Raw genomic sequence first — 44654 nt, 5'->3', positions numbered from 1 at the left:
AAATAGGGCCTGGCATCTTTTCTGTGGACACTGAGCTAATAGAGATCTTTTAGAGGCGCGAACAAGAAACGCTAAGTTTTGTCGTTTGTTTGCCTTCTTGAATCGAAAGCACGCCTGGACGAGAACCGTCTTTCGCTGGAGCCGTCGTCAAGTTCACCGTCAAAGCGACTTTCTTACCAACCCATGTTGTTGGAGCGCCAATACGGCCTTGAGCATCCGCTCTTCTTACATAGTGATTTTCTGAAGACGTCACACCTTCTTCAGTGCGCTGAAGCTGGATCATTGGAATACCTGCCAAACCACCTTCTACTACAAGCAAGCTGACACCTTCACCGACGCAGGAAACGACAGGAACATAACGGTCATTAGCATGAGCCGTGAAAGACGCGAAAAGAGAAGCTAAAAGAATCACCTTTTTCATATAAAACTCCTTATTTAAAAATGCGGAGCTTTTATAACCTAAAATTCTGGATTTTCATAATTGCGGCTTTGTAAGCCGTAGTTTCCGAGGGAAGATTCTCTTAAACTCAATGGATTGGTATAGACGGCGTCCATGAAGTGGACACCCTTGAATAAAAGAAAAGGCGGTTCCTCACCGGAACCACCTTTCCATTGGAAATGAACTTTGCAATTAGCCCAAAAGTTTCAAGGCCAATTGTTGAGACTGATTCGCTTGACCTAGAACTGAAACACCCGCTTGCAACAAGATGTTGTTTCTCGTCATTTCAGAAGTCTCTGCCGCTACGTCAGTATCTCTGATTCGAGAATTCGCTGCTGACAAATTTTCATCCGCGATCAACAAGTTGTTTGATGTTGATACTAGACGATTCTGTAAAGCACCGAAGTTCGCACGAATCGCATTCACCGAAGTGAGTGCCTGATCTACTACATCCATGCTCAGCTGAGCACCTTCTTTTGTCCCTACACCTTCAGCCACCAATCCCAAGGACTCGAGTGAGGCGTTAGCAGCACCAGCGTTGAAGCTGATTCTGTCACGGAAAGGGTCGTTGTTTACGCCGACCTGAATGTCGATCATTCCACCTGTGCCGTTAAGTAATTCGTAACCGTTGTAAACCGTCGCTTCAGTAATACGCTGAATCTCTGATTTCAACTGTTGGTACTCAACGTCCAAAAACTTTCTTTCTGTGTCACCAATTGTGTCAGAGGAAGCTTGTACACCCAATTCTCTCAAACGAATGAGCATATTTGAAACTTCGTTCAAGCTGCCTTCTGCGACCTGCACTAATGAGATACCATCATTGGCATTTCTATTAGCTTGTCTCATACCTCTAATTTGACCTTTGAGGTTTTCACTGATCGCAAGACCCGCGGCATCGTCCGCTGCTTGATTGATTCTCATTCCAGAAGCCAATCTTGCCATTGAGCGATTCGCGTTGATTTGTGTCATGTACAAATTCTTTTGAGCATTCAACGCTGCCACATTGGTACCGATTCTTAATCCCATTCTATCCTCCCTGCATACTTCTTTTCCTCCGTGAAACTTTGCCATCCATTGGCATAAGGCGCGATCCGTGCACCTGTTAAATTAATAAACGGAACTTGCGATACAAGGTTCCACCAAACTTTTCGGAAAAAAATAGCAACCGCTCGAGTCCAGATTTTGCGTTTTCTTTTTTATTTTCAGATGAATTATTTTTTTCGAAGAACTTCGCGCCAAGAGAAAGAAATGCACGAAACAAAAAGACAGGAAAAACTTTTCCTAAAAGACCCAATTTCTCAAAACATTGAACTCAAAAAAAGAGTTCTTTAACTAACGGACACTTCTCATACGAAGCATTCAATTTCAAATATCCAACGTCTGATTTCCAAAATTGAGGTCCGCCGATTTATCGGCGGCCTCGGTCGCAGGAAACAGATCAAAGTCAGCTCTATAAAAAGAGCTTCGGGCTTATATACACTCGGAACCGCCGTCTATACGACGGTTCTCTTGAGGGTGATCTTGATCATTGAAGATAAGATCGGGAACCAAAGTCATTCATCGATTAAGAGAATGACTTGTTCAAGAGTCCAAGTGCTACGTTAGCTTGTTGGTTCGCTTGTGCTAGTACGCTAGTACCTGCTTGCAACAAGATATTATTTCTAGTCATTTCAGACGTCTCTTCAGCTACATCCACGTCTCTGATACGAGAGTTCGCAGCTGACATGTTCTCAACGGATACTTGAATGTTCGAAACCGTTGATTGAAGACGATTTTGGATCGCACCGAAGTCGGCTCTCATTGCTGATACGCTGACAATCGCTTGGTCAATCGCAGAAAGAGCATTCTGTGCAGAAGCTTTGTCTGATACTGACGTCAAGTTCACTCCCAATGCTGCAGAGTTTGCATCCGCTTTAGAAGCATCGAAAGAGATACGGTCGATTTCTGGGTTGTTTCTAGTACCAACTTGGAAATCCAAGATAGAACCTACACCCGCTAGCAACTGAGTTCCGTTGAACTCTGTACCTTCGGAGATACGGTCGATCTCTGATACAAGTTGATCGTATTCCACATTGAGGAATTGTCTTTCTACTGGACCGATCGTATCAGAAGCGGCTTGTACTGCCAATTCTCTCAAACGAATCAAGATCGAAGAGATCTCGTTCATTGAACCCTCGGCTACTTGCACGAGAGAGATACCATCTTGCGCATTTCGTGAAGCTTGTTTCAAACCACGAACCTGAGCTCTTAAGTTCTCAGAAATCGCGAGTCCGGCAGCATCATCACCAGCGCGGTTGATACGGAATCCTGAAGCGAGCTTTTCCATGCTCTTATCAAGACCGATCTTCGTTCCCCAGAGAACTCTCTGAGCATTCAACGAAGCTGTGTTCGTATTAATTCTTAACCCCATAATTCCTCCTCCTTGAAGATTTGCTGAGTTTCGATCCTTGAAACTCAGGGCACCATTCTTGGTACCATGGGTAGTTCATTCGCTTACCTTACTGATCGGTCTCTTCAGAAAATCCTAAAGTGATACGTCTCAATTTTTTACAAATCTAGCCCACAGTCGAGGTTTTCAAAAGACGCGGGAAATCACTAAGTCATTGATTTTAAAATGCTTTTCCATTTTCCAATGACACAAGGTTTGCATTGACATACCCTTGGGTGAAAGCTATTTCCTGCATCAGATGACTTCGGAGGCTACTTAATGGAAATCAGAGATCCCGTTCACGGTTCAATTTACTACTCAGATCCTGAAGTGGCCGTCCTCGATACCGCCGAATACCAACGCCTTCGCGCCATTAAACAACTCGGCTATGCAGAGTTCAGCTTTCCTGGAGCAACTCACAACCGCTACATTCACTCCGTCGGCGTGGGACATTTGGCAGGTGAAACTTTCGATGCGATTTTCCGTGTCTATCCGTTTACAAAACCTTCCGTTAAAACTCGCTTCCGCCAAGTCTTGCGCTTGGGGGCTCTTTTGCATGACGTGGGACATGGTCCATTGAGCCACACGACAGAGCAAGTTATGCCCGCTTTGTCCGAATTAAAAATCAAAATCTACGAAGAGCAGGAAAAGTACGGAAACGAAGCGCACACCGTAATGAATCGTAACCGTCGCGCCAATCACGAAGACTATACAATTAAATATGTGACGGATTCGAAAATCGCAGAGACTATTTCTGAACAATTCCCCGACATTGAACCGATTCACGTCGCATGTCTGATCGATAAGTCTTTGCACTGCCCTGATGATTTCTTCGTCGATGGCGGCGTGGACTTTCGTCCTATCCTAAGTCAGTTGGTATCCAGCGAGCTGGATGTCGACCGCATGGATTATTTGGAAAGAGACAGTTATTTCTGCGGAACAAACTACGGAAAAATTGATCTTTCATGGCTGATCCAGAATATGACTTTCCACCGCCGCGATAACAAAATGTATTTAGCGTTGAATCGCCGCGCGCTTTATTCATTCGACGACTTTTTGATTTCGCGCCATCATATGCACTTGATGGTGTACTGCCATCACAAAAGCATCATTTACGAAGAGATGCTCAATCGTTATTTAACGTCCCCGGATTGCACTTTCGTTTTGCCGGGAGATATCAACGAATACACACGTTATAATGACTATCGTCTGCATGAACATCTTACGAGCGCGGCCAATCCGTGGGCGCAAAGAATTGCGCAACGAAAACCGTTCAAAGTTTTGATCGAGCAGCACAACACTTCAGAATCTGAAAGACCGGAGCTTATTAAGAAAGCTTTGGAAGCGGAAGGTATTGAAGTAATTCGCACAAGCTCGAAAGCACGTCTTTCGAAGTATCATACGGCTTCTCCGGAAGAGAGAGCTTTGCAAATTTACGTTGTGGATCAGTATGACCGCTGGGCTCAACCTGCGCCGATCAATCAGACAACAGAAATCTTCCAGCGTTACGAAGGCGCTCGTATCATCGACAGAATCTACGTCGCGCCAGAGAATTTCGCAAAAGGCGATCAAATCTTGAAAGGCCTTAAGCTTTAAGACAAAGAGATGACTTGGCCATTGACGGCAGAACCATACTGACTCACGAGATAGGTCACAGTATTTGTGATCTTCTCTGGCTCCGTGATTTTCAGATGCGGTTCTTTCTCTTTAAGTTTTTCGACAGCTTCTTTAATGGATTTTGCTTCCGGATGCATCGCCAAGATGTACTCTTCCGTTAGTCCCAATTTCAGAACGTTCACTGTGATGTTGTGCTCGGCTACTTGTTTTGCCAAAGACTGAGCAAAGGGAACAAGAGCTCCCCGTGCGCCCGCCAGAATCGGATCCGGATACACTTCGTTTAAAAGATAAAGGATACGGCCTCTTTTGCGGTTCTTGAGAAAATTCAAAACGGCGTGAGTCAACATCACCGTACTTTTGAAGTTATGCTGAACTTCATCATCTAAGTAGCTTAAGGGATCACCGATTTTATAACGATTCGGTTTATTGTAAGCTTGCGCATCGATGAACAAATCCACACTGCCGAAAGAGTGCGCCGCGGATCCCACGGCGTCTTTGATGTCTTCGGGAGTTTTCATAGGAGATTTGATACTGATCGCACGCCCAAACTTTGGATTAATTTCGCGAGCGTCGTTGATTTGATTGCAAAAGCGCTGGCTTGCCACATTGTCAAAATCCAGCAGTACGCAATCCGAACCCATTTGTGTAAGGCCCATCATCAAACTTTGCACAGTCGTCGTAAAAGGCCCGACGATCAAAGCTGTTCGTTCGCGAAGATTAAATCCGTTTTCCATTAGAGCCTTTCAATAATAATCGCGATGCCTTGACCGCCACCGATACAGGCCGAGCCCAGCGCGTATTTTCCGTTACGACGGTGAAGCTCATAAACCAAGTGATTCATAATGCGTGTGCCGGAAGCTCCCAAGGGATGACCAACGGCAATCGCGCCCCCGTTCACATTTGTTTTTGCCGGATTCAGTTTGAGTTCTTTTTCCACCGCAAGATATTGAGCGGCAAAGGCTTCATTCACTTCCACTAAATCCATTTGCTCCAACGTCATATTCGCGCGTTGTAAAGCCAAGCGCGCGGCTCCGGCAGGACCGATCCCCATAATCGTCGGATCACAGCCTACGGAAGCATAACTCACGATACGTGCCATCGGCTTTAAACCTAATTCTTTAGCTTTAGATTCACTCATCAGAAGCGAACAAGCCGCTCCGTCAACAATACCAGAAGCCGAGGCCGCCGTTACAAGTCCGTCTTTCTTAAAGAGAGATTTAAGTGTCGACAATTTTTCAAGAGTCGAATCCGGTTTCGGATGTTCGTCTTTGTCGACAACAACTGTTCCTTTGCGTCCTTCAACCGTCACAGGTGCAATTTCTTGCGCGAAGTATCCCTTGTCGTTGGCCGCTTTATATCTTTGTTGCGATTGAATCGCGTACTTGTCACACTGTTCGCGCGTGATGCCGTACTTCTCGCCCAAGTTTTCTGCGGTGATCGCCATCGGCATTTTCGCGTAGGCATCCGTCAATGCGGAAGTCATAAGATCTTCAAGTTCAAAGTTCCCCATGCGCATACCATCGAAACGCACTTTGCGAGCGACGTAAGGAATCAATGACATCTGCTCAACGCCGCCGGCAAGAACCGCAGACGCTTCCCCACATTGAATCATTTGCAATGCATTCACCCACGATTGAAAACCGCTGCCACACAGACGATTGACGGCAAAAGCGCCCACATTCACAGGCACTCCGGTCTTCAAACCGATATGACGAGGAAGATACGCGGCATCCGCACTCGACTGGACGACATTGCCGAAAATCACATGATCAATTTTTTCAGGAGAGAGACCGGCTTGTTCAAGAGTGGCTTTGGCGGCAACCACACCAAGATCTGTTGCTGATACATCCTTAAGAGATCCGCCAAAGGCCCCAAAAGGAGTTCTTTTTCCAGAGATAAAAACGATTTTTTCCATGAATTAAGCGTAGGCGCACAAGACCAAGGACACAAGGATAAAAGACACGCGTTTAGAATGACCAGGCTAGACCGACCATCGAGAGGCCTTGGGTCTTATCTGCCTTATGGCTCACGATGAGGTCTTTGTTTTCAAGAACTTTTTCTTTAAAGAAAATATTTGTTTCTGATGATTTTGCGTCGTAGTTGACAGCCGCTTTCAACCAGCCCGTATATTCGATTTTTGCTAATGCTTGGAAAGCTTCAATACGGAAAGAAAATTTGTGACTGATTCCTTTCGCAGTGGAAGCAGGAACCACGACATCTGTTTTTAATTTTTCTTGAGTTTCTTCAGCCAGACGACCGATAGCACTGGATTTAACGGCAGAAGAATTAAACCAAAGATTAAATGAGCGGTCTGCAATACGATTCATGACCTGGCCTGTGCTGTCGCCCTCTTTAATATCCAGAGGAATGACTTTCGCCACATCTTCTTTCGTCAGTTTAGGTGTCACCGTATCTTTAGGAATAATGAGGCGCTTCGTGGTTCTGATATCCACTTTGCCCCAGCAAGCGCAGGTAAAACCTAAAGATAAGAAGATCGACATGATCCATTTCATACCTATGATCCTATTCAAAGAGCGTTCCATGCCCCGCGGACAAGGTCCCTTTAATTTCGAGATAATAAGCAAATAACAAAAGAATCTTTCGAAAAGGGGCAAAAGGCGTCTACCGTCCACGCAAGTGACGGAATTTTGCGACAGGCCCATGTACCTGTTTCAAATCGAGTCAGGTGAGCACTGTCTTTGCACTTAGGTCCACGCGAAGTAGTGGGTCTATGTGCGGAGTTTAGATGAATTGCAGTGATTCTAGCGAGTTAGGTTTCGCTGCGATTGTTTGAGTGCCTCAAATTGACACGCGTAAATGGTTACTTGGAGAAAAGTTAAACAATGGAGATTCTATGAAACTGAAGTACGTAAAGAGAAGTGCGATGGCATTTGCCATCTCCGCAAGTTTCATTTTGCCCCACGTCCCTCATGTGGCGATGGCGGCAAATACCGGAACGGCGTCTTTCCCTCTCGATCTTTTTCCAGAGGATAACGACAAAGACGATACAGGTTTGTTTCCCACCACTCCGGTAACTCCGGCGCCAGGGAAGACCGGAAACAATAATAATTCCGGCAATAATAACAGCAACCGCAATACAACGCGTCCTCAGTCTACTTCTGGCGCAAAAATGAATGCGGCGAAAGTTCCCGAGGCTTATAGCTGTCCGTTGTTTGACAATCGTCCTCACGCAGAATTAATCGCGGCGATCGATTCTTTAAATAAAGAAGTGAAGGCTTCTCCAGAATGTACGGGTTCTCCGTCTGCGAAGTCTTTAGAAGACAATGGTAAGACTATTAAAGAAAGTATTTCCGCTCTTCAAACTTTGATGGCTTCACAAGACGCTGCTTCTGTGAATACGGCGCAAATCGAACCGACAATCACGGCGGCACTTACCGCAGTTGGAAACTTGGGTGACATTGTTAATAATAACAACTTCCTCAATTCAAAATGCGGTCGTCAAACAATGTCGACAGGTAAAGTGCTTTTGGCGTTGAACGACGTCATTAACGGTCTTGCGCCTTACGCTCTTTTCGCGGTTTCTATGAATGCGGCTTTAGCTCCGGCATTGCCATTCGTTATCGGTGGCGCGGTTGCAACAAGCGGGATCTCTGCGATTGCGAAAATGATCGATCAGAATACTTTGGATATGACAAACCCTGAACACCGTAAAGCGGTTCTTCAGAACACATGTCAATTCACGAAGGTGGCTAAGAAAGTTCGTTTCATGCAACTGGCTCAAAGTGGAAAGATCGACAAGATCACGCAAGAGCTTGAGCAAAATGTCGAGCTTTACAATGCTAAATTCGGTACGCCATCACGCGAACTTTCTGCTCTTTTGAAATATAAAGACACGGCGACAAAAGTGACTCTCGCTATCGAAAATCAAATGGTGAACGATCGCGCGGACTTGCTGACAGTTGAAACGCAAATCGCTCAGAACAGCGACGATTTGATGGTTTGTATGTTGTCGAATGAGCTTGTGAACTGGGCGCAAGATGGCAAGACATTCCCTTCTTCTGCTTTCTTGAACTTGTCGGCAGCAACAGCGCAAGGTGATCGCGCGCAAAAACTTCAGGCCGTGACAATGAGCACTTTGCATGTGAACTCGATGAAGAAGATCGCTTCTTTGGCTGTCAAAGCGACTGAAGACGAATCCGCTCTTAAATCTTGTGCAAACGCGGGTCGTTCATGGTTGTCGGGCGTTCGTCAGGCTATTGCAATGACAAGCTCTGTTGTTAATAAAGGAAAAGCGGATCTTGAAAGCGAACTTTCAAGAAGTGCAGAGTACCGTCAATGGAAAGTTCAATACGCTCGTATTGAAGTTGAAAAAGTAACGATCAAACGTGTTGAAAAAGCGATGCAAGAACTTTCTAAAGACAACTCGATCATCGATCGCTCTGAACTTGCGCAACGTATGGTGAATTTGAAAGCCGGTCTTTTCGGTTCACGCAGCGCTTGGGGCTTCGGCAATCCGCCAGTGCTTGCTTGGATTGATCATACGAAGAAAATGCATGACCAAGCTATCTCTGCATTTATCACGGGTATGCGCGCTCTTCGCAACGGCTCTTACAGCTTGACGGAGGCGGGTCGTGGCAAAGCGACAAAATACACGATCAGCGGTATGCCTTACACAGATCCAAAAGTTCAAACGGACAGCCTAAAGATTTCTCAAGCTCTTGGTAACTTCAATTTGAAAAACCTAGAGATGGGATCTCGCGAACACGAAATCGCCTGCCAACAGCTTGAGTCCGCTTGGTTGGATTGGTCTGCTTCTATCGATCACTTGGGTGCTGTCCAGTTCTTCTGTGACATGATCGACCCTGTGTTGGACGTGAAAATGGATTCTTCTGTCGTTAACGCTTGCCGTGGCATGACGCAATTAAACGGCACGACTTACGTGAAATCTGTCGTGAACCAAGCGAAAGACACATTGATCAGAAAAGGTTATCAAGCTGATGCAAACCTCGTGAGCCAAAAGCTCAAAGCTTTGCAATGTCCAATGCCTGCTGTTTCAGTGATGAACCAATAGGTACCTGCTTCCTTTCGTATGAAAAAGGTACCAGGTACCTTTTTCCTAACTTCTCTCCGGAAAAGGCTGACTGCACGGTCGGCCTTTTTTCTTTAAGGCATCAGCGTGACCATATTGGCATTTGCTTGGGCCGCTTCCATGATATCAGCGCGCGAAAGACCTGATTGCGATGCGCGAATCACCACTTGAATTCCTGCCGTCACATAGTCTCGCAGATCGATTCGCGTGAGCAGAGAGTTCACATTAAGAATAAAAGGTTTTGCCGCCGCAAGGGCCAGCAAGTCGGCTTTGGAAAGGCCCGCAGACGCAGAGACAACAACCAGCTGAGCGCCGGCGTTCGCGATCGTAATAAGATCCGCTAAAGGCAGCCGCGTTCCATCGACATAAAGCACGTAAGAACCCGCTCGCGCCAAATCAACAAAATCAGTGGCCGTATAACTTGTGCGGGACACAGAAATTCCCACTTGAATATTCGGACTGCGCAAAAGATCCAAAGTCTCTGGCTTACCGACAAGTCCTACCTGGTTTTGGCAGTACGTGACTTTAGAAACACGCGCGATGTCTTTAAGATCCGTGACGGAAAGATTCGTCGAGCTGTTCTCGACAAAACATTCAGAAAACTGAGGAGGAAGAGCCGCCAACGAATTCCACGCAAATAAAAGCAGAATGAAAGGGAATATGAAGATTGTCATTTTTCACCTCGCTCTTCACTTCTATTCTCGCGAGATGAAAAGGGAGATTCCAGTCAAATGACGGTTTTTATGTCATTACTCATCAAGGATGTAGTTGATAGGATCAACGGCCGTCCCGTTAATACGCACCTCATAGTGCAAGTGCGGCCCTGTCGAACGTCCCGTGTTACCGACCGCTCCGACAACGTCCCATTTACTGACACGCTGACCTACTTGAACGTAAATTTGCGACAAGTGACCAAAACGTGTGGTCACGCCATAACCGTAATCGATCGTAATCAACTTACCGTAAGATTCATCGTAACTTGCAAACACCACGACACCATCCGCAGGCGCATACACCGGAGACCCCGGAGCCGCCGCGATATCCAGTCCCGCATGCAACGCTGTTTTACCCGAGAACGGAGACACACGATAACCAAAGCGTGACGTAATCCAGCCTTTTGCCGGTTTCATATTCGGTGTCGAGTTCAACAAACTTTGGCGTTCTGACAAACTTTCCCAAAGATCGATGACACTTTGTTCTTTCAACTGAGTCTCTTTAACAGCTTTATCAATTCGCACCACCAAAGAGGCGTAATCTTTATCAGCCGCTTCGTCGGCCAGCTCACCCACTTGATCGTTCAATGGACGTTTGTTCGCAAAGACTTCATCTTGCTCTTCAAGTACTTCACCTTCAACACGAGCTTCCATTGGTTCGTATTCTTCAACCTGCTGACCTGCTGCCGGCTTTGGTCCCATCGTCAGCTTCGTGATACGGTCTTCCGCATCGACATTCGTGATCAATTTCAATTTGGTTGTAAATGTTTTCACGCGCTCTAAGGAATTTTCAAGAGCGCTAACTTTACTTTCAACGACTTGGAACTGCTTAATGAGTTGCGCGTTTTCAGCTTTCAGACGTTTATTTTCCATCGCCTGCAAAAGCAAACCGAAATAATCCACGAGACCCGCGGCGAAAATAATAATCACCACCGCCGAGATAAAAGAAATCGCTTTCAGCCATGCAGCCGAGAGCACAATCTTACGGGTCTTACCCGTCTGATTGCTCACAATAAACAGCGTGACTTTCTTTTTATCCAACTCCAGGGCTCCTTAAGAACTACTCGTGAAAATGCAGCAGCATGACTGTGACGTTGTCGTCTCCGCCATTTGCTAGGGCTTGTTCTACACAAGCTTTGACTGATTTGTCAGGTGTATTTTGATTTAAAATTTCAGAGATGCGCCCATCTTCCACAAGACCCGAGAGTCCATCGGAACACATCAAGAACATTTCTCCAGGAAAAATCTCTCTCTCAATGATATCGGGATACACATCGCGCTCGTATCCCACACTGCGAGTGATGACGTTTCGTCCCACAAATTGACGAACTTGTTCTTCACTCATCACGCCAGCGCGCAATTGCTCGTTGATCAAGGAATGATCTTCGGTGATCTGCCAAAGATAAGGACGCTTGAATAAATAACAGCGAGAGTCACCGACGTTTCCAACGTAAAGATGTTTGCCGCGAATATAAGCCATCACCATCGTGGTGCCCATCCCCGCCAGCTCCGGCCGTTCATTCGCCGCTTTATCGAAAATGCGTTTGGATGCCTCTTCGTAGCATTGAAGAATCAATTCGCGCGGAGATTTTTTTTGCGCATCCGGTTGCAACATGATTTCTTCGACGGTTTCCACCGCCATACTGGAAGCCACTTCCCCGCCGGAGTGCCCTCCCATTCCATCTGCCACGATAAAGAGGCCAAGCTCTCTATTGATCAGACACGAATCTTGATTTGAATCACGCCGAAGCCCTTTATCTGTCAGATACCACGAGTCAAATTTCATAGATGTTTCATTTTCACCCAACTCTGACATAGGAGTCAAAGTCTGGTCCTGGACCAGAGTCGCATTCTTGCGGACGCGTTTACCAATCCCTTCATTTAAGGTGTCATACTACCGATAGAAAGGGGTGAGGTCTTATGATGAAGTCACCGTCTTTCAGAATGTATGTACTGCTTTCGCTAGTATTCCACTTTCTAGTTGTGGGAACGCTTCTCTTGATTGACAACTTGACCCCTGATGCTCCGAAAAAGGAAACAGTAAGCATCAACTTTCTGAGCCCGGAAGACCTTCAAAAATTAGCTGCTGCCGAGCAAGCTCTTCAAAAGAAAGCTTATTCGCCAAACAATCAAATCGTGGAACAGAGCGAGACTTCATCCAGTGAAGAAGTGCCTGAAAATTCACGCTTCTTGAGCGCAAAAAATCAGGTCGTGAAGAAACAGACCGTCGCTGCAGAGCGCGGACAATTCCAAAACACAAAGAAACCTTCGGCAGAAAAAACTGGACCTAAGGGTGACGGTAAAGCGAAGTCTGTAGCTAAATCTGAAGAAGCAAAAAAAGAAATCGCGAAAAATCTTTTCAAGGGATTTGATGCGAGTGAGGCCTTGGAACGTCAAAAACAAGCGGCGAATGATTCCGGTCTTGGCGAAGGTCGAGGCAACGGTGAACAGAATACCGGCACCGGCGCGGAAAAGAGTCAAACGAACGACTACATCAAAGATGTCGAAACGGGTCTCGAAACTGTACTGAATACGCGCGAGTTTAAATACTACTCTTACTACAACCGCATTCGTAAACAGTTGGCGCAACACTGGGAAGGCCGCGTGCGCGAAAAACTTTCCAAGATGTTCAAAGAAGGCCGCTCCCCTGCAGCAACAAACAAAGACCGTATCACCAAGTTGATGATCGTTTTGAACGACAAAGGCACTTTAGTTCGCGTGCAAGTGTTGAGCGACTCGGGTGTTCGCGATCTTGATGACGCTGCGATTGAAGCGTTCCGCGCGGCCGCTCCATTCCCGAATCCTCCCAAGGGTATCGTCGAAGGCGACGGCACCGTCAAAATCCGCTGGGACTTCGTCCTCGAAACCTAACCTTTACACGAGGAATTTCCTTCTAAAAGGCACCAAAATTTTCACTATTTTACCTAGGGGCTCGTATTTAAAGTCCCTCTGTACCCCTTTTGTCCAAAATAGAGCCAGAACTCTTGCCGCAGGGCTTAAATGCATGGACCTTTCCCCTCTAGAGTGCTAGGTTCCCAGACGCTAGAAAAGTACTAAATCCGAAGGAGAATCACTTGGATAATTCTTTTAAAAACGTCAAACCTGAGGTTCTAGATTCTATCGCTAGACGTGCTCACTACTTGGCTACGCAAATGATCTGGCAAGCCAATCATCGCCCTGACAAAGAAAAAGGCGATCCAAAGATCGGTGGCCATCCGGCTGCATCCGCAAGTTCGCTTCACATCATGGGTGCATTGCACTTGCTTGTGAAATCCAGCTTCGACCACATTGCAAACAAGCCGCATGCTTCCCCAACAGATCACTCTTACAACTATCTTTTGGATCTTTTGTTGAAGAACGATCTTTCTAAGCTGACTCAAGAACAAGCAGACCAAGCAATGAACGGTTTACGTAAGTTTACTGACGGCAGTGAGTTCGTATTCCAATCTTACCACTCTGCTTACGATCCTGATCATCACAACTTCTTCCCGTCTGGAACAGTGGGTATTCCGCCTGTTGAAGCGGGCTACATGGCTTTGGCTTATCGCTATGCGCGCGAGCACGGCTATGAAGTGCCAGATGCTCACTTCTGGGCTGTGTGCGGTGACTCTGAATTCCGCGAAGGCTCTATGTACGAAGCGGTTCCTGACTTTGCAGAGCGCGAGTTGGGCTCATTGACTTGGATCTTGGACTACAACCGTCAATCTTTGGATGGTCATCGTATCACGAACAAAGAAATCATGAATGGAACGGATGCAGACCGCGTTGAGCGCACAATGGCTGCCAACGGCTGGGAAGTCATTCAAGTTCGTCACGGCGCTAAACGCCAAGCTTTGTTCAAAAAGAAAGACGGCGAGCTTTTCAAAAACTTCCTAGAAAAAGAATTGGAAGACTACGAACTTCAAGCGCTTCTTCTTGTTCAAGACATGAAGGCGCTTAAAAAAGGCATCGCAAAAGAACATCCAAACATGAAGAAATTCATGGACAGCATCACCGATGAAGAGTTGTTCGATGCGATCCGCGACTTCGGGGGCCACGACATGTTGGCTCTTGCCGAGGCGATGGAGAAATCAAAACAATCTAAGCGCAAACCAACAATCATCATTGCTCACACTTTGAAAGGTTGGGGCTTGAAAGCGGCTGCTCAACCGGGCAACCACTCTTCTTTGCCACAAGAAGAAGAAGTGATGGAATTGAAAGCAAAACAAGGCATCAAAGGCGATAAGCTTTATGAGCGTTTTGCAGCGAATTCTGTAGAAGGTAAATTCTTGGCTGCGCGCGGAGAAAAACTTTACTCTGAAATCAAAGCGCAACACGCTTTGAAAGCGAAGAACCAAGACTACTTCTTGAAAAAGTTGACTGAATTCGGTGATATTCCTCAGTCTTTGGATATCAACACAAAAATGACAAGCTATCCGCACACACAATGGATGTTGGGTCAGTTGACAGCGAAGTTGACTCGTATTGCGAACACTCCGCTGGATGAATCAAAACTTTCTGAAAAACAAAAACCTCTGACAGATCTCGAGAAGCCATTCAAACTTCCTGGTGAATTGTTCATCTCTATGGCTCCGGACGTGGGAACTTCAACGAACTTGAATCCTGCGATGGACGGTAAGATCTTCGGTGCTCCTGTTGTTCAAGACTTGGAAACGGAATTGGGCGTTAAAGACCACAAGCTTCCTGACCTTGTTCCTGGCGAAGACGTTTCAGACCGCTTCTTGCGCTTCGAAATCGCCGAAGGCAACGTGATGTCTTGCGTGGGCGCATTCGGAAAAATGCGTGATGTTTTGGGTATTCCAATCATTCCTTTGATGACGGTCTATGACTTCTTCATCAAACGTGCGTTAGATCAATACTTCTACAACCTTTATTGGAAGAGCTCGTTCATTTGCGTGGGCACTCCATCAGGTGTGACGTTGTCTCCTGAAGGTGCGCAACACGGTTGGAAGTCTGACATCCAGATCCCCAACCAAATCACCTGGGAACCGTTCTTCTGCCAAGAACTTGACTGGATCCTCTGTGACACTATCAAACGTCACGTTTTGAACGACAATGCCGGCAGAACAGGAACGTTGTTGCGACTTGTGACTCGTGGTGCGGAACAAAAAGACATGCTTCATTACTTGAAAAAACAAGCTCGCTTCAAAGCGGGTCTTGAAGGTTCTTTGGCACGCGCCGAGTTCCCTGTTGCTGGTGCTTTGAACGAAGAAGACGTTGCATCCATGGACGAAGCACAAATCATGTCTGCGATCCGTGAAGACGTTTTGAAGGGCGCTTACTACTTGATCGATTACCGTGGTTACGCAGGTTTCGAACCCGGCGACAACGTGGTGAACGTATTCGCGATGGGTTCCCTTGTAACGGAAGCAATCAAAGCATCAGAAGCTTTGTTGGCTCGTGGTATTTACGCAAACGTGATCGTTGTGACTTCTTCAGATCTTCTTGTGGGTATTCAAGCTCACGAAACAGATTACGAATACTTGAAAAACGGTCTTGGCGTGAATTCAAACTTGTACTTGAGAAAAGCGGATGAAGTGACCACAGGTGATTTGATCACGGTTGCTGGTAAACGCATCCCTGCTGTTGCTGTCTTCGACGGTGAAGCTGGTTTGCTAGATAATATCGGCTCTATCATTGGTGTTCGCCAAGAGACTTTGGCAGTGCGCAAGCACTCGAAGTGTGGTCGCCCTTCTGAAATCTACGCTTATCATGGCATCGACGCAGAATCTGTTGTTGAAGCTTGCGGTAAAGTGTTGGCTGAAACGGCCCTGGAGAAAGTCATTGTGTCCGAAAATGCTTTGGGCGAAGCTCATCAAGCAGAGGGACGCGCGGGGCACTGGACAGATTTGTGGCCAGCTAAAACTCCGGTACAAAAACATTAATGAATTACAGAGAAATAGCTCAGCAAGAACTCCCCTTTGAAGGGGAGTTCTTTTTTGCGAGGAACAAAAGATTTAAAGAGCTCGTCTTTTTTGTTCACTTCTATGAAGGCAGCAAAAAGCAGCTTCTTCGCCATATCAAGCTTGTCAATGAGCTGGGCTTTGATGCTTTCGCATTTCATCTGCGCGGCACTCATAAAGACATTTTTTCTATGCGGCTCCCGATCAGCGCCCATGGCGGTTTTGGGGCGAAGCATATTTACGCGGATCAGATTGAAGCTTTGCTTAACATGATTCCGGGAAACAAAATCATCTTCTCTTTTTCCAATCCCACAGCAGCCGCCATTGAAGCTATGGCGCGAAGACATTGCTCTGATACGATAGCACTTATCTGTGACAGCGGCCCTACAGCGCGCTTTATTCCTTCGGCTTACAATCTTTATACTCACGAATACAAACTGGGGCCGATGCCTTTAAGAATGCTTTTAACGCCTCTGTTGAGTGTCGGCTGGAGTCCTTTCTTTCATAAAGACTTACATAAAGATCTCAACACTTTCCCTGAGGGGTTTCGAGTTCTTTCTATCCGCGGCTGGAAAGATCTGCTTATTCCGCCGGAACATATTGATGAAGTTTTTGAGCCCCATGCTCAGCTTCATTGGACAAAACTTTCATTACCTGAAGCGGGCCATCTCACTGGTTTGCGTGACTTTAAACAAGAGTACGCACCTATGGTTGAAAAGTTTCTCAATGGCGTAGCGACGCCATTATGATCATTTTTAGCAGCCAAGATCCTTTTCCACTTCTCACCCTGGGCTCTTACTCTTACAAAGAAGCGCAAAATCACTCTGTCATCGCGGATGAATGGCTGGGCTTTCAAATTTCGGCGACAGAGGAAAACATTCGTCGTCAAAACAAACTCCCAGAGCAGCAAAACTGGGAGCACCTGTCAGAACAAGCCTTTCAAACTCCTTACATTGAACTTCGTAATATTCTTGAACTGCTTACGCTTAAACCGGGCGATCATATTGTCGATCTAGGATGCGCTTACGCGCGCATGGCTTTTTTAATCCTAAGACATTTTCAGGGCGTGCAATTCACGGGATATGAATTAGAGAAAGAACGTGTACTTGAAGCTCTTCGTGTTTTGGGACCGCAAAGTTCCCAAGATATAAAAATACTGCCGCAGGATTTGTCGGCTCTCAGTTTCAAGGCTCCCGCCGCAGATGTTTATTTCATCTTTGACTACGGAACAGAAGCCGCTGTAAAGAAAACTCTTGAGGACCTTAAGGCTGTTGCAAGCGCACGTTCCGTTCGCGTGGTAGCCCGGGGAAGACTCTCGCGCTTTCTTATTCATAGAGATCATCCCTGGTTGGCGGAAGTCGTTACGCCCCAGCACTTTGAACACTTCTCCATATACACCTCATAAGTCCGCAAAAAACGCATATAAATAATTCAAAAATGTTCGCTAAGAGAGCAAATTGCGCCCTTAAACATAGTAATTACGTTTACATACGAAAAGGGCCCTTTTATACATCTGGCGTTCTCTTGAACCGCTTTATTGGAGATTTATATGAAGCAATTTGCCTTGGGACTCCTTGCGACTCTAGTGACCTTGTCAGCTTCCGCGAACACACCAATCGCTGAATTTACTGTAAAAACTTATATTTCCTGCGAACAAGATGATGGCGATCAGTGGTATGAAATTGGCATCGTGCCTTTCAGCCGTAAAGATCACTATATGATGGTTGTTGTTTATCACAGTGACGATGATCAAAGCACACGCCTTATCAAAGAAATTCCCGTGAACATGTATTGGGAAAATAAAGAGCAAGTTTTCGAGACAGCGAAACAAGACATGAAGCTCACTGTTCGCTATCGCGACGGCCAAGCCGCCGTGGCTTCTTTCGGCCTGCTTAAAGACGGACCGGGCAGCATCTGGATTGAGCGTCTTATATGTTATCAACGCGGCGACATCACTTATGATCGTATCGCGATTCCTCAACCGCGCATCTCTGTAGGGAACTAGTCATGAATACACCATTGGATGGCAATTATAACGAACTCCTTGAGATTCATGATGCCCGTGCTTTTTTAAGAAGAGCTTTGGAAGTTCGCTATCGCAAAAAAGGCAAAATCAATCTGGCTGACTTTTCTCGCCGTGCGGGATTTTCTTCGCGCAGTTTTTTATCCGAGTATTTGGCTGGAAAAAAAGGTCTTTCCAAAGAAAGTGTCGGTCAACTTAAGACCGCATTAAAACTTCCGAAACCTTATCTGGAACTCTTTTCCCTTCTTGTAGGTAAAGACCAGCCTGAGCTTTTAACGAAAAAACTGACTCACGACGATATTCACAAAAAAGTTCATTCGATTAAAGTTTCCGTGGCCCGTCAGGCGGAAGCGCTGACTCAGATTAAAGATCCGAATCGTTTGATCACTCGCCCCACTTTGTTTCGTGTCTTCGCGGCTTTGGGAACGGAAGATGAAGGCGCGAACTTAAACGAAATCGTGGCGCGCACGAATTTGAGTTCGGAATCTGTGGTGGATTCTCTGCATGTTTTGATCAATGAAGGAGCGATCACATCCCGTGAAGGACGCTTCTATGTCCGTTCACATCAGATTGATTTCTTAAAACTGTCAGAACCCATGGTGCTTGCAGATCTGACTCGCACGCTGTGCAATCAAATCAAAGTGGATGCAAGCACGATCGCGGCGGACACGAAAAACTCCTTATTTTACACGGCTTTTTCAATACAGAGCCATCAACTTCCCGAGTTTAAAGAAAAACTCCGCGAAGCGATTCTTTCCGTTTTAGATCAATATCAAGACGATAAAGGCGACACAGTTCACGAAGTTTTCCTTTGTGGTAAATCATAATCTCGTTACTGGATTAAAAAGAGGTTCATAAATATCCTTCATACTCATGGAGGGATTTATGAACTTCGTCGGAACGTTTTTCTTTCTTGCTCTTCTCTTTTCATTTTCCAGCGCAGAGGCGCGCAGCACTTATCTTTACGAATCTCTTTTCCGACACATGGGCGAAAGATATATCGATCGTCTCGCCGACAAAAGCACGGATGTTTTGTCGAACCTTCCTTCTGAAAAAAGAGACATGTGTTTGCAAAGATATAAAGGCATTCTTGATGACGGTCTTGTCGACATTCGTATTGCCTTGGGATATTTCGACTGGACAACGGGAAGCCCTGTCTATCACAGTGGCGGCAACTATGGCCTAAGTCCTTCCATGGACATCGGCGCTTTTTCTTCCCTTAAAAATATGTTGCTGCGTTCTTGCGAAGGGCGCGCGCGTTTTTGCGGTTTCAAACAAGATCCTAAAAATATGTACCGCTTTTCGCGAGCTGTACAAATTCACGGGAAAACATATACAGCCCGTGTAGAGATCCAATTTTCTTCAGCGACGGAATATCTGAATTCCAATCTTGGCAAATACCGCTCACAACAAGAAGCACGTACAGCTTATGCGGAAAGATTTTTTACGATGGCACTGCAAGAGGCTGACGCCGTTTTTTATTTCGGCCATTCACGCAATGGCGGAGGTCCGGACTTTGCGCCTCCCGTTTTTATCGATGGACGTAACAAATTGGACTATGCGGGATACTATAAAGCAAAACGTCCTGGGACCAAACGCATGTTGAATGCACTTTCCGGGGACAAGCAAGCGCCTATTATCGGTTTGATGTCGTGTGCTTCGCGCGATCATTTCTTAAAGCGCATTCGCACTGTAGCGCCTCATTCGGGAATTATCACCTCTTTGGACGTTCTTAATGTGGACGAAGTCTTCACGGCGATGATCGGCGGCGTCGACGCTATTTTGCGTGGCCAGTGTCAAAAGAGTTTCTATGAATCTCTGCGCATGACCGCGAAAAACGCGAAGTACATCACCATGGATGGAATGTTTGAATAATAAAAAGCAAGGAGTCAGTCATGGTTTCATTGGAACAATTGCCTCATCCGGAATATTTGCCCTATCCCAATCACTATACGGCGGCTTTTTTTGAAAATGCCGAGGCTGCCGAAAAAGCCATTGAGCAGCTTGAGGAGCTGGGATTCACCGAAGAGGATTTTAATATTTTTGAAGGCGATCAAGGTGTCGATGCAGTCGATATCGAAGGCACTCATCATACTCTTCTCGAAAAGTTCATGCGGAAGTTTATAAAGTTTTCAGACTCTGCCGAGTGGCGCTTTTTGCACGAAGCGGATCAGGAAATTAGAAACGGTCATATTCTTCTTTGCGTTCCCACTCCGAAAGAAGAAGATAAAGACGATGCGATTGCCGTCTTCAAAAGAACAGAAGCCTATGACATCCGCTATTTCACTCCGCTTTACATAGAAGAAGTTGTGTAAAGTCCCAATCTAAGATAGAGCTGTGCCCATAATCGAGGTGCATTATGGGCGAGCTTCAATTCAATGTTTATAAAGTTTCTTCCGAATTCGGCGACTGGTTGGCAGCGTTTGAAAACGACGAGCTGATCTTCTTGGGCTCATATGGCTTGGGTAAAAAACTTGTCGAAGGAGATTTGGCGGAACTTTTCCATAAAAACTATGGTTTTGCTGTAGGCTCCTTCACTCCGGCGAAATGGAAAAAAGGCAACTTCTGGAATACGAAGCACAAAATCAAACTGCAAGGCACTGAGTTTCAAATGAAAGTGTGGTTGCAGCTTCTCAAAATTCCCCACGGAGAAACGGTCACTTACTCGGATCTCGCGAAAAAATTGCGCAAGCCTTCTGCGGTTCGCGCCGTTGCTTCTGCTGTTGCCAAAAATCCCATCAGCTATTGGATCCCTTGCCATCGTGTCGTGGGCAAAAATTCGAACTTGTTTAAATATCACTGGGGACCGAAGGTAAAACAGCAATTATTATTCGCTGAAACGCTGGCTGACTAAACAAGGTGCCGCCAAATAGCCACGTTTAACCATTGATTTTACTTGGCTATTTTCAAACTAAAACTTTAGTCCATATTCACATTAGGCTCTTTGACTTACATATAATTTACATAGTAATTTATATGTAAATGGAGAGCCTATGAGCACCCTCGCCCTTCCCGAACTTGCTAACATCCCTTTTGTCTCTGCAGAGAATCTGCAACCGCCGGCGGGTCTGCCCACAGGCGTTCGCGTTTTCGATGATTTCCTTTTATGGAGAGGCATCCCGCAAGGAGACTTGAGTCTTTTCCAAGGTCTTCCCGGCACCGGAGCTACTTCCGTATGGGTGCGAATCGTCCAAAATGTGCATGCTCAGAATAAATGGGCAGCCTGGGTCAATGGCAGCGACTCCCAGCTTTTCCCCGCGCATCTCTCACACCATAAATTAAATCTAAAAAAACTTTTAGTGGTGAAAGAGCCGAAAGAAACCGAACAACTTTTCTGGCTTCTTCAAGAGTTGATCACAAGTTCTCTTTTTGAAGTGATCGGTTGTCACTTAAAGGAACTCTTTCTTAAAAATCATCAGTTGCAGAAATTAAAACGGCTGTGCCGTCTACATAAAGTCGCTTTGATTTTCGTAAATCAAAAACCGACAAAGTTTATCAATCCTCTTTACAGTTTGATGGTGAATTTTCAAAGAGACTTCATCACCGTCCAACGTGCTCTTCACCGTCCGACACCATTTAATATTTCCGGGAGTATGGTTCATGCGAACTTTATGCATCAATTTAAAGACACCGCAAGAAAGCTCATCAGCTGAAGCCTTCTTAGTATTAAGTCCGCGTGTGCAGTTTCGCTTTCCACAATGGATTTTTGTGGAAATTGAATCTACGGCCCACTTTTTCGGCGGAGAACGAGGAGCTTTGGAAAAAGCTCTTGAAATCGCACGCAAATTTTCTGCAGATGTCTCGGCGGCGATTGCTGACACGTCGGCAGCAGCGCAAATGCTTTCCAAATGGCGCCCCTCCCACATCGCCGCCAGAGGAAAAGAGCAGGAAAGTTTTCGCGGTCTCGGTCTGGATGCTTTGAAAGATTTAGAAGGTCTACAGCCTTGGCCGCAGAAAAGACCTATTGAACATATGATTGCGTTTTTTCACACGCTGGGCGTGCATGGCCTTGAAGATGTTGTGAACTTTCGTCTTAACTCGCTTCGCGAGAGATGGGGAGATTTCGGTGTTTTACTTTGGAATCGTTTGCATTCTCAAGACGCTCAGGTCATTTCACCTCTTGTTCCTCGCGACCCTCTTGTGGGCTATGGTTACTTTGACGATCCCTTAGGATCTGTGCCGCTTTTAATGGCGCGACTGAAACCGCACATGGATATTCTTTTTGCGCGTTTGATGGGGCTTTCCCGTTATGCGCAAAGAATGGACGTTATTCTTCACTGTGAATACTCGGATAAAAAATATCCATTGAGCATTGAGCCCGTCAGTCCCACGCGCGACCAAGAGTTATTCGCCGATTTGCTGGAAAAGAAAATGTCCCAGCTCACTTTGGAAAATCCCATTCGTGAGTTTGAAATTTCTATTTTCGATGTTCCCGAAAAAATCCAACAACTCGATTTTTTCGAACCCCGTGACAATACCGAAGACCGTTGGCGCCGTCTGATCAGCTTTGCCAAACAAGCTCAATGCGAAATGGGCTTTTTACAAGTGGAAGCCAGTCATTTCCCGGAGCAAAGTTTTCGCCTGGTGACGGATTGGCCCGAAGACTTCAAGGCACACGACTTGGTCGAACGACAAAACGATGCTCTGCAAATCAAATCAGTGTATGCAAAGGGGCTTTCCGCCAGTCCCCGACCCGCGTTGCTTTTGGAAAAACCGCAAGCTTTAAGCTCTGCGGAAGTTCAAAGATTACGTTTTGTTTCTTCTTTGCCTAGCGAGCGTATTGAGTCCTCGTGGTGGCAGATATCAGTTCAAGATTTAAAAAACAGAGATTATTATTTTGCGCTCTCTCATCAAGGTCAGCTTCTGTGGGTTTTCAAGGATCGCATAAATTCACAGGTGTACTTGCATGGGTATTTCGATTAACGGTCAGAAAAAAATAAATCTGCCTTCGCGCATGTCGGGCATGCAGACCACGCAAAAAAACTCGTCCGTACCTGCGGTGCGAGCGCGAGGTTTCGTCGAGCTCATGGCCCGCACGAATTTTTCTTTTTTGCAGGGAGCTTCCCATCCCGAAGAGATGGTCACGGAAGCCATTGTTCACGGCTATGACGGCATCGGCGTCTGCGACCTGAACGGTCTTTACGGCGTCGTGCGCGGTTTTCAAACGATGCAGTCGCCGTCCCTTTTTAAGGCTTCAAAGAAAGCCAAAGAAGGTTTTCATTATCTCATTGGTTCCGAACTGACGTTGACGGATGAAACCTCCATCACGTTGATTCCTATAAACAAGCAGGGTTATTCACATCTTTGCGAACTTCTAACTTTAGGAAAACGACAAGCAGCCAAAGGCTTTTCCAAACTCACTCTGGAGCAAGTTGAAAAATACAATCAAGGTCTTTTGTGTTTGGCTTTGCCGCCTTGGACTGACGAACGCTATGAACGCCTGGAAAAAATTTTCGACGACCGTCTTTATCTTCCCGTTTGGAGAGATTTGACCTGGGAATCGCACGAACATTGCCGAAGTGCTTTTGCCTTGGAAGAAAAATATCAAGCCCGTCTTTTTGTCACACAACGACCTTTTATGCATCATCCGGAGCGCAAATATCTTTTCGATGTGCTCATTTGCATTTTGCACCACACCACTTTGAAAGAGGCGAAAAACAAACTGATTCAAAATGCCGAGCGCTGTTTGAAAAGCCTCGAAGATCTTTCCTTTCTTTGGCAAGACCGCCTGGATCTTGTGGAAAAAACTGTGGAGATCGCCGCACGAGTGAAGTTCTCTTTGGATGAAATTCGTTATCGCTATCCGCACTCACAACTTCCGCAAGGACTCACTCCCTCGGAACATCTGCGCAATCTGGCTTGGGAGGGCGCAAAGAAAAGATTCCCCTCTGGCATTCCTGAAAAAGTCAGCAAGATGATTGATTACGAACTCGCTCTTATTAAAGAGCTTGAGTATGAGGATTATTTTTTAACTCTGAAGGAAATTTGCGATTTCGCGACGGAAAAAGACATTCTTCATCAAGGCCGAGGTTCCGCGGCGAACTCTGTCGTGTGTTTTTGTATTGGCTTGACGTCGGTGAATCCGAACGAGATTGATTTACTCTTTGAGCGCTTTATCTCACGCGAACGCCGGGAGCCTCCGGATATTGACATCGACTTCGAACACAACCGTCGCGAAGAAGTCATTCAGCATATTTACGAAAAATACAATGAACGGCACGCCGCCATGGTTTGTACTGTCATTCGTTATCGCTCGCGCATGGCTATTCGTGAAACCGCCAAAGTTTTTGGTATTCCTCTTTCCAAGATCAACGAAATGATTAAATTTATGGGCCGGGACGGAATGAGCCGTCTGCTTGAACCGGAAGTGGGACAGAAATTTGGTTTAGCTCCCCATGAGTGGAAATTATTTCTAGCTATGGCTCAACAGCTGCATGGGTTTCCACGCCATCTTGGAATTCATACGGGCGGATTTCTTATCACGCAAGACCCTATTACAGAAATGGTTCCCGTGGAAAAAGCTACGATGAATGACCGCTATGTCATTCAGTGGAATAAAGACGATGTGGCAACACTCAAGCTCATGAAGATTGACGTTTTAAGTTTGGGAATGCTCACGTGTTTGAAAAAGTGTTTCGATCTTTTGAAGACTCATAAAAACCGTCCTCTGGAATTGCATACCATTCCGGCTAACGACCAACCCACTTATGAAATGATTGGTCGCGCGGATACTGTTGGAGTTTTCCAAATTGAATCGCGCGCGCAAATGCAAACGTTGCCACGAATGAAGCCCAAAGATTTTTATGACTTGGTGATCGAAGTGGCTCTTGTACGCCCAGGTCCCTTGCAAGGGGGCATGGTGCATCCTTACCTACGTCGACGCCAGGGTTTGGAAAAAGCGCATTATGCGCATGACCGCCTGAAACCTATTCTGGAAAAAACTTTCGGCGTACCTATCTTTCAAGAACAGGTTATGAAGATCGTTATTGAAGTTGCGGACTTCACTCCGGGAGAAGCCGATGAGCTGAGAAGAATTATGTCTTCGGCTTGGCGCAAACGTTCCACTATGGAAGGCATCAAACAACGCATTCTTGCGGGATTTGCCAAATATGAAATCACGCCTGAGTATGGCGAACAGATTTATAAAACCATCGAAGGTTTCGCGAACTACGGTTTTCCGGAAAGTCATGCGGCGAGCTTTGCCATTCTCACTTACGCCAGTTGCTATATAAAACATCATTATCCCGACGTTTTTGCCTGTGGTTTGCTGAACAGTCAGCCCATGGGTTTTTATGCGCCTCGCACTTTGATCGCCGAGGCTCAGCGCAATGGTGTGGAGGTTCGTCCTCTTTGCATTCAACACTCTGATTACGATTATACTTTAGAAACAAATTTAGTAGGTCATGCTTTGCGTGTGGGAATGCGCTCTCTGTACGGGGTGCCTGAAGTTTTGTTAAGACGTATCGAAGAGTCGCGCAGACAGGACGGCGAATTCAAAGATCTTGCCGATTTCATCCGCCGGACTCAGTTACCACGAGCCGCTTTGGTCAAAATCGCCGGCGCGGGAGCTTTGTCATGTTTTAACACCAATGTGCGCGAGCTGATTTGGCATTTGGAAAGTCTAAGCCTGGATCAGGAAAGTTTCCTCTGGGGACATCCGAAAGAACAATTCAGCTTAGAAGATCAAGACGACGAACCGGAGCATCTGCCGTTTGAATCCAACTGGGATCGCTTGCGCCGCGAATATGACAGCAAAGGTTTCTCGGTGGATTCACATCCTCTGTCAGTTTTGCGCTCTTACTTGAAAAGCAAAAGCAGCGAACTGGTCGCCAAACGTTACGTGCCTTATTTCAATTCTGCCGATCTCCCCAAGATGAAGAACAAGTGTAAGGTGCGTTTAGCGGGACTTGTTTCGGTGACCCAAAGACCCCCGACAGCCAAAGGCATGTGTTTCATCACTCTGGAAGACGAGTTCGGTTTCATGAATATCGTGATTCATCCCGACGTTTATCAAAAAGACCGGATGGCTATTTACGGCCGCTCTCTTCTTGAAGTTCATGGAACTATTGAGAAAGTCGGAGAACTTATCAACATCCGTGCCGAAAGAGTCCTCCCTCTCCAATAGGTACCTGCTTCCCTTTGTTCACAAAAAGAACTATGTTCTTTGCAGAAAAGGAAGTGCCTAGACGTGATTCGCGAAGCTTTTGAGTTTTTTCTAACACCGACAACTCCCCTCGCCAAAAAGTACGGATTTCTTTACCAATCCATTTCTTTAAAGCATCGCTATGAAAGATGTAAAAAAGCCTGGTTGCCGCATTTAAAAAACTGTCAGGATCTTTTTCTGCAAACCGCGCGTGAACTGCCTCAAAAAAAATCTGTTATCGTATTGGGAAGTGCTCATTTGCACGAAATTCCTTTGCATCTTCTTGTCGAAAACTTTGAGCAGATCACTTTGGTCGACGTTCTTCATCCTTACCGACACCATGCTTTAGCGAAAAAGAATCCTCGCCTAAAACTGATCACTCAGGATCTGTCCCAGAGCTTAGAAAAACTTGATGATCTGCATTCTCTAGCGGACTTTCATAAAATGATCGAAGAGTTAAAGCAAAAAACTCTTTTCCATTTTGAGGCTGATCTGATCGTTTCCGGAAATCTTTTATCGCAACTGGCACTTCTTCCCATGGAAACTTTAGAGAAGAAAATTAAAAGAAATTTGAGTCTTGAAGAAAAAGATCAGATCTGCACGGCCTTCGCCGAAATTCATTTACAGAATCTGCAAAAATGTTCCGGAAAAAAATTAGTTTATGCCGACCGCGAGGTCACTTATCGCAGTCCCAAGAATGAAGTTATTTATCAAGGTCACTATCCGGTTTCATTCGAAGGATTCAAAAAAATAAAAGAATGGAATTGGCTCTTGGCCCCTTTAAAAGAAGCCTCAAAAGAGTATTCCATTGAAATGAAAGTCGAAGCGTTTACTTCTTAAGACCGACGAAAAGTCCCTCAAAGCTTGGCACAATCGCCGCTTCATAAAGATTCGGATCCGAAAGTCTTTTATTGAACTCTTGCATGATTGCCACTTGTTTATCGGAGAACCGCTGCAAAGTTTTGTCTCCCCAGACAGAGCCGCTGAGGAAAATATTATCAGCAAGAACAAGGCCTCCCTGGCGCAGGTTTTTTTCCGACCACAAAAGATAATCTAAATAGGCTGCTTTATTGCCGTCGATGAAAACAGCATCGAAAGGACCTTGCAGCGAAAGTTTCTCGAGCTCTTCACGGGCGTCGCCCATCACCAAATGTATTTTCTTTTCAGACTGATCTAGATGCGAAAAGACCTCTGTGGATTTTTCGCCGTGTTTGGGATCTTTCTCGAGCGTCCAAAGTTCTCCTCCCTCGGGGAGAGCTTCAAAAATATATTGAGCGGACAGACCCGTCAGGGTCCCGATCTCGACGACTTTTTTCGCGCCATGAAGACGAATCAAAGTTTTAATGAGTTGCGCTTCTGCAGGCGAAATACTGATGCGGGCCAAGCCCAGCTCTTCCGCGAACTGACGAGATAATTGTTTAGGACGACTCTCTTCAGGAAGAAGAGAACCCATATACTGCTCTTTGTTGCTTAGCACCGTTTCACGCATACTCATATCATCGCACATTCAAGCAGCGAAGTTAACAGGAAGTTAATTTGCGCACCCGAAACTCAGATTCAATAATTTCATTTTAGACGGAGGTAACAATGGCATCCCAGGCAAAGTTATTGACCTTGGCTTCCGCTCTTCTCTTCGTCGCTTGCACTTCGACAAATGAACGAAGCCCTGCCTCACGCGGTCCTTTGCCTTTAGAAACGTCAGCTGCGGATGTGCTCTCTCAAGCTTCAAAAAGTCTGACAAACAATCGGAAGTTCACGACGCTTTCGCAAAATATTCTGTTCGATGCCGGCAGTGCAGAGCTTACAGACTCGGCGAAGCGCACACTGAACGAGATGGTCCCTGAAATAAACAAAGCCGTCGACACTTTCAGTCTGATTCGCATTCACGGCCTCAGCGATTCCAGCGGTGACAGCGAACGCAATCTTAAACTTTCAACCGAGCGCGCGGAAAAAGTGCGCAACTACTTGATCGCTCGTGGCGTTGCACCCGACAAGTTAGCGGCTATTGGAAAAGGCCAAGTGTTATCAAGCCCGGAAGCAACTCCCTCGGAAAGAGCCCGCGACCGTCGCGTCGATTTTGAGATTGTGGAAGGTCGAGAAAATGGGCAAGATGAACTGCAATGAAGCCACTACTCGCATTTGATCTCGACGGAACTTTGATTGACTCTGCACCTGATATTATTACGGCGGTAAATCGCACACTCAGTTTGCACGGCAAAAGAACTCTCGCTGACGATGTGATTGTCGCGCATATCGGTGAAGGCCTCAAAAAACTGATCGCTGATCTTTTCATTGAAGATAATTTGGATCCGGCAGAAACCATTGATGTTGAGATGGAATTTCTGCGCATCTATCAGGAAGAGATGTTGAAAAAAACCACGCCCTTTCCCGGTGTCGAAAATTTTCTCGGATCTTATGACGGTCCGATAGCGATCATCACCAACAAGAATGAACTTCCCGCAAAAACGATTATCAAACACCTTGGCCTGGATCGTTATCCTTGGGTCAGTGTTTTTGGCGCGGACTCTTTGGATGAAAGAAAGCCAAGTCCTCTGCCTTTACAGACGACGATGCAGCTTGCAGGACACACACCGGCGAATACTTTCATGATCGGCGACGGCATTCCCGATGTCTTGTCGGCTCTGCGCGCAGGTGTTCCGTCTATTGCCATAGGCTTTGGCTACACGTCTCTTTCGCTGCTCGAAAAATATGAGCCCCGAGGAGTTCTGAACCACTATGAAGAGCTTCATCAGCTCGTGGATCGCCTCTCAATCAGAGCATGACGCACATTCGCTAGAAAAAAGGACCAGAGGTCTGTCTGGGGGCTTGCCTCAGGGCGGCGTGTCCTCTATAAGATGAAGCTTTCGAGGGGGTCATCTCCGGTGAGTGATATTCTTTTAGACGTACAGAATCTTAAGACACGCTTTAAAACCGACGAGGGTTCTTTCCTCGCAGTTGATGGCGTTAACTTTTCCGTAAAAAAAGGCCAAACCCTTGGAATCGTTGGTGAATCTGGTTGCGGTAAATCCGTAACTTCTCTTTCGGTTATGCGCTTGATCCAAAAACCTGGGAACATTGAATCTGGAAAGGTCATGTTCAAAGGGAAGGATCTTCTTGAAGCTTCTGATTCGCAAATGCGTAGCATCCGCGGAAACGAAATCGCGATGATTTTCCAAGAGCCGATGACGTCTTTGAATCCGGTTTATACGATCGGTGACCAAATCGAAGAAGCGATTCTCTTGCACCAAAAAGATCTTAATAAACAACAAGCTCGTGAGCGCGCGATCGAAATGCTTCGCAAAGTAGGTATCCCTGCTCCCGAGAAACGTTTCCACGAATATCCGCACCAACTTTCAGGCGGTATGAGACAACGTGTGATGATCGCGATGGCGATCTCTTGCAACCCTGAACTTCTTATTGCCGATGAACCGACGACAGCTTTGGACGTAACAATCCAAGCTCAGATCCTCGATCTTATGCGCAAGTTGCAAAAAGACTTCAACGCCGGAATGATTTTGATCACGCACGACTTGGGTGTGGTGGCAGAGATGTGCCAAGAAGTTGCCGTGATGTATGCCGGCCGTATTGTTGAGTTCGGAACTGTTGAAGATATTTTCTATCGTCCGAAACATCCTTACACAAAGGGTCTTTTGGATTCGATTCCACACTTTGAAACAGGTCACAAGCTGGATCAGTTGAGAACAATCAAAGGCATGGTGCCAAGCCTTTACAATCTTCCCGTGGGCTGCCGTTTTGCGGATCGTTGTCCTTACGCTCAAGATGATTGCCGTGCCTCTTACCCGAACATTGAAAACCTCCGTGGCATCCACAAAGTGGCTTGCTTCCACCCTCTTTCTGAGGAGGTAAAATAATGAGCACTCCACTACTTAAAGTTGAAAATCTGATGAAGAGCTTCCCGATTTACGGAGGCATTTTCAGTCGTGAAGTAGCCAGCGTAAAGGCCGTTCAAGGTATTTCCTTCGAATTGAAGAAGGGCGAAACTTTGGGTCTTGTGGGTGAGTCTGGTTGCGGTAAGTCCACTTTGGGCCGCTGCTTGATCCGCCTTCACGATACGACTTCTGGAAAGATTATTTACAACGGAAAAGACATCACGCACATCCAAGGCGAAGAGCTTCGTGATATGCGTAAAAAAATGCAGATTATCTTCCAAGATCCGTTTGCTTCTTTGAATCCACGTATGACGATCGGGGCTGTTCTTGAAGAGCCTTTGATCATTCATAATCTTTATGAATCTGCGAAAGACCGCCAAGATCGTATTCATGAATTGATCGATCTTGTGGGTCTTCGTCGTGAACATTTGAACCGTTATCCGCATGAGTTTTCAGGCGGACAACGTCAACGTGTGGGAATCGCGCGCGCTTTGGCCGTAAATCCTGAGTTGATCGTGTGTGACGAGCCTGTTTCTGCTTTGGACGTTTCGATCCAAGCGCAAGTGATCAACCTTTTGATGGAACTTCAGCAGAAGCTCGGTTTGACTTACATCTTCATCGCCCATGACTTGAAAGTTGTTGAACACGTTTCAACAAAAGTGGCTGTGATGTACTTGGGTAAAATCGTTGAGATGGCGGAAGCCGAAGAGCTTTACCGCAATCCAAAACATCCCTATACAAAAGCCTTGATGTCAGCGATTCCGGTTCCAGATCCACGTCGCAAAGACGAGCGTATCATTTTGACTGGCGACGTTCCTTCGCCAATCAACCCGCCATCAGGATGTCATTTCCACCCTCGTTGCCCGATGGCGATCGAGGATTGCAAGACTATCGTCCCGCCTTTGGAACAAAAATCCAAAGATCATATCGCGGCTTGTATCCGAGTATAAAGAACTAACCAGGTTTTTCCGATAAACTCCCTAGGATCGTACTAGGGAGTTTCATGAAGACGCAGGGTAAAGTTTGGATCATCTATGATGCCGAAAGCAAAACGCAGACAAAGCCAATGTCTGTCGTTCAAGCCCAAGTTGCGCTTCTCTCTTTAGCAAACAAAGATCCCGGTAAATATTTTCTATGGACGCCTGGTTGGGAAAACTGGGTTTGTGTTCGCGAATTCTTGGAGTCCGATCAGAAGTATTTCGCTATTGTCCAGCCGCCCGCACCGAATGAGTTGCCAGGTGTTTCAGACAACACCCTGACGGCAACACACAATGCTCCGGCAACGAATGGCGGGGCCGACAGTCCTTACACCCAAGTCGTCGTGGGAGACCTTCCTATCAAGCCTACAGAAGTCGGTGGCTATCACGCGAAAGACTTCAATGGCGACGAATTGGATTTAGCAAAAATTAAAAAGATGAAGCCCGAGGCGACAAAGAAAAAAACGGAGTCCGCTGCTCAGCCACAACAAAAAGCGGAACCATCCGGAGCAGATCGCCGTCGCGACCCTCGTCACAACTTCAAAATTGAAGTGGTGTTGGTTTCAAAGATTCGTTCTTTCAGAACATACTCTAAGAATATCTCTTTAAGCGGAACAATGCTTGAAGATGAAATCCCTAAAGACTTTTTGAACAAGCCCTTCGATTTGATCATCGTCAATCCTTTCGAATCAGATCCCGCGAAAGCACGCCTGCTTTTCAGAGCGAAAATTGTGGGTGACCTGACGGATCCTCGTCGTTTGATGTTTATCGAACAAGACGTGGCGATGACGTTGCGCTTGGATGCTTTGCTTAAAGCCTACGTGGCTTATCAAAATCAACTGCGCCAAAGTGCCGGTTGATTTCTTAAAAATCGCTTCCACCACTCAACGAAAGTCTTGGCTGTTCCCGAATGGAACATTTTTAGCTCGGATTGCATCAAATTAAGTCAAGAGTTCTTAACAATGCGCCGATCTCCTTTATGAAGAACGTTAGGAGACCAAAATGAGTACATTGAAGTGCTTGGTTGCGTTGGGATGCGCGCTGACTATTGTTATGGGTTGCCAACAGCCTCTTGAGGAAGCTTCGACGACTGCAAATCGTTACTTGTACGTCTCGAGTGGACTTTGTTACTCAGGTCCCGGCATTACGACATTCACTGCTGCGACGGCCTCCAACTTGGTTTACAAAATAGACACTGCAACCGGTGTTCGCGAATCCATCATCGCCGACTTCTCTGCTTTTCCTGCCACAGCCGGAGACACTCCGATATCTATAGTAAACTGGGATGATGAAAATCTTGTCGTGTTCGTACGTAATGTTAACGCCGGATCTTTGCAGACGCTGCCAAAACTAGGCGGCGACAGAAATATTTTCGGAACGAACCCGGCAATGTCGACGATCATTTCCACGGCGCCTAAAGGAATGATCAAAAGTTCTGACGGCGGTCTTTTAATGATTCGCACGGGTTTCATCGAAAAAATAAATTCCACCGGAGTTCGTCAGAACACACCGTATGTAAACAGCAACTTGGGAGCCACCTGCGGCACGGCAAATACTTATCTGACGAATATGGCGATATCGAGTACAGGCCGAATTATCACTGCCAACGGAGCCGCATCGCCAAACAATCGTGTCATCAGCGTTCCGGCGGCGGGTGCCAGCGGCAGTTGCTCTGCGGGACTGGCGGCACCAACCGCGGCGACTTATGCAACGGATTTAGTTTTTGATAAAGCCAATGGAAAGCTTATCGTCGCTTATGCGGGTGCAACGACTGCAGCGAACGTTAACAGCATCCACGCTTATGACTTTGACGAAAGTACCGGCGCCATCAGCAACGACCAAGTCATTTACGATGCCAATGCTTCCCCGTCGACATACAACTATCTTCTTTTTGGAATCTCAGCTATGACTTTGGATGAAGAGACAAACACGCTTTACGTGGCCACAGCGATTTCAAATGCTACGACCGTCGTGAACTATGCGATTGAAAAATTCAGTTATGATGCCACAAAAATCGGAACAGCCAATTCAGAGGTCCTCACACGTTCTGGAACTGTGCCCTTCTATAATTATGGAATTGATACGAAGTGTATTTCGTCAATGACTGTCGGAACAGATCCCACAGAGGCGGCGGATTAATAACTTCCAAAGAAGTTAAGACGCCAGCGAGTCACAGTTCCTGTATGCGTGGACTTACCGTCGATTACTTTCAATGTCCATGTCCCTTGCGCGCGTTCCTGATAGAACGCGTTTGATAACATGATTTCTCCTTCATAGTCGGTAAGACCGCGAAGAGCATTGTTCATATTTATCAGTATGCTTTTTGTTCCTGAAGGGGACTTTAACTCCAAAGCGAGATCTGCAAGGTTTGTGTGAGTCGCCCAGATTTGTAACTGCACGCCTTCGATTTTTAAATTCTCGTTCACCACCATCGTATCGCTGACACCGGTGGCGCTGTTATCAGGAATTGCCAAGCTTAGACCGGAGCGATCATGAATCCAGTTAGTGTTTATAAAAGCACCGAAAGAAGACGTGTAGTTCTTCGCCATCGCCACAGCTTTATCAACATCGATCTTTCCAAAGCCATACCAGTTATGAAATTTAAATCCTGCCGTATTCGTGACCCACGCTTGTTCCCAGATTGCGCCCGAGGGAAGTGATTCCCCCAGTGGGTGACGGTAAGAACCCACACCCCAATCCGCAGGATATGCCGTCTTTGCTAAGATGTATTTCACATCTCGCCACGTAAGATTGGGATTTGCTTGCAGCAAAAGAGCAATAGCTCCCGAAGCTGTCGGCGCTGCTGCCGAGGTTCCATTAAAGGTCACCGTATAATTGCAACTTGTATTGCCGTTGTACCCGCGATCAAAAGTCACCTTGCTTGCAACTGTCGACGTCGAAAAACCGTTAGAACATCCCATGCGGTCCGTTGTGACCATTGCGGGAGAATCGTAACCTTGCTCACCTCCAAAGGCGGAGATCCACAAGTTAGAACCCGGCGAGGAATACTCAGCCGCGTATCCGCTTGCATTCATGGCCCCCACAAGAACAGTGTAAGGTGTCACATTATCAGCGTCGAAGTTCGCATTGCCTATACATGGATCAGAAGAAGATCCTCGGCATTCAACAACAAAATTATTTCCGGCGGACTTCACATAGATCGAACCCTTGTTGGCTCTTCCAAAGGTCACACCATAAGCCATTTGAGCATGAAAGGTCGGCACGATTCCAATCAATGTATTCTGTTTCGAACCCCAACTCATGTTGAAGATATCGAAATTTCCCTTAGCTTGATCGTCCAGCATGGCTTCCGTGGCCGAAACCGCAGAAGATAAAAAGTTGGTCGCAGAGAATTGCGCATCGAACGCGACACCCTTTGTTCCCACGCCATTGCCGGCAACAGCTACGGCGAGACCCGCAACGGCCGTCCCGTGATTATCGTCCGCCGTTCGGGGACGCGACACAGCCGAGGTCCAAGGACTCGCCAAAGTGTAGTCTTTCGAAGAACCTGACAGAAAGTTTGCGCTAAGATCTTCGTGAGTATCTTCCACACTGTCGTCAGAAATCAGAATTTTAATTCCGGCACCGCTCACGCCTGAAGACCAGGTGTTAATAAGATTTAAATCAACCCCAGGGGACGCATGCGTAGACGCAAAGACATTCTGGCCCGAGTTTTTGATATGCCACGCATATTCTAATAAAGAATCGTAGCTATCCATCCCCTGGATTTCAGGAGCACTCAACGTGCTTTTCGCGCAATTCGTAAAGAAGACCGCCGTCGTCGCGCCGACCACACCCAAAGACAAAAGAATTTTAAAGCGCTTACTAATTCTTTTCATAACGTCGGCTTAAAATCTCAATTCTAACATTTTCCACACTAGGTTCTTTTCTTAAAACCTCTTGGAGTTCCAAAAGACTAAAGGGCTCTTGCGCAGCAGTGACGTAATAAGTCCGAATCTCTGGAGAGCTGCTCAAAACCTTGAGACCTTCGATACCATGCAGGACTTCTTCATTGAATCCTTCACGAAGAGTCACCGTAAAAGTCCCTGTCACAACGCCCACAACATCCAAACGAGATTCATAGGCGACTAGAGGACGACTAAAGTAAAACTGGCGAGGATCATTTTCCTGACTGTCTTCGACAAGGTAATAACCTGTCACTTCACTCAGAATCTTTTGTTTCGGTTCGCCCGCACCCTTTTGCAGTGCTGTCGTATTCTTTAGAATCTTCCAGCGCGTGCCCGTGAAAAGAGCGGAGCTTTCCAAAGTCTTTTCATCAATTGTAAGGACGTCATTTTTTCCCAACCTCGCGTTGGAGATAGTTCTTTCTTTTGGAGCGGAAGAGTTTAAGACTTTTGAAATTTCTGCAGCGGCTTGCTGTCCAGACTCTGCTTCTTCCGTCGCGGAAGAAGAGTTCAAGGCACTCGTCTTTAGTGAATTGACATCATTAGCAACAACGCTCTTGTTCGGCCGAACAAAATAAAAAGCGCCTAATACGCCACAGATAATAAGAATGAAAAGAACCACAGACCGACGTGCCATGAGCTTTTATTTTAACCAGCAAAAGGCCTTTCATCTTACTATTTTCTTGTAGAATTATTGGGAAAGTATGGAAGCTCCATCGAATCTCAAAATGGAACACTACTTAGGTCAAGGCGCCTTGACCGGCGCCTTCAGTTTCTAAAGAGAACTAAGCGTTTAGCTTCAGAAGTGTTTCGACCGTCTTCTTCAATTTTTCGACGTCGAAAGGCTTTTTGATATAGTCGTCAGCGCCGATCTCGAAGGCTTTTTTCATGTCTTCTTCGGCTGCTTTTCCTGAAACGAAGACCAGAGGAATTTTCTTGAGGTCTTTGTGTTCTTTAAGAAGTTGCGCGAGTTCAAAACCGTTAATCCACGGCAACCCCACGTCCATCAGAATCAAATCAACAGGATGATCATCCAACGCTGTAGAAAGTTCCGTTCCGTCAGCAGCAAGCTTCGTCACGTAACCTTCACTTTCAAGGATTCTCTTCATCGCTAAGCGCATTGTCTCGTCGTCCTCGATCACAAGAATGACCTTTGGATCCAACTTCTTCTTGGCTTCACGGAATTGATCGAGAGGTACGACTTCCTGGCTCGCGATGCGTGCCTTCGTCATCTTCTCGATCTTATCGATTAAATCCTTGGTGTTGATTCTTTTATCCTTCATACATTCCTTAGTGAGATGCTTGAGCTTCGAGCCATCTTTCAGCGTCAATCGCCGCCATACAACCCGTTCCCGCCGCTGTGATAGCCTGGCGGTATACATGATCTTGCACGTCTCCGGCAGCAAAGACACCTGGAATATTAGTATATGTGGTATTTGGTTGAGTTACCAAATAGCCTGTCTCATTCATATCCAACATTCCTTTGAAAAGGTCTGTATTCGGCTTATGACCAATGGCCAAGAAAAGGCCCGTAATAGGAAGCTCTTTAACAGCTCCATCGGTAACGCTTTTGATTTTTGCACCTGTCATGCTTTTGCCATCACCCAAAACTTCTTCAACTTCGGTATTCCACAAAATTTCGATTTTTGGATTTTTGAAAACACGTTCCGCCATAATTTTAGACGCACGGAAATGATCGCGTCTGTGAATCAAATAAACTTTGGAAGCAAAGCGTGTAAGAAATTGTGCTTCTTCCATCGCTGTATCACCACCGCCAACAACGCCGATTTCCTGATTGCGGAAGAAGGCGCCGTCACAAGTCGCGCACGCGGAAACACCGCGGTTCGCGTATTGTTTTTCCGAAGGAAGGCCCAAGTACTTTGCACTTGCGCCGGTAGAGATAATGATCGACTTCGCCAGATAAAGCTTTTCACCAACCCATACTTTGAAAGGACGTTGTGAAAGGTCTACCTTTGTTACGTTGCGAGTAAGAAAACGCGTACCAAATCTCTCGGCCTGTTTTCTCATGACTGTGATCAAATCAGGACCTGTGATTCCGTGTTCGAAGCCCGGGAAGTTTTCCACTTCCGTCGTTGTCATCAACTGACCGCCAGCTTCCTCACCTTCGATCATGAAGGGCTCCAGATTCGCACGAGCTGTGTACACAGCCGCCGTCAAACCCGCAGGACCTGAACCGATGATGATGACATTTTCAACTTTTTGATCTTGAGTCATAGAATACCTCGTATAAAAACAGCAATAAAACGCTCCCAGGCTATCAATAAACACAGCCCTTTTCATTAGTTCTTTGCACGTTTTGGACTGCGTCAGCTACAATGAGCCATGCCTTTGATTTCGTTTATAAAAAATAGACCTGCTTATAGCGTGGAAGAGGGCGCAAACCTGATGAAATCTCTTCTTGATGCAGGTTTGCCGGTCGCCTCCAGCTGCGATGGTGATGGCGTGTGCGCTAAATGTAAAATCGTGATCATCGAGGGCCAAGAAAATCTTTCTTCTGAAAATGAAACCGAAGCCTTCCTGAAAGAAAAAAACAACATTCCACGCGGCACCCGCATCAGTTGCCAAACCCAGGTTTTAGGCGATGTGACTGTGGACGCAACTTATTGGTAATTACTCAAGCCCCTGATCGCTTTGGAAGGGTAATCCAGGAGAGACTGTTTCGACTTCAGGTCGATCCGCACGGCGAGCCGTTGTTCCCATGCCAGGACAAGCTTCGCCAAACACTCGCAACAAAGCATTAGATCTTTCGCCTTTTTGGTTCCTATCGTAGCAAGTCGTGACCGAACCACGCGTGACGGTGACATCGGAAGGCGCCAAATAATCAGAGTCTCTTGTCGTTGAAACTGCCGCTAAAGAAAATTCACCGACGCCCACAATAAGCAAAATGCTAAGAGTCACTTTAACGAAAGTCATAAGCACCTCCGTCCCTCAGTATAAAATGCCTCTTTCCGTTTTTCTTGAAACTGCCGTTTAACGCTGGACCAAAGCTCGCTTGAAGGCGTACTGACTTCGTCTTTCACTCGAAGTATTCTTAATGAGGGGTCGCTGATGGAAGGTCGGATTCTCGTTTATCGGGTTTTTGATATAGGCAAAGACGTCGATTTGGAAAAAGCTCAGAGCCGATTCGAAGGTTCTACTTTTGCCCAACGCTTTCATTTGAATCGCCGCTCTAAAGCGATGATCATCAACAACGCTCCTCTCTCCCTTTTTCTGGAAACCTCCCGCTATGAAGTTCTAGGTCACATGCTGGATCTCGAGATCTCCGCCAAGATTTGGCATTTCGGTGCGCTTTCCGTAACTCTTTCTTTGCGTTTGCCATCGGCAATCGATTGGAACCGCTTAATTGAAATGGGAAATTTTTTAGAGAACGATCTGCAATTGCATGAGTTGGCAAAACAACGAGTCGAACAAGTCGTGCAAAGCTTCGATCCGTCCCGTCTTGATTTCGTTCGCTGGCAAACCTACGAAGACTATATTTGTTATTTCTTTAAAAACCTCGAAGGATGCGAGCAAAGTGCCTTAAGCATATTTGAACGTTACGACGTTTATCGTCTTATTCTTTCCGAAAACAACGAGATGCTTGCAGAGTCCATCAAGAAAGGTATCGCCGAGAGCACTTTTCAATACAGTCGCAACGACCTTTCGATCATCGACTGGAACTCCGCCATTGTCGTCGAACCCTCGGGATCTCTGGACATTCCCGACGTGATTGAGTTCGCTTTGTGCCAGCTCTTGGAAATGCGCTATTACGACGACATCCTGGACGAGAAACTGACGTACCTTTACTCGTCTCTTGAAAAGAAAAAAGCCAGTATTTTTCAAAACTATTACGTGCGACTTTCTAAAGAGGCGGCACAGATTTACCTGGAAATCTCTGACACTATCGAAAGTGTCGAAAACAGCATGAAAGTGGTGGGGGATTTTTATCTTGCGAAAATCTTTCGCGCAGCCCTAATGCGTCTGCGCTTTAAAGACTGGCAGGAAAGTGTCGACAAGAAATTGAACAGCATCGCGCAAGTTTCGCGTCTATTTGTCAGCGAATCGCACGAAAAGAAAAGCCAGCTTCTTGAAATCATCATCATTGTGCTGATTGCGATCGAAGTCGTGCCGCTTTTCTTTAAGTGATCTTCTGCAAACGAACAAAATTGATTTTAATACCTTCGCGCAGGAAGATTTTCTCAAACGCCGTTTCGAAGTTTTGGTCTTTCATTTCTGAATTATGCAAATCCTGCGTCTCAAAAATGATTTTGTAAGGAGCCTGGCGGATTTCATCCATCGCCCACAAGAAGTACTCTAAAGAATCCGTTTTAAAATTGATGAACGATCCTGGCTTTTGCAGACGATGCAACAATTCTAAATTCTGTTTGCAGACAAAACGGTTTTTCGGTTTTTTGGGCGAGGTCCAAGGATCTGGGAAATGGATATAGACATTATCAATCTCGCCTTCCGTGAACAATTCATCGATATTGAAAGCATGGAAGCGTGCAATCGCCGCATTTTTGCAACCGGCTTTAATAGCTCTACGAATGGACTGGATCAGAGGTTTGTATTTCAATTCCAGACCGACCAAAAGACGCTGATGGTGCGTTTGCGCGTGGTGCGCAAAGTAAGTTCCGTTTCCAGTTCCCACTTCCACATCCATCGGCATCGACGCGTCCGCTTTAAAAACATCGGAACGCCATTTTCCTTTGTTCAACGGAGCGCGCACTTCATCGAATGCCACATGCGAGTATTCGCCGTTCAACGCCAAAGTATAAGCATTTTGATGAGGAAGATTTGTCGTAATGTTAATTTGTCTGCGTGGAGCCTGGAATGTCATACGTCCCTTGATTAGTCGGACGCGGGCCATCGGTCAAGCTTTTCACAGTGAATGGTCTGTGGAGTTCAAATGGTTTTTGTCTGATCGGACAATTCTCTACCGCACAGACACGGCAGTAGGATTTTTTACATGGGTCGAGGTGAAAAGCGAGCTCGCCATCAAAGTCATAATCCTTTACCACGCTGTTCTCATAATCTTGAGAAAACTCATGAACTTTAGCGACATCCCAGTATTCCGGAACCACCAAGTGAGCATCAATGTGATGGAAGCGCCCAGAGCGAATCGTGCGCAAATGATGGATGTCGATAATACCAGGATGGCGATTTTTTTCGAGAGCATTAGTCAGATTTTGCAGGATCTCTTCATCTTGCTCATCCATCAAAACGCCGATGGACTCGCGCATGATTTTGTATCCCGAATAAGCCAACTGAAGGCCCACTAAGATCGCGACCAACGGGTCAATCCACTGCAAATCCGTGACTAAAACCAATAACAGACCGAGCATGACTCCGGCCGTGGTAACGACGTCGGAAAGAACATGCGCGCCACTGGCTTTCAGAGCGTCACTCTGATGAGTTTTCCCCACGCGCTGCAGGTATAAGCCCAAAGCAAGGTTCAGAATGGCCGCTCCCCCGACAATCAAAAGACCCATTTCTAATTCTTGCGTTGGCTCGCGATAGATAAGTGCTTTCACACTCTCATAAATAATCATGACCGCGGCAAAGAAAATCATTCCGCCTTCAAATGTGGAAGAAAAGTATTCCGCTTTCCCATGCCCATAGGGATGTTCATGGTCGGCCGGCTGAGCGGCAAAACGAACGACATACAAAGCAACACCGGAAGCAATCACATTCACGATACTTTCAAGCGCATCGGATAGAACCGCTGTCGATCCGGTGACTCGATAGGCTGCCATTTTAAGAAGAAAAATAAGAAGACTGGCAATAGCAGAAATCCAAGCGGCACGATTGCGAATGATGTCAGCTGGATTGGAAAGAGATTTTGCCATATACAGGGTTTTCGTAGATCACCCTACATTCGTCAACGATTAACCTGCTGCTTTTCGGCGTTTTTGCGCGGCTGTCTTGAGCTCGACGACGGGAGCTTGTTCGGGCTTGTAATAGCAAACCTGATTGCGTCCCCCGCGCTTGGCATCGTACAGGGCATGGTCGGCACGACGAACCAATTCCCGAGCCGTAATATTTTCGCCGGGAATTGTAATCGCAAAACCAACGGAAGCCGTCAGCTTGATTGAGTCATCACCACTTTTGAAAGTGGTTTTCTGGATGTTTTCACGCAAGCGTTCACAGAAGTACATCGCACCTTCGTGATTCGTTTCCGTCAAAACAACAAGGAATTCGTCACCACCGTAACGAGCCGGAATATCGATATTGCGCGTGTTCGCGCGAATGATTTTACCGACTTCCGACAGAACGTAACTTCCGAATAAGTGATCGTGGCCGTCATTCACGGTTTTAAAGTAGTCCATATCCATCATCACGACACAGACATCGCGGTGGAAGCGACGACCACGCTCCATCTCGAAGTCCAGACGTTGATACAGAGAGCGCATGTTATAAAGACCCGTGAGGTCATCCGTATCCACAAGCTCTTTCAGTTTTTCATTGGCAAAAAGCAGCTGCTCATGCAAATCGCGGATACGCAATTGGGTACGAATGCGCGCTAAAAGCTCCAAAGGCACGAACGGCTTGACGATATAGTCATCCGCTCCGGCGTCGAGCGCTTCGATAATGGCTTCTGTGCTGGAATTTTCTGAAACGAAAACGCAGGAAACGTGAGCCAAACGCTCGCGCATAGCACGCAGGATTTTCAAACCTGCCATAGATGGAGCAATCCAATCCAGAATCACGACATGCGGAATCCATGACTCTACCAGCGCGTGCGCCTCTGCTTCTGAGGTCACGCCACGGGCGTCATAGCCTTCCCAGCGCAGAGGTTCCAATAGAATCTCTAAGCTGTCTTTGTCGTCGTCGATCACAAGGATACGGCGACTTCTGGGTTGTTTCATGCCTACTTCAAAACTCATCTTACATACCAGTGTAACTTCAGCTCTTCTCTTCGGTTAAATAGGGGATTTTATTGAGATCAAATCTCTTCTAACGTCTAACTCTGGACTTTGATCTCGCACTCGTAATGATCCTCACAAACTTCCCCGTTGCGACCTTCGCCCGGCCTTAAACTCCTCTCTGATGCGACAGTATATTCATTGAATTGGCTTGGGGTTTTCGATATTTAGATATGAAGAGGTTTTTATGAGCATGAATTTCACCGAGTACGAACATAAGTGGCAAAAGAAATGGGCTGAGGCGAAAGCGTTTCAAGCCGAGACAAATAGCAAGAAGCCTAAGTATTATGCTTTGGACATGTTCCCCTATCCGTCGGGATCTGGACTGCATGTGGGCCATATCGCCTCGTACACTCCTGCTGATATTATCTCTCGTTATAAAAGAGCCAGCGGATTCAATGTTCTTCATCCCATGGGTTATGACGCCTTCGGTTTGCCGGCGGAACAATATGCAATTCAAACCGGCATTCACCCTGCAATCACAACACAAAAAGCGATCGAGAGTTTTAGAAAGACATTGCAGTCTTTCGGATTCAGCTTCGACTGGAGCCGCGAAATCTCCACATGTGAACCGAATTATTACAAGTGGACTCAGTTTATTTTCTTAAAGCTCTACGAGCGTGGACTTGCTTATCAAAAAGAAGTTCCCGTGAACTGGTGCCCTGCTTTGAAAACGGTTCTTGCCAATGACGAAGTCATCGACGGCAAATCCGAGCGCGGCGGTCACCCGGTCATTCGCGTTCCAATGAAGCAGTGGATGCTGAAAATTACGGACTATGCCGAGCGCCTTTTGAACGACCTCGACAAAGTCGATTGGCCTGAGCGCACGAAAGAAGCGCAACGCAACTGGATCGGCAAAAGCGAAGGCGCACGTGTCACTTTCAAAATCGACGGCACAGGCGATACTTTCGAAGTTTTCACCACTCGACCCGACACTTTGTTTGGCGTGACGTTTATGGTGATGGCTCCCGAGCATCCTTTGGTGAAAAAAATCACTTCTTCCGAACATAAATCACAAGTGGAAGAATATATCGCGACGACATCTCGCAAATCTGAGGTCGATCGTAAAGCGACGACAGATAAAACCGGCGTCTTCACAGGCGCGTATGCTTTGAATCCTGTTTCAGGGGAAAAAACTCCGATCTGGATCGCTGATTATGTTTTGATGGACTACGGGACTGGCGCGATCATGGCCGTTCCTGGTCACGATGCGCGTGACTTTGAATTTGCGACAAAATTCCAACTTCCTGTAAAACGCGTTCTTGAGGGCGGCGACGCTCTTCCGTTCGAAGGCGACGGGACTTTGGTGAATTCCGATTTCTTGAATGGTTTGTCGAAAGCCGATGCCATCAAAAAAATGCTTTCTCACCTTGAAGCGCAAAAATTGGGTGTACGCGAAGTTCAGTACAAACTCCGTGACTGGTTGTTCTCGCGCCAACGTTATTGGGGCGAGCCGTTCCCGATCGTGCATTTTGCGGACGGCAGCCGCGGCGTTCCTGTAAATGAACTTCCTGTGGTTCTTCCGGAAGTTGCAGATTATGAACCTTCCGATACAGGCGAGGCCCCACTGGCTCGCAACGCGGAATGGGTTCGTTACGTTTCCAAAGACGGCAAAGAAGGACGTCGCGAGACTGACACCATGCCGGGAGCGGCGGGTTCTTCTTGGTACTTCTTGCGTTACATTGATCCTCACAACGATCAAGCGCCTTTCAGCCCTGATGCGGAAAAGTATTGGATGCCGGTGGATCTTTACGTCGGTGGGCCTGAGCATACCGTCGGCCACTTGTTATATTCCCGCTTCTGGATGAAGGTACTTTTTGACTGCGGATTGGTGACTCACGACGAGCCTTTCCAAAAACTGGCTCACCAAGGAATGGTTCTCGGCCCCGATGGTGAGAAAATGTCGAAATCTCGCGGCAACGTCATCCCTGCTTTGGATATCTGCCACACGCATGGAGCCGATGCTGTACGCACCTTCGTCAGCTTCATGGGGCCTTTGGATAAAGACAAAGCGTGGTCTCCAACCGGCATTGACGGCGTAAAACGCTTTTTGGACCGTGTTTCTCGTTTGGTTGCGAACGATGAAGGCCAAGTTGTCGTCACCAAGGACGCTCCACCTCTTGAGATTGAGAAATTAGTTCACAAAACGATTAAAAAAGTCACAGACGATATCGAAACTATGAGTTTCAACACGGCTGTGAGCGCGATGATGATCCTTGTAAACGAGCTCTACAAGGCGGAATGTCGCTCTGAAAAGGCTTTGAAACCGCTCGTCCAGATTCTGGCTCCTTTTGCTCCTCATTTGGCGGAAGAATTGTGGGAAAAAATGAACGGAGAGGGACTTTGCTCTTTGGCTCCTTGGCCAAAATATGATAGTACCCTCGTCGCTGATGACACGGTCACTATCGGCGTGCAAGTGAATGGCAAAATGCGCGGCACGATCGAAATTGGCGTTGCAGCTTCTGAAGAGGAAGCGGTAACGGCGGCGAAAGCTGTTGCAGCGGTGTCTTCGGTTCTTGGCGGAAAAAATCCCGATAAGGTGATTTACAAAGCCGGGAAGATTTTGAATTTGATCGTGAAGTAGGCATTCCAAAAAGGGGTGCCTTAAAGCAAGGCCCCCTAGGACCAGTTTTTAAAACA

The 44654-nt window shown here is 46.5% G+C and carries 42 protein-coding genes; 24 read left to right on the top strand and 18 right to left on the bottom strand.

The window, feature by feature from the left end:
- Nucleotides 1-49: 49 nt before the first annotated feature.
- The 3 genes from QJS83_RS17425 to QJS83_RS17415 all read right to left on the bottom strand — a co-directional run bounded on the left by QJS83_RS17425 (nt 50) and on the right by QJS83_RS17415 (nt 2849).
- Complete coding sequence (locus QJS83_RS17425) at nt 50-421, bottom strand: hypothetical protein (RefSeq protein ID WP_284606749.1); 372 nt, start codon at nt 419-421, stop codon at nt 50-52.
- Between the two features lie 210 nt (nt 422-631).
- Nucleotides 632-1465, bottom strand: a complete 834-nt coding sequence (locus QJS83_RS17420; protein ID WP_284606748.1) for a flagellin N-terminal helical domain-containing protein — start codon at nt 1463-1465, stop codon at nt 632-634.
- A 538-nt stretch (nt 1466-2003) separates the two neighbouring features.
- Nucleotides 2004-2849, bottom strand: coding sequence for a flagellin N-terminal helical domain-containing protein (locus QJS83_RS17415; protein ID WP_284606747.1), 846 nt, complete (start codon nt 2847-2849; stop codon nt 2004-2006).
- A 297-nt stretch (nt 2850-3146) separates the two neighbouring features.
- Between QJS83_RS17415 and QJS83_RS17410 the strand changes: the two genes are divergently transcribed.
- Nucleotides 3147-4463, top strand: a complete 1317-nt coding sequence (locus QJS83_RS17410) for an HD domain-containing protein (RefSeq protein ID WP_284606746.1) — start codon at nt 3147-3149, stop codon at nt 4461-4463.
- Here the strand turns inward: QJS83_RS17410 and QJS83_RS17405 are convergent.
- The 3 genes from QJS83_RS17405 to QJS83_RS17395 are packed head-to-tail and all read right to left on the bottom strand — an operon-like array spanning nt 4460 to nt 6997.
- On the bottom strand, nt 4460-5218 hold the full coding sequence (locus QJS83_RS17405) for an SDR family oxidoreductase (protein WP_284606745.1): 759 nt from the start codon (nt 5216-5218) through the stop codon (nt 4460-4462). The genes QJS83_RS17410 and QJS83_RS17405 overlap by 4 nt on opposite strands.
- Entirely contained in the window at nt 5218-6399 is a 1182-nt protein-coding gene (locus QJS83_RS17400; protein ID WP_284606744.1) for an acetyl-CoA C-acetyltransferase, read from the bottom strand. Before QJS83_RS17400 ends, QJS83_RS17405 begins: the two co-directional genes overlap by 1 nt.
- A 52-nt stretch (nt 6400-6451) precedes the next feature.
- The gene (locus QJS83_RS17395; protein ID WP_284606743.1) at nt 6452-6997 is read right to left on the bottom strand and encodes a hypothetical protein; all 546 of its coding nucleotides are present in this window, start codon (nt 6995-6997) and stop codon (nt 6452-6454) included.
- Nucleotides 6998-7338: 341 nt separating this feature from the next.
- On the opposite strand from QJS83_RS17395, the gene QJS83_RS17390 reads away from it, so the two are divergent.
- Entirely contained in the window at nt 7339-9516 is a 2178-nt protein-coding gene (locus QJS83_RS17390) for a hypothetical protein (protein ID WP_284606742.1), read from the top strand.
- A gap of 92 nt (nt 9517-9608) precedes the next feature.
- Here QJS83_RS17390 and QJS83_RS17385 read toward each other — a convergent pair whose 3' ends face one another.
- From QJS83_RS17385 to QJS83_RS17375, 3 genes are all read right to left on the bottom strand, one after another.
- A complete protein-coding gene (locus QJS83_RS17385; RefSeq protein ID WP_284606741.1) occupies nt 9609-10208 on the bottom strand; it encodes a hypothetical protein in 600 nt (199 codons plus the stop codon).
- A gap of 75 nt (nt 10209-10283) precedes the next feature.
- Entirely contained in the window at nt 10284-11288 is a 1005-nt protein-coding gene (locus QJS83_RS17380) for a M23 family metallopeptidase (protein WP_284606740.1), read from the bottom strand.
- 19 nt (nt 11289-11307) lie between these two features.
- Nucleotides 11308-12033, bottom strand: coding sequence for a Stp1/IreP family PP2C-type Ser/Thr phosphatase (locus QJS83_RS17375; protein ID WP_284606739.1), 726 nt, complete (start codon nt 12031-12033; stop codon nt 11308-11310).
- A 134-nt stretch (nt 12034-12167) separates the two neighbouring features.
- On the opposite strand from QJS83_RS17375, the gene QJS83_RS17370 reads away from it, so the two are divergent.
- From QJS83_RS17370 to QJS83_RS17310, 13 genes are all read left to right on the top strand, one after another.
- Nucleotides 12168-13118, top strand: a complete 951-nt coding sequence (locus QJS83_RS17370) for an energy transducer TonB family protein (protein WP_284606738.1) — start codon at nt 12168-12170, stop codon at nt 13116-13118.
- 203 nt (nt 13119-13321) lie between these two features.
- Nucleotides 13322-16132: a thiamine pyrophosphate-dependent enzyme gene (locus QJS83_RS17365; protein WP_284606737.1), complete on the top strand. Its 2811-nt coding sequence runs from the start codon at nt 13322-13324 to the stop codon at nt 16130-16132.
- Nucleotides 16132-16899, top strand: coding sequence for a hypothetical protein (locus tag QJS83_RS17360; RefSeq protein ID WP_284606736.1), 768 nt, complete (start codon nt 16132-16134; stop codon nt 16897-16899). Before QJS83_RS17365 ends, QJS83_RS17360 begins: the two co-directional genes overlap by 1 nt.
- A complete protein-coding gene (locus QJS83_RS17355; RefSeq protein ID WP_284606735.1) occupies nt 16896-17555 on the top strand; it encodes an SAM-dependent methyltransferase in 660 nt (219 codons plus the stop codon). Before QJS83_RS17360 ends, QJS83_RS17355 begins: the two co-directional genes overlap by 4 nt.
- A gap of 144 nt (nt 17556-17699) precedes the next feature.
- Nucleotides 17700-18155, top strand: a complete 456-nt coding sequence (locus QJS83_RS17350) for a hypothetical protein (protein WP_284606734.1) — start codon at nt 17700-17702, stop codon at nt 18153-18155.
- 2 nt (nt 18156-18157) lie between these two features.
- Nucleotides 18158-19000: a hypothetical protein gene (locus QJS83_RS17345; RefSeq protein WP_284606733.1), complete on the top strand. Its 843-nt coding sequence runs from the start codon at nt 18158-18160 to the stop codon at nt 18998-19000.
- Between the two features lie 58 nt (nt 19001-19058).
- On the top strand, nt 19059-20048 hold the full coding sequence (locus QJS83_RS17340) for a hypothetical protein (RefSeq protein ID WP_284606732.1): 990 nt from the start codon (nt 19059-19061) through the stop codon (nt 20046-20048).
- Nucleotides 20049-20068: 20 nt separating this feature from the next.
- Nucleotides 20069-20488: a hypothetical protein gene (locus tag QJS83_RS17335; RefSeq protein WP_284606731.1), complete on the top strand. Its 420-nt coding sequence runs from the start codon at nt 20069-20071 to the stop codon at nt 20486-20488.
- 44 nt (nt 20489-20532) lie between these two features.
- Nucleotides 20533-21027: a methylated-DNA--[protein]-cysteine S-methyltransferase gene (locus QJS83_RS17330; RefSeq protein ID WP_284606730.1), complete on the top strand. Its 495-nt coding sequence runs from the start codon at nt 20533-20535 to the stop codon at nt 21025-21027.
- 139 nt (nt 21028-21166) lie between these two features.
- On the top strand, nt 21167-21826 hold the full coding sequence (locus tag QJS83_RS17325; RefSeq protein WP_284606729.1) for a recA protein: 660 nt from the start codon (nt 21167-21169) through the stop codon (nt 21824-21826).
- On the top strand, nt 21774-23096 hold the full coding sequence (locus QJS83_RS17320; RefSeq protein ID WP_284606728.1) for a DNA polymerase Y subunit UmuC family protein: 1323 nt from the start codon (nt 21774-21776) through the stop codon (nt 23094-23096). The genes QJS83_RS17325 and QJS83_RS17320 overlap by 53 nt, the downstream gene beginning before the upstream one ends.
- Nucleotides 23080-26298 carry a DNA polymerase III subunit alpha gene (locus tag QJS83_RS17315; protein WP_284606727.1) on the top strand — a complete coding sequence of 1073 codons (3219 nt, stop codon included), beginning with the start codon at nt 23080-23082 and terminating at the stop codon, nt 26296-26298. Before QJS83_RS17320 ends, QJS83_RS17315 begins: the two co-directional genes overlap by 17 nt.
- A gap of 63 nt (nt 26299-26361) precedes the next feature.
- Entirely contained in the window at nt 26362-27156 is a 795-nt protein-coding gene (locus QJS83_RS17310; protein ID WP_284606726.1) for a hypothetical protein, read from the top strand.
- Here the strand turns inward: QJS83_RS17310 and QJS83_RS17305 are convergent.
- Complete coding sequence (locus tag QJS83_RS17305; RefSeq protein ID WP_284606725.1) at nt 27146-27811, bottom strand: O-methyltransferase; 666 nt, start codon at nt 27809-27811, stop codon at nt 27146-27148. The genes QJS83_RS17310 and QJS83_RS17305 overlap by 11 nt on opposite strands.
- A gap of 92 nt (nt 27812-27903) precedes the next feature.
- Between QJS83_RS17305 and QJS83_RS17300 the strand changes: the two genes are divergently transcribed.
- From QJS83_RS17300 to QJS83_RS17275, 6 genes are all read left to right on the top strand, one after another.
- Nucleotides 27904-28440 (top strand): OmpA family protein, encoded by a 537-nt coding sequence (locus tag QJS83_RS17300; protein ID WP_284606724.1) that lies wholly within the window; start codon nt 27904-27906, stop codon nt 28438-28440.
- The gene (locus QJS83_RS17295) at nt 28437-29099 is read left to right on the top strand and encodes an HAD family hydrolase (protein ID WP_284606723.1); all 663 of its coding nucleotides are present in this window, start codon (nt 28437-28439) and stop codon (nt 29097-29099) included. Before QJS83_RS17300 ends, QJS83_RS17295 begins: the two co-directional genes overlap by 4 nt.
- 72 nt (nt 29100-29171) lie before the next feature.
- Nucleotides 29172-30188, top strand: coding sequence for an ABC transporter ATP-binding protein (locus QJS83_RS17290; protein WP_350159059.1), 1017 nt, complete (start codon nt 29172-29174; stop codon nt 30186-30188).
- The gene (locus QJS83_RS17285; protein WP_284606721.1) at nt 30188-31156 is read left to right on the top strand and encodes an ABC transporter ATP-binding protein; all 969 of its coding nucleotides are present in this window, start codon (nt 30188-30190) and stop codon (nt 31154-31156) included. Before QJS83_RS17290 ends, QJS83_RS17285 begins: the two co-directional genes overlap by 1 nt.
- 53 nt (nt 31157-31209) lie before the next feature.
- Nucleotides 31210-32043: a PilZ domain-containing protein gene (locus QJS83_RS17280; RefSeq protein ID WP_284606720.1), complete on the top strand. Its 834-nt coding sequence runs from the start codon at nt 31210-31212 to the stop codon at nt 32041-32043.
- Nucleotides 32044-32185: 142 nt separating this feature from the next.
- Nucleotides 32186-33322: a lactonase family protein gene (locus QJS83_RS17275; protein WP_284606719.1), complete on the top strand. Its 1137-nt coding sequence runs from the start codon at nt 32186-32188 to the stop codon at nt 33320-33322.
- Here the strand turns inward: QJS83_RS17275 and QJS83_RS17270 are convergent.
- From QJS83_RS17270 to trxB, 4 genes are all read right to left on the bottom strand, one after another.
- The gene (locus QJS83_RS17270) at nt 33319-35022 is read right to left on the bottom strand and encodes a S8 family serine peptidase (RefSeq protein ID WP_284606718.1); all 1704 of its coding nucleotides are present in this window, start codon (nt 35020-35022) and stop codon (nt 33319-33321) included. The two genes, QJS83_RS17275 and QJS83_RS17270, sit on opposite strands and share 4 nt — an antisense overlap.
- The gene (locus QJS83_RS17265; protein WP_284606717.1) at nt 35009-35725 is read right to left on the bottom strand and encodes a hypothetical protein; all 717 of its coding nucleotides are present in this window, start codon (nt 35723-35725) and stop codon (nt 35009-35011) included. The genes QJS83_RS17270 and QJS83_RS17265 overlap by 14 nt, the downstream gene beginning before the upstream one ends.
- A 148-nt stretch (nt 35726-35873) precedes the next feature.
- Nucleotides 35874-36371: a response regulator gene (locus QJS83_RS17260; protein ID WP_284606716.1), complete on the bottom strand. Its 498-nt coding sequence runs from the start codon at nt 36369-36371 to the stop codon at nt 35874-35876.
- Between the two features lie 7 nt (nt 36372-36378).
- On the bottom strand, nt 36379-37323 hold the full coding sequence (trxB, locus tag QJS83_RS17255; RefSeq protein ID WP_284606715.1) for a thioredoxin-disulfide reductase: 945 nt from the start codon (nt 37321-37323) through the stop codon (nt 36379-36381).
- Between the two features lie 108 nt (nt 37324-37431).
- On the opposite strand from trxB, the gene QJS83_RS17250 reads away from it, so the two are divergent.
- Nucleotides 37432-37719 (top strand): 2Fe-2S iron-sulfur cluster-binding protein, encoded by a 288-nt coding sequence (locus tag QJS83_RS17250; protein ID WP_284606714.1) that lies wholly within the window; start codon nt 37432-37434, stop codon nt 37717-37719.
- On the opposite strand, the gene QJS83_RS17245 is transcribed toward QJS83_RS17250, so the two are convergent.
- The gene (locus QJS83_RS17245; RefSeq protein ID WP_284606713.1) at nt 37720-38022 is read right to left on the bottom strand and encodes a hypothetical protein; all 303 of its coding nucleotides are present in this window, start codon (nt 38020-38022) and stop codon (nt 37720-37722) included.
- 135 nt (nt 38023-38157) lie between these two features.
- Here QJS83_RS17245 and QJS83_RS17240 point away from each other — a divergent pair, with 135 nt between their 5' ends.
- Nucleotides 38158-39234, top strand: a complete 1077-nt coding sequence (locus tag QJS83_RS17240) for a hypothetical protein (RefSeq protein ID WP_284606712.1) — start codon at nt 38158-38160, stop codon at nt 39232-39234.
- Here QJS83_RS17240 and trmB read toward each other — a convergent pair.
- The 3 genes from trmB to QJS83_RS17225 are packed head-to-tail and all read right to left on the bottom strand — an operon-like array spanning nt 39227 to nt 41957.
- A complete protein-coding gene (trmB, locus tag QJS83_RS17235) occupies nt 39227-39928 on the bottom strand; it encodes a tRNA (guanosine(46)-N7)-methyltransferase TrmB (protein WP_284606711.1) in 702 nt (233 codons plus the stop codon). The genes QJS83_RS17240 and trmB overlap by 8 nt on opposite strands.
- Nucleotides 39897-40937, bottom strand: a complete 1041-nt coding sequence (locus QJS83_RS17230; RefSeq protein WP_284606710.1) for a cation diffusion facilitator family transporter — start codon at nt 40935-40937, stop codon at nt 39897-39899. Before QJS83_RS17230 ends, trmB begins: the two co-directional genes overlap by 32 nt.
- Nucleotides 40938-40976: 39 nt before the next feature.
- Nucleotides 40977-41957: a GGDEF domain-containing response regulator gene (locus QJS83_RS17225; RefSeq protein ID WP_284606709.1), complete on the bottom strand. Its 981-nt coding sequence runs from the start codon at nt 41955-41957 to the stop codon at nt 40977-40979.
- A gap of 244 nt (nt 41958-42201) precedes the next feature.
- Here QJS83_RS17225 and leuS point away from each other — a divergent pair, with 244 nt between their 5' ends.
- Nucleotides 42202-44598, top strand: a complete 2397-nt coding sequence (gene leuS, locus QJS83_RS17220; protein ID WP_284606708.1) for a leucine--tRNA ligase — start codon at nt 42202-42204, stop codon at nt 44596-44598.
- The last annotated feature ends 56 nt before the right edge of the window (nt 44599-44654 follow it).

The sequence above is a fragment of the Bdellovibrio sp. 22V genome (assembly GCF_030169785.1).
Taxonomy (GTDB): Bacteria; Bdellovibrionota; Bdellovibrionia; order Bdellovibrionales; family Bdellovibrionaceae; genus Bdellovibrio.
The sequence above is the reverse complement of the archived record's forward strand: the minus strand, read 5'-3'. Positions and strand labels throughout refer to the sequence as shown.

What these genes read in the sequence shown, in the direction of transcription:
- QJS83_RS17305 (WP_284606725.1), bottom strand. Translation starts at nt 27,811, where the DNA reads ATGAGTATGCGTGAAACGGTGCTAAGCAACAAAGAGCAGTATATGGGT.
- QJS83_RS17295 (WP_284606723.1), top strand. Translation starts at nt 28,437, where the DNA reads ATGAAGCCACTACTCGCATTTGATCTCGACGGAACTTTGATTGACTCT.
- QJS83_RS17280 (WP_284606720.1), top strand. Translation starts at nt 31,210, where the DNA reads ATGAAGACGCAGGGTAAAGTTTGGATCATCTATGATGCCGAAAGCAAA.
- QJS83_RS17350 (WP_284606734.1), top strand. Translation starts at nt 17,700, where the DNA reads ATGAAGCAATTTGCCTTGGGACTCCTTGCGACTCTAGTGACCTTGTCA.
- trmB (WP_284606711.1), bottom strand. Translation starts at nt 39,928, where the DNA reads ATGACATTCCAGGCTCCACGCAGACAAATTAACATTACGACAAATCTT.
- QJS83_RS17370 (WP_284606738.1), top strand. Translation starts at nt 12,168, where the DNA reads ATGATGAAGTCACCGTCTTTCAGAATGTATGTACTGCTTTCGCTAGTA.
- QJS83_RS17300 (WP_284606724.1), top strand. Translation starts at nt 27,904, where the DNA reads ATGGCATCCCAGGCAAAGTTATTGACCTTGGCTTCCGCTCTTCTCTTC.
- QJS83_RS17225 (WP_284606709.1), bottom strand. Translation starts at nt 41,957, where the DNA reads ATGAAACAACCCAGAAGTCGCCGTATCCTTGTGATCGACGACGACAAA.
- leuS (WP_284606708.1), top strand. Translation starts at nt 42,202, where the DNA reads ATGAGCATGAATTTCACCGAGTACGAACATAAGTGGCAAAAGAAATGG.
- QJS83_RS17230 (WP_284606710.1), bottom strand. Translation starts at nt 40,937, where the DNA reads ATGGCAAAATCTCTTTCCAATCCAGCTGACATCATTCGCAATCGTGCC.
- QJS83_RS17425 (WP_284606749.1), bottom strand. Translation starts at nt 421, where the DNA reads ATGAAAAAGGTGATTCTTTTAGCTTCTCTTTTCGCGTCTTTCACGGCT.
- QJS83_RS17340 (WP_284606732.1), top strand. Translation starts at nt 19,059, where the DNA reads ATGAACTTCGTCGGAACGTTTTTCTTTCTTGCTCTTCTCTTTTCATTT.
- QJS83_RS17375 (WP_284606739.1), bottom strand. Translation starts at nt 12,033, where the DNA reads ATGAAATTTGACTCGTGGTATCTGACAGATAAAGGGCTTCGGCGTGAT.
- QJS83_RS17260 (WP_284606716.1), bottom strand. Translation starts at nt 36,371, where the DNA reads ATGAAGGATAAAAGAATCAACACCAAGGATTTAATCGATAAGATCGAG.
- QJS83_RS17290 (WP_350159059.1), top strand. Translation starts at nt 29,172, where the DNA reads ATGAAGCTTTCGAGGGGGTCATCTCCGGTGAGTGATATTCTTTTAGAC.
- QJS83_RS17325 (WP_284606729.1), top strand. Translation starts at nt 21,167, where the DNA reads ATGAGCACCCTCGCCCTTCCCGAACTTGCTAACATCCCTTTTGTCTCT.
- QJS83_RS17335 (WP_284606731.1), top strand. Translation starts at nt 20,069, where the DNA reads ATGGTTTCATTGGAACAATTGCCTCATCCGGAATATTTGCCCTATCCC.
- QJS83_RS17405 (WP_284606745.1), bottom strand. Translation starts at nt 5,218, where the DNA reads ATGGAAAACGGATTTAATCTTCGCGAACGAACAGCTTTGATCGTCGGG.
- trxB (WP_284606715.1), bottom strand. Translation starts at nt 37,323, where the DNA reads ATGACTCAAGATCAAAAAGTTGAAAATGTCATCATCATCGGTTCAGGT.
- QJS83_RS17330 (WP_284606730.1), top strand. Translation starts at nt 20,533, where the DNA reads ATGGGCGAGCTTCAATTCAATGTTTATAAAGTTTCTTCCGAATTCGGC.
- QJS83_RS17415 (WP_284606747.1), bottom strand. Translation starts at nt 2,849, where the DNA reads ATGGGGTTAAGAATTAATACGAACACAGCTTCGTTGAATGCTCAGAGA.
- QJS83_RS17320 (WP_284606728.1), top strand. Translation starts at nt 21,774, where the DNA reads ATGCGAACTTTATGCATCAATTTAAAGACACCGCAAGAAAGCTCATCA.
- QJS83_RS17390 (WP_284606742.1), top strand. Translation starts at nt 7,339, where the DNA reads ATGAAACTGAAGTACGTAAAGAGAAGTGCGATGGCATTTGCCATCTCC.
- QJS83_RS17315 (WP_284606727.1), top strand. Translation starts at nt 23,080, where the DNA reads ATGGGTATTTCGATTAACGGTCAGAAAAAAATAAATCTGCCTTCGCGC.
- QJS83_RS17240 (WP_284606712.1), top strand. Translation starts at nt 38,158, where the DNA reads ATGGAAGGTCGGATTCTCGTTTATCGGGTTTTTGATATAGGCAAAGAC.
- QJS83_RS17420 (WP_284606748.1), bottom strand. Translation starts at nt 1,465, where the DNA reads ATGGGATTAAGAATCGGTACCAATGTGGCAGCGTTGAATGCTCAAAAG.
- QJS83_RS17245 (WP_284606713.1), bottom strand. Translation starts at nt 38,022, where the DNA reads ATGACTTTCGTTAAAGTGACTCTTAGCATTTTGCTTATTGTGGGCGTC.
- QJS83_RS17400 (WP_284606744.1), bottom strand. Translation starts at nt 6,399, where the DNA reads ATGGAAAAAATCGTTTTTATCTCTGGAAAAAGAACTCCTTTTGGGGCC.
- QJS83_RS17270 (WP_284606718.1), bottom strand. Translation starts at nt 35,022, where the DNA reads ATGAAAAGAATTAGTAAGCGCTTTAAAATTCTTTTGTCTTTGGGTGTG.
- QJS83_RS17355 (WP_284606735.1), top strand. Translation starts at nt 16,896, where the DNA reads ATGATCATTTTTAGCAGCCAAGATCCTTTTCCACTTCTCACCCTGGGC.
- QJS83_RS17395 (WP_284606743.1), bottom strand. Translation starts at nt 6,997, where the DNA reads ATGAAATGGATCATGTCGATCTTCTTATCTTTAGGTTTTACCTGCGCT.
- QJS83_RS17410 (WP_284606746.1), top strand. Translation starts at nt 3,147, where the DNA reads ATGGAAATCAGAGATCCCGTTCACGGTTCAATTTACTACTCAGATCCT.
- QJS83_RS17265 (WP_284606717.1), bottom strand. Translation starts at nt 35,725, where the DNA reads ATGGCACGTCGGTCTGTGGTTCTTTTCATTCTTATTATCTGTGGCGTA.
- QJS83_RS17385 (WP_284606741.1), bottom strand. Translation starts at nt 10,208, where the DNA reads ATGACAATCTTCATATTCCCTTTCATTCTGCTTTTATTTGCGTGGAAT.
- QJS83_RS17360 (WP_284606736.1), top strand. Translation starts at nt 16,132, where the DNA reads ATGAATTACAGAGAAATAGCTCAGCAAGAACTCCCCTTTGAAGGGGAG.
- QJS83_RS17285 (WP_284606721.1), top strand. Translation starts at nt 30,188, where the DNA reads ATGAGCACTCCACTACTTAAAGTTGAAAATCTGATGAAGAGCTTCCCG.
- QJS83_RS17250 (WP_284606714.1), top strand. Translation starts at nt 37,432, where the DNA reads ATGCCTTTGATTTCGTTTATAAAAAATAGACCTGCTTATAGCGTGGAA.
- QJS83_RS17275 (WP_284606719.1), top strand. Translation starts at nt 32,186, where the DNA reads ATGAGTACATTGAAGTGCTTGGTTGCGTTGGGATGCGCGCTGACTATT.
- QJS83_RS17345 (WP_284606733.1), top strand. Translation starts at nt 18,158, where the DNA reads ATGAATACACCATTGGATGGCAATTATAACGAACTCCTTGAGATTCAT.